Annotated in this window: 37 protein-coding genes, 2 rRNA genes and 2 pseudogenes (2 of these 41 running past the window's edge); 21 read left to right on the forward strand and 20 right to left on the reverse strand. The window is 70.4% G+C overall.

Annotated features, from left to right (window positions below):
- The 5 genes from AB5J55_RS16590 to AB5J55_RS16610 all read left to right on the forward strand — a co-directional run.
- Positions 1-187, forward strand: the final stretch of a protein-coding gene (locus AB5J55_RS16590) for a carbohydrate ABC transporter permease (RefSeq protein WP_369271425.1). Its footprint begins 728 nt before the window's first position; only the last 187 of its 915 coding nucleotides appear in the window; its start codon lies off the left edge, out of view; it ends in the stop codon at positions 185-187.
- A gap of 168 nt (positions 188-355) precedes the next feature.
- Positions 356-2,629 carry a CDP-glycerol glycerophosphotransferase family protein gene (locus AB5J55_RS16595; protein WP_369271426.1) on the forward strand — a complete coding sequence of 758 codons (2,274 nt, stop codon included), beginning with the start codon at positions 356-358 and terminating at the stop codon, positions 2,627-2,629.
- Positions 2,630-2,807: 178 nt separating this feature from the next.
- Positions 2,808-5,009: a CDP-glycerol glycerophosphotransferase family protein gene (locus AB5J55_RS16600; protein ID WP_369271427.1), complete on the forward strand. Its 2,202-nt coding sequence runs from the start codon at positions 2,808-2,810 to the stop codon at positions 5,007-5,009.
- Between the two features lie 9 nt (positions 5,010-5,018).
- A complete protein-coding gene (locus tag AB5J55_RS16605) occupies positions 5,019-7,259 on the forward strand; it encodes a CDP-glycerol glycerophosphotransferase family protein (protein ID WP_369271428.1) in 2,241 nt (746 codons plus the stop codon).
- Between the two features lie 90 nt (positions 7,260-7,349).
- Entirely contained in the window at positions 7,350-9,002 is a 1,653-nt protein-coding gene (locus AB5J55_RS16610; RefSeq protein WP_369271429.1) for a hypothetical protein, read from the forward strand.
- Positions 9,003-9,021: 19 nt separating this feature from the next.
- Here AB5J55_RS16610 and AB5J55_RS16615 read toward each other — a convergent pair whose 3' ends face one another.
- Positions 9,022-9,435, reverse strand: a complete 414-nt coding sequence (locus AB5J55_RS16615; protein WP_369271430.1) for an organic hydroperoxide resistance protein — start codon at positions 9,433-9,435, stop codon at positions 9,022-9,024.
- 119 nt (positions 9,436-9,554) lie between these two features.
- On the opposite strand from AB5J55_RS16615, the gene AB5J55_RS16620 reads away from it, so the two are divergent.
- Entirely contained in the window at positions 9,555-10,022 is a 468-nt protein-coding gene (locus AB5J55_RS16620) for a MarR family winged helix-turn-helix transcriptional regulator (RefSeq protein WP_369271431.1), read from the forward strand.
- Here the strand turns inward: AB5J55_RS16620 and AB5J55_RS16625 are convergent.
- Positions 10,012-11,604, reverse strand: a complete 1,593-nt coding sequence (locus AB5J55_RS16625) for a hypothetical protein (protein WP_369271432.1) — start codon at positions 11,602-11,604, stop codon at positions 10,012-10,014. The genes AB5J55_RS16620 and AB5J55_RS16625 overlap by 11 nt on opposite strands.
- Positions 11,605-11,817: 213 nt before the next feature.
- Here AB5J55_RS16625 and AB5J55_RS16630 point away from each other — a divergent pair, with 213 nt between their 5' ends.
- Together AB5J55_RS16630 and galE are read left to right on the forward strand one after the other, a co-directional pair.
- Positions 11,818-13,494, forward strand: coding sequence for a glycosyltransferase family 2 protein (locus tag AB5J55_RS16630; RefSeq protein ID WP_369271433.1), 1,677 nt, complete (start codon positions 11,818-11,820; stop codon positions 13,492-13,494).
- Positions 13,495-13,570: 76 nt separating this feature from the next.
- Positions 13,571-14,551, forward strand: coding sequence for a UDP-glucose 4-epimerase GalE (gene galE / locus AB5J55_RS16635; RefSeq protein ID WP_369271434.1), 981 nt, complete (start codon positions 13,571-13,573; stop codon positions 14,549-14,551).
- A gap of 45 nt (positions 14,552-14,596) precedes the next feature.
- On the opposite strand, the gene AB5J55_RS16640 is transcribed toward galE, so the two are convergent.
- Both AB5J55_RS16640 and AB5J55_RS16645 read right to left on the reverse strand, forming a co-directional pair.
- Positions 14,597-15,241: a response regulator gene (locus AB5J55_RS16640; RefSeq protein ID WP_369271435.1), complete on the reverse strand. Its 645-nt coding sequence runs from the start codon at positions 15,239-15,241 to the stop codon at positions 14,597-14,599.
- A gap of 80 nt (positions 15,242-15,321) precedes the next feature.
- Positions 15,322-15,960, reverse strand: coding sequence for a TetR/AcrR family transcriptional regulator (locus AB5J55_RS16645; RefSeq protein WP_369271436.1), 639 nt, complete (start codon positions 15,958-15,960; stop codon positions 15,322-15,324).
- Between the two features lie 161 nt (positions 15,961-16,121).
- On the opposite strand from AB5J55_RS16645, the pseudogene AB5J55_RS16650 reads away from it, so the two are divergent.
- From AB5J55_RS16650 to AB5J55_RS16665, 4 genes and pseudogenes are all read left to right on the forward strand, one after another.
- Positions 16,122-17,046 (forward strand): annotated as a pseudogene (locus tag AB5J55_RS16650) (ABC transporter permease).
- A gap of 31 nt (positions 17,047-17,077) precedes the next feature.
- Complete coding sequence (locus AB5J55_RS16655; RefSeq protein WP_369276205.1) at positions 17,078-17,956, forward strand: ABC transporter ATP-binding protein; 879 nt, start codon at positions 17,078-17,080, stop codon at positions 17,954-17,956.
- Positions 17,957-18,082: 126 nt separating this feature from the next.
- Complete coding sequence (locus AB5J55_RS16660; protein WP_369271437.1) at positions 18,083-20,311, forward strand: CDP-glycerol glycerophosphotransferase family protein; 2,229 nt, start codon at positions 18,083-18,085, stop codon at positions 20,309-20,311.
- On the forward strand, positions 20,308-21,996 hold the full coding sequence (locus tag AB5J55_RS16665) for a glycosyltransferase family 2 protein (RefSeq protein ID WP_369271438.1): 1,689 nt from the start codon (positions 20,308-20,310) through the stop codon (positions 21,994-21,996). Before AB5J55_RS16660 ends, AB5J55_RS16665 begins: the two co-directional genes overlap by 4 nt.
- Positions 21,997-22,740: 744 nt before the next feature.
- On the opposite strand, the gene AB5J55_RS16670 is transcribed toward AB5J55_RS16665, so the two are convergent.
- Together AB5J55_RS16670 and AB5J55_RS16675 are read right to left on the reverse strand one after the other, a co-directional pair.
- Entirely contained in the window at positions 22,741-23,688 is a 948-nt protein-coding gene (locus AB5J55_RS16670; protein WP_369271439.1) for a hypothetical protein, read from the reverse strand.
- 122 nt (positions 23,689-23,810) lie between these two features.
- Complete coding sequence (locus tag AB5J55_RS16675) at positions 23,811-28,751, reverse strand: NAD-glutamate dehydrogenase (RefSeq protein ID WP_369271440.1); 4,941 nt, start codon at positions 28,749-28,751, stop codon at positions 23,811-23,813.
- Between the two features lie 794 nt (positions 28,752-29,545).
- Between AB5J55_RS16675 and AB5J55_RS16680 the strand changes: the two genes are divergently transcribed.
- On the forward strand, positions 29,546-30,112 hold the full coding sequence (locus tag AB5J55_RS16680) for a DJ-1/PfpI family protein (protein ID WP_369271441.1): 567 nt from the start codon (positions 29,546-29,548) through the stop codon (positions 30,110-30,112).
- 84 nt (positions 30,113-30,196) lie between these two features.
- On the opposite strand, the gene AB5J55_RS16685 is transcribed toward AB5J55_RS16680, so the two are convergent.
- The gene (locus AB5J55_RS16685; protein ID WP_369271442.1) at positions 30,197-30,862 is read right to left on the reverse strand and encodes an HAD family hydrolase; all 666 of its coding nucleotides are present in this window, start codon (positions 30,860-30,862) and stop codon (positions 30,197-30,199) included.
- 78 nt (positions 30,863-30,940) lie between these two features.
- Positions 30,941-31,456 (reverse strand): hypothetical protein, encoded by a 516-nt coding sequence (locus tag AB5J55_RS16690; protein ID WP_369271443.1) that lies wholly within the window; start codon positions 31,454-31,456, stop codon positions 30,941-30,943.
- A gap of 353 nt (positions 31,457-31,809) precedes the next feature.
- Here AB5J55_RS16690 and AB5J55_RS16695 point away from each other — a divergent pair, with 353 nt between their 5' ends.
- Positions 31,810-32,433, forward strand: coding sequence for an Rv3235 family protein (locus AB5J55_RS16695; protein ID WP_369271444.1), 624 nt, complete (start codon positions 31,810-31,812; stop codon positions 32,431-32,433).
- A gap of 110 nt (positions 32,434-32,543) precedes the next feature.
- On the opposite strand, the gene secA is transcribed toward AB5J55_RS16695, so the two are convergent.
- The gene (gene secA, locus AB5J55_RS16700; protein ID WP_369271445.1) at positions 32,544-35,393 is read right to left on the reverse strand and encodes a preprotein translocase subunit SecA; all 2,850 of its coding nucleotides are present in this window, start codon (positions 35,391-35,393) and stop codon (positions 32,544-32,546) included.
- Positions 35,394-35,663: 270 nt separating this feature from the next.
- On the opposite strand from secA, the gene AB5J55_RS16705 reads away from it, so the two are divergent.
- Positions 35,664-36,245, forward strand: coding sequence for a GNAT family N-acetyltransferase (locus AB5J55_RS16705; protein WP_369271446.1), 582 nt, complete (start codon positions 35,664-35,666; stop codon positions 36,243-36,245).
- Between the two features lie 90 nt (positions 36,246-36,335).
- Complete coding sequence (locus AB5J55_RS16710) at positions 36,336-37,535, forward strand: winged helix-turn-helix domain-containing protein (protein WP_369271447.1); 1,200 nt, start codon at positions 36,336-36,338, stop codon at positions 37,533-37,535.
- Positions 37,536-37,557: 22 nt separating this feature from the next.
- Here the strand turns inward: AB5J55_RS16710 and AB5J55_RS16715 are convergent, their stop codons facing one another.
- The 7 genes from AB5J55_RS16715 to mtnA all read right to left on the reverse strand — a co-directional run bounded on the left by AB5J55_RS16715 (position 37,558) and on the right by mtnA (position 46,701).
- Positions 37,558-38,304, reverse strand: a complete 747-nt coding sequence (locus AB5J55_RS16715; RefSeq protein ID WP_369271448.1) for a response regulator — start codon at positions 38,302-38,304, stop codon at positions 37,558-37,560.
- Between the two features lie 202 nt (positions 38,305-38,506).
- The gene (raiA, locus tag AB5J55_RS16720) at positions 38,507-39,232 is read right to left on the reverse strand and encodes a ribosome-associated translation inhibitor RaiA (protein ID WP_369271449.1); all 726 of its coding nucleotides are present in this window, start codon (positions 39,230-39,232) and stop codon (positions 38,507-38,509) included.
- A gap of 282 nt (positions 39,233-39,514) precedes the next feature.
- Entirely contained in the window at positions 39,515-40,516 is a 1,002-nt protein-coding gene (locus AB5J55_RS16725) for a ComF family protein (RefSeq protein ID WP_369271450.1), read from the reverse strand.
- Positions 40,517-40,788: 272 nt separating this feature from the next.
- Positions 40,789-42,633 (reverse strand): LpqB family beta-propeller domain-containing protein, encoded by a 1,845-nt coding sequence (locus AB5J55_RS16730; protein WP_369271451.1) that lies wholly within the window; start codon positions 42,631-42,633, stop codon positions 40,789-40,791.
- The gene (gene mtrB / locus AB5J55_RS16735) at positions 42,623-44,698 is read right to left on the reverse strand and encodes an MtrAB system histidine kinase MtrB (protein ID WP_369271452.1); all 2,076 of its coding nucleotides are present in this window, start codon (positions 44,696-44,698) and stop codon (positions 42,623-42,625) included. The genes AB5J55_RS16730 and mtrB overlap by 11 nt, the downstream gene beginning before the upstream one ends.
- A 1-nt stretch (position 44,699) precedes the next feature.
- A complete protein-coding gene (gene mtrA, locus AB5J55_RS16740) occupies positions 44,700-45,389 on the reverse strand; it encodes a two-component system response regulator MtrA (protein WP_187284748.1) in 690 nt (229 codons plus the stop codon).
- Positions 45,390-45,549: 160 nt separating this feature from the next.
- Positions 45,550-46,701 (reverse strand): S-methyl-5-thioribose-1-phosphate isomerase, encoded by a 1,152-nt coding sequence (gene mtnA / locus AB5J55_RS16745; protein WP_369271453.1) that lies wholly within the window; start codon positions 46,699-46,701, stop codon positions 45,550-45,552.
- 140 nt (positions 46,702-46,841) lie between these two features.
- Between mtnA and AB5J55_RS16750 the strand changes: the two genes are divergently transcribed.
- Genes AB5J55_RS16750 through AB5J55_RS16770 form a run of 5 tightly spaced genes read left to right on the forward strand, consistent with a single transcriptional unit; the run spans position 46,842 to position 52,395 of the window.
- A complete protein-coding gene (locus tag AB5J55_RS16750) occupies positions 46,842-48,161 on the forward strand; it encodes a hypothetical protein (protein ID WP_369271454.1) in 1,320 nt (439 codons plus the stop codon).
- A gap of 4 nt (positions 48,162-48,165) precedes the next feature.
- Positions 48,166-48,891: a DUF4129 domain-containing protein gene (locus AB5J55_RS16755; RefSeq protein ID WP_369271455.1), complete on the forward strand. Its 726-nt coding sequence runs from the start codon at positions 48,166-48,168 to the stop codon at positions 48,889-48,891.
- Positions 48,888-50,096: a DUF4350 domain-containing protein gene (locus AB5J55_RS16760; RefSeq protein WP_369271456.1), complete on the forward strand. Its 1,209-nt coding sequence runs from the start codon at positions 48,888-48,890 to the stop codon at positions 50,094-50,096. Before AB5J55_RS16755 ends, AB5J55_RS16760 begins: the two co-directional genes overlap by 4 nt.
- Positions 50,096-51,085: an AAA family ATPase gene (locus AB5J55_RS16765; protein ID WP_369276206.1), complete on the forward strand. Its 990-nt coding sequence runs from the start codon at positions 50,096-50,098 to the stop codon at positions 51,083-51,085. Before AB5J55_RS16760 ends, AB5J55_RS16765 begins: the two co-directional genes overlap by 1 nt.
- Positions 51,085-52,395, forward strand: a complete 1,311-nt coding sequence (locus AB5J55_RS16770) for a DUF58 domain-containing protein (protein WP_369271457.1) — start codon at positions 51,085-51,087, stop codon at positions 52,393-52,395. Before AB5J55_RS16765 ends, AB5J55_RS16770 begins: the two co-directional genes overlap by 1 nt.
- On the opposite strand, the pseudogene AB5J55_RS16775 reads toward AB5J55_RS16770, so the two are convergent.
- From AB5J55_RS16775 to AB5J55_RS16790, 4 genes and pseudogenes are all read right to left on the reverse strand, one after another.
- Positions 52,392-52,808 (reverse strand): annotated as a pseudogene (locus AB5J55_RS16775) (transposase). The gene AB5J55_RS16770 and the pseudogene AB5J55_RS16775 overlap by 4 nt on opposite strands.
- 7 nt (positions 52,809-52,815) lie before the next feature.
- Entirely contained in the window at positions 52,816-53,154 is a 339-nt protein-coding gene (locus AB5J55_RS16780; RefSeq protein ID WP_369169807.1) for a hypothetical protein, read from the reverse strand.
- Between the two features lie 178 nt (positions 53,155-53,332).
- Positions 53,333-53,449: ribosomal RNA gene (gene rrf / locus AB5J55_RS16785) — 5S ribosomal RNA — on the reverse strand.
- Between the two features lie 94 nt (positions 53,450-53,543).
- Positions 53,544-55,405, reverse strand: a 23S ribosomal RNA gene (locus AB5J55_RS16790); it runs 1,260 nt beyond the window's last position.

Consider the following 55,405-nt stretch of genomic DNA (forward strand, 5'->3'; position numbering starts at 1 on the left):
GCTGATCTTCACGGACTCCGGGAGCCAGCCGATCACGGTCGCCCTGCAGACGCAGGTACGGCAGTTCGGCAACAACATCGACGTCCTGGCACCCGGCGCGTTCATCTCCATGGTGATCCCACTGGTCGTGTTCTTCGCGTTCCAGCGGCAGTTCGTGTCCGGCGTGATGGCGGGCGCGGTCAAGTAGGCGCAAGCGCAACACGCTTGAGGGGGCGGACCGTCATCGGTCCGTCCCCTCACGTTCATTCATGATCCCCCGTATGCCGTACCGCGGCGTAACCAAGTCACTCCATTGGCCGTTGCCGGGCAAGGCGCTGTCGCCGCCTACCGCCCCGGCCGACCCAGTGGATGTCCCTTGCCCAGGTTCAGTGTCATTGTCCCCGCGTACAAGGTTCAGGCGTACCTGCACGAGTGCCTGGAATCGGTGCTCTCACAGTCGTACCCCGATCTCGAACTGATCGCCGTCGACGACTGCTCGCCGGACGCGTGCGGCGCGATCATCGACGAGTTCGCGGCCCTCGATCCGCGCGTACGCCCCGTGCATCTGGCGCAGAACCAGGGCCTGGGACCCGCCCGCAACGCCGGCACGGCCGAGGCCACCGGCGACTACCTGGTCTTCCTCGACGGCGACGACACGCTCACCCCCGACGCCCTGCACGCGATCGCGGACCGGCTGAAGGAGACCGGTGAGCCGGACGTCCTGGTCTACGACTACGCGCGCACGTTCTGGACGGGCGAGACGATCCGCAACCAGGCCGCCGCCCAGCTCACCGAGGAGGGCCCGGCGCCGTTCCGGCTGGCGGACCGTCCGGGGCTGCTGCGGCTGCTGATGGTCGCGTGGAACAAGGCGTACCGGCGGGAGTTCGTCGAGGAGGAGGGCTTCGCCTTCCCGGCCGGCTACTACGAGGACACGCCCTGGACGTATCCGGTGCTGATGACGGCGGAGTCGATCGCGACCCTTGACCGGGTGTGCGTGCACTACCGGCAGCGCCGCCGGGGCGCGATCCTCGGCACGGTCAGCCCGCGGCACTTCGACATCTTCGAGCAGTACGACCGCGTCTTCGCCTACGTCGACCAGAACCCCGAACTGGCGCGCTGGCGCCCGTTGCTGTTCCGCAGGATGGTCGACCACCTGGTCGTGGTGTTCGCCCGCCGCGACCGCCTCCCGCGCCGCAGCCGGGCAGCGTTCCTGCGCAAGGCCCGTACCCACTACCGCCGTTACCGCTCCCCCGGCGCGCCCGTCCCCCCGCGCAATCGCCTGCGACACGGCCTGATCCGCCTCGGCCTGCACCGCACATGGCGCGCCCTGCAGCTGGCGTCGGCCCTGCTGCGGCGCACCCGCAAACTCGCCGACCGCCTGCTGAAGGGCCTGCGCTGCGGCGCCCTGCGCGTGCACTACCGCGTCCAGCGGCGCCTCCCCCTGCGCGCCGACCGCGCCACCTTCGCGGCCCACGGAGTCCGCGGCCCCGGCGACAGCCCGGGCGCCCTGGAGCAGGCCTTCCGCACGCACGCCCCGCACATCCGCACCGCCTGGATCACCGACCCGGACGCAGACGCCGGGCAGCAGGACACCGCCCCGTCCGGCCCGCGCCGCCTGCGCCCCGACACGGCCGCCTACTGGACGGCCCTGGCCCGTTCCAAGTACCTCATCCACAACGACGGCTTCGACCGCCGTCTGGTCAAGCGCCCCGGCCAGGTCCTCGTGCAGACCCAACAGGGCACCCCGCTCGGCCACATGGGCCTGGACCTGCGCGAACGCCCGGCGGCGGCAGGGGGCATGGACGTCGTCGAGCTCCTCGACGACGTCGACAAGTGGGACTACGTCGTGTCCGCCAACCGCCACTCCACCCTGACCTGGGAGCGGGTGCACCCGGGCGGCTACACGACCCTCGAATACGGCAGCCCCCGCAACGACGTCTTCCAGCAGGCGACTTCGGCGGACGTGGCCCGGATCCGCGAGCGGCTCGGCATCCCCGATGGCACGGTGGTGATCCTCTACGCTCCCGCCCACCGCGACTACCGCCGCACCCAGCGCACCACGCTCGACCTGCACCGCGTCCTGCGCCGCCTGGGCCCCCGCTTCGTCGTCCTGGCCCGCGCCGACCCGCGGCACGGCGGCCCCCTGACGCCCACCGCCGGCCGCGTCATCGACGTCACCGACCACCCGGGCGTCGAGGAGCTGTGCCTGGCTTCGGACGCCCTGGTCACGGACTACTCGTCGATCATGTTCGACTACGCCAACCTGGACCGGCCGATCGTGCTCCACACCGACGACTGGGAGGCGTACGAGGCGGCCCGCGGCACCTACTTCGACCTGCGCTCCTTCCCGCCGGGCGCGGTGGCGCGCGACGAGGACGAGCTGATCGACATCTTCGCCTCCGGCCACTGGCGGGGCTCGCGCTCCGCCCAGCTGAGGTCGGCGTTCCGCGAGCGTTTCTGCCCGCACGACGACGGACGCGCCGCCGAGCGGGTCGTACGCCATGTGGTGCTGGGCGAGACCTGCCGTCCGCCCGTCGTGCCGCTCGACAAGCGCCACCCCGTGCCGTCGCCGGCCGCGTCGCTCACGCACTCCCCGCTCGCGACCGTGCCGCAACCGACGGGGCGCCGGACCGTCACCGAGAGCCTCTGAACGCCGTTCTCACGGAAACGGAAGAGGAGTTCCCATGCCCTCCAGCCCGTCACGGCCCACACCGACCCGGCCGCCCACCTGGCGTCCGGCCGGTCGGCCCGGCCGCACTCGCGCCGGCTGAGGCCGACCCCGGCCTGCTGAGGAACCCGGCCGCCAGACCATCGACAGAAAGAGCAGTATGCCCCGCTTCAGCATCATCGTTCCGTCCCATGGGGTCGCGGGCCGGCTGTCCCAGGCGCTGGACTCGGTCCTCTCCCAGTCCTTCGGCGACTTCGAGCTGATCCCGGTCTGCGACGCCCTCGGTGCCCCGGCGGCGGCCGTCGCCGCCGGGTACGCGGAGCGGGACTGCCGGGTGGCGCCGGTGAACTCGCCGCCGACGGCCGGTCTGGCCGGGGCGCGCAACACCGGGCTGCGGGCCGCGATCGGCGACTGGCTGCTGTTCCTGGACGGCGACGACGAGCTGGTGCCGGGCGCTCTGGCGGCGCTGGATGCCCGACTGAGCGAGACCGGTGACGTGGACGTCCTGTACTTCGAGCACGAGCGGACCCCGTGGTGGGTGGGCGAGCCGACCAACCCGGCCGCGCTGGTGCTGGCGCGGACGCCGGGCGCGGTGTTCGCCCCCGAACAGGCTCCGCAGTTGACGGGGGTCCAGCTTCCGGCGTGGAGTGCGGCCTACCGGCGGGCCTTCCTCGCGGCACAGCAACTGCCCTTCCCCGACGGCCACTTCACCGACGTCGGCTTCGGTGGCCTGGTCGTGCTGGGCGCCGAGCGCATGGCGGTGCTGCGCCAGGTCGTCGTACGGCATCTGCTGCGGCGGCAGGGCAACCGGCTGAACCTGCCCGGGGAGCACCACTTCGAGCTGCTCGACCAGGCCGAGCTGGTGCTGGCGCGGGCCGTGGAGCAAGGGCTGCCGGAAAGCAGGCTCGGGCCGTTGTTCGAGCAGCTCTTCGCCGCCGTACTGAAGACCGCCGCCCATCCGCGACGGCTGCCACGCCGGCGCCGGGCCTTCTTCCGGCGGGCGAGCGGGCTCTACCGGCGGTACCGGCCCGCCGGGTTCCGGACACCGGGCGGGAGTCTCGGTGTGCAGCACCGGCTGCTGGCGAGGGGGGCGTACGCGGCGTTCCGGGCGCTGCGCGGCGCCAACCGGGCGGCGACTCGGGTGGCTTCGGGGGTGCCGCGGCCGCGCGGGCTGCGCACCCGGCTGCGGTACGGGTGGCAGCTGCGCCGCCGCCTGGACCGGAACCTCGCCGTGTACTGCGCGTACTGGGGCCGCGGCTACGTCTGCAACCCGGCCGCCATCCACGCCAAGGCGCGGGAGCTCGCCCCACATCTGCGCTCGGTGTTCCTGGTGGAGGCGGAGCAGGCGCACACCGTGCCGGAGGGCGTGGAGTACGCGGTCATCGGCAGCCGCAGGTACTGGGACGTGCTGGCCCGGGCCAAGTACCTGATCAACAACGCCAACTTCGCGGACGCCGTCGTCAAGCGCAGGGGCAGCGTGCATCTGTCGACCCAGCACGGCACCCCGCTGAAGAAGATGGGCGCCGACCAGGCGACGTACCCCGTGGTGGCCGCGGCGACCGGCAGCTTCGCCAGGCTGCTGGCCCGCGTCGACCGCTGGGACTACAACCTCACCTCCAACCGGCACTCGACTCAGATGTGGGAGAGCGCCTACCCCGCCGCGCACGAGACCCTCGAGTACGGCTATCCGCGCAACGACGCGTACTACACGGCGACCGCCGCCGACGTGGCCCGCATCCGCCGCGAACTCGGTGTCCCCGACGGCAAGAAGGCCCTCCTCTACGCGCCCACGCACCGCGACCACGCCACCGGCTTCGAGTCGAGCCTCGACCTGGAGGCGCTGTGCGAGGAGATCGGCGACGAGTACGTCGTGCTGCTGCGCGCCCACTACTTCTACGACCGCGGCGCCCGGCGCGGCACCGGCCGGATCATCGACGTCACCGCGCACCGCTCCTCCGAGGACGTGTGCCTGGCCGCCGACGCGCTGATCACCGACTACTCGTCGATCATGTTCGACTACGCCAACCTGGACCGGCCGATCGTCGTGTACGCCGACGACTGGGACGTCTACCGGGAGGTGCGGGGCGTCTACTTCGACCTGCTGGAGGCACCGCCGGGCCGGGTGACGCGGACACCGGGCGAGCTTGCGGCCGTCCTGCGCGACGGCTCGTGGGCGGACGAGGAGGCCACGGCCCTGCGCGCCGCCTTCCGGGAGCGGTTCTGCCAGTTCGACGACGGGCGCGCCGCCGAGCGCGTCGTACGCCGCGTCCTGCTGGGCGAGCCGCCCGAGGCGATCCCGCCGGTGACCCCCCTGGCCGAGCGCATCCCCGCCCCCGCCGCGACGACCCTCGTAAGGAACTGAGGTACCGACGTGCCCCGCTTCAGCGTCATCGTCCCCGTCTTCAAGGTGCAGGGCTTCCTGCGGGATTGCCTGGACTCGGTGCTCGGGCAGTCGTACACCGACTTCGAGGTGATCGCCGTCGACGACCGCTCCCCCGACGGCTGCCCCGCCATCCTCGACGCCTACGCCGACCGCGACGCACGCGTGCGTGTGCTGCACCTGCCGGAGAACGTCGGCCTCGGCCGGGCCCGCAACGCCGGTCTGGAGCAGGCGAGCGGCGACTACGTCCTCTTCCTCGACAGCGACGACCAGTACACGCCGGGCCTGCTTGCGGCCGTCGCCGCGCGCCTGGAGTCGGCCGACGAGCCGGACATCCTGGTCTTCGACCACGTCCGCACCCACTGGTGGGGCCGCGGCGGCCGCAGCACGGCGGCCGACCTGCTGGCCGCGGCCGGGGCGGGCACCTTCAACGTCCGCGAGAACCCGGAGTATCTGCATCTGTTCCTGGTCGCCTGGAACAAGGCGTACCGGCGGGACTTCTTCCTGAAGCACGAGCTGCGCTACGCGCCGGGACTGTACGAGGACGCGCCCGTCACCTACCGCTCTATGGTGCTGGCCGACCGCGTCGCCGGTCTGGAGCGGATCGGGGTCGAGTACCGGCAGCGCCGGCAGGGCGCGATCACCAAGACGCCGGGGCGGCGGCACTTCGACATCTTTCCGCAGTACGAGGGCCTGTTCGCGTTTCTCGCCGAGCGCCCGGAGCTGGCGTGGGCACGGCCGCCGCTGTTCGAACGGGCCCTGGACCACATGCTGTTCGTGCTCGCGCGCGAGGACCGGGTGCGGCCCGCGGACCGGCCGGACTTCTACCGCGAGATCCGCTCCTTCCACGCCCGCCACCTCCCCGAGGGCTTCACGCCGCCCGACGGCTGGCGCGGCAAGGAGATGCGGCTGCTGGCGACGGCGTCCTACCCGTCGTACGCCGTCGCACGCGGTCTGCGCGATGTGCGCAGGGCGGCGGGCCACGGCAGGCAGCGCGTGACGCGCGCGGCGTCGAACCGGGCCCAACGCGTCTGGTACGGCGCCCAGTCGAAGCTCCCGCTCGATCCGCACCTGGCCGTCTACTCGGCGTTCTCCCATGGCGGAGTGCTGGGTGATCCGGCGGCGATCCACGCCAAGGCCCGCGAGGTCGCCCCGCACATCAGGGGCGTGTGGGTGGTCCAGGAGGACGCGGTGGACGCGCTGCCGCCCGGCGTCGACTTCGTGACGCCCGGCTCGCGGCGCTACCACGAGGTCATGGCGCGGGCCACGTACTGGGTGAACAACGTCAACTGGCCCGGCGCTCTGGGCAAGCGCCCCGGCAGCGTCCACGTCCACACCCACCAGGGCACCCCGCTCAAGTACATGGCGGCCGACCTGCTGACCAAGCCCGGCGCCCGGCACGGCTTCGACGTGCCGAAGATGCTGTGGCGCGCCGACCGGTGGGACTACAGCCTGGTGGCCAACCGGCACTCGGAGCTGGCGTGGGAGCGGGCGTATCCGTGCCACTTCACGTCGCTCAGGACGGGGAGCCCGCGCAACGACGTGCTGGTCAACGCGGGCCCCGAGGCGGGCGAGGCCGTGCGGGCGCGGCTCGGCGTCCCCGCCGGCAACACCGTCGTGCTGTACGCGCCGACCCGCCGCGAGTACCGCCGGGGCGGCCACGTGGACCGGATCGACCTGGCCAGATTCGCCCGGGATCTCGGCACCGGCCACACCCTCGTCGTACGGCTGCATCCGTCGCTCGCGAAGGGCACGGCCCGCGGGATGGGCCTGGCCGACCTGCACCGGCGGGGCGTGCTGATCGACGCGACCGGCGAACCGCATGTCGAGGACGTGCTGCTCGCCGCCGACGTGCTGGTCACCGACTACTCCGCCCTGATGTTCGACTACGCCAACCTGGACCGGCCGATCGTGATCCACGCCGACGACTGGGGGGCGTACGCGGCGAGCCGGGGCGCCTACTTCGACATCACGGCCGACGCGCCGGGGCATGTGTCGCGCTCGTACCGGGAGTTGGCGTGGCTGTTCGCGTCCGGGACCTGGCAGGACGGGGAGTCGGCGCGGTTGCGGGCGGGGTTCAGGGAACGGTTCTGCGAGTTCGACGACGGGCTGGCCGCGGAGCGGGTCGTGCGGACGGTGATGCTGGGTGAGCGGATGCCGGAGCGTCCGGGCGGGGTGGAGCGGGTGCCTGCGCCGGCGGCGGCGAGGTCGTCGCTCATGGACGCCCGCTGAAGCGTTCCACGACGGGTTCCCCGGATGGTGGGCTCACTCGATGAGGTGACGTGAGGTAGAGGTGTTTACCTTGCCGGGAACATACGGCAAATGCCTCAAACCAGCACAACCTCCACGGCCAGAGCCGCGGGCGCCGCTGTCGGTGTCCTCGTCCGGAGGACCGTGCGTGGCGCGAGTGCCCTGCGCGGCGGCCGCAGTTGGCGTCCGACGCCGTACCAGGTCTACGGCTTTCTGTTCTGCCTGGCGATGCTGCTGGCGTACTGGGCCGTGCCGCTGTGCTGCGACGCGGGCCAGCACGCGGCGGTCGTCGAACGCCTCAAGGCGGACCTGCTCCACCCGCGCCACCCGATGGCGGACCTGCCGGGCGCGGGCAGCCCGTACTACTCGCCGTACGCGGTCGCGCAGGGCGTGTTCGCCCGGCTGACGGGGCTGGGCGGCTGGGAGATGCTGCGGCTGGCCGGCGCGCTGAACCTGCTCGTGCTGCTGACCGGCATCGGCCGTCTGGTGCGGGTTCTGTCGCCGAGACCGTGGGCGCCGGTGCTCGCACTGGGGGCGATGACGCTGCTGTGGGGGACCGAGCGGGCCTGGTGGAGCGGCTATCTGAGCCTGATGTCGATGACGGGGAATCTCGGCTATCCCTCGGCCTTCGCCATCGGCCTCACCTTCTGGGCCTGGGCCCTGACGGGGACGCGGGCACGGGGACAGGGACAGCAACAGGGGGAGGGGGAGAGGGAGGACCGGCGGCAGGGGCTCGTCCGGTACGTCGGGCCGAGCGGGCTGCCGGGGCTCGCCGGGTACGCGGGGATCGGGGTGCTGTACGGGCTGATCCTGCTGACCCACCCGATCACCGCGGTGGCGGCGGCGCTGGGCGCGGTGGCGTTCGTGGCGGGGTGGCAGCGGGGGTGGCTTCGGGGGCAGCGGGGTGCCCTGGCCGTGCGGTGGGGGGCGATGACGGGCACGGCGGTGCTGCTCGCCTGGTCCTGGCCGTACTACGACGTGTTCGCGCTGGCCGGGGACGACAGCGTGGACTGGATGCACGAGCGGCTGTACGAGCAGCTCGGCGGGCAGTTCTGGCTGGCGCTGCTGGGGCTGCCGGCGCTGTGGCTGCGGTGGCGGCGCGGCTCCTGGCGGGATCCGCTGGTGCTGCTCTTCGCCCTCGAATGCCTGCTCGTGGCGTGCGGCTGGGTCAGCGGCCACTACACCTACGGCAGGATCCTCGGGCTCACCCTGGTGCCGCTGCAGTTCGCCCTGGCCGTGGAGCTGGCGGCGCCCCGGCCGTGGGGCAGGGCGCGCCGGGTGCTGGGCGGGGCCGCTGTCGCCGGGGCCTGTGTCGGGTTCCTGACCGTGCAGGGCGGGGCGGTGGTGCCGCGGGCCCTGGATCCGATCGGGCTCGAACAGCCCTCGCTGTGGCCGTCGTACGCCTGGGTGGCACGGCATGTCGGGAAGGGCGAGGTGGTGATCTCCGACGGGCACTACGCCCCTCGCTCGATCCCCGGGTACGGACCGAACCTCGCCGCGCCGATCTGGCCCGACCCCGCCCTGGACGAGCGGGAGCGGGAACGCCGGCTCGCCGATGTCCGCGCCTACCTCTCCCCCGCGTCGACCCGCGCCGAGCGCACGACCGTCGCCCGGCGCTACCACGCGCGCTGGCTGCTGCTGACGCGGTGGAAGCGGGTGCCGGAGGAGGCGGTGGTGGTGGCGTGGAGCCGGGAGACGGGGGAGGTGTTGGCGCGGATCGGGTGACCGCCGCTCTTGCGTGTGGTTACTCGATGACGAGGTCGACCTCGATGTTGCCGCGGGTGGCGTTGGAGTAGGGGCAGACCTGGTGGGCCTGCTCGACCAGCTTGCGGCCGGTGGCCTCGTCGAGGGTGTCGGGCAGCTCCACGCGCAGCGTCACCTTCAGGCCGAAGCCCTCGCCCTGCTTGCCGATGCCGACCTCGGCGGTGACGGCGGCGTCGGAGACGTCCACCTTCGCCTGGCGGCCGACGAGGCCGAGGGCGCTGCCGAAGCAGGCGGCGTAACCGGCGGCGAACAGCTGCTCCGGGTTCGTGCCCTGGCCGTTGCCGCCCAGCTCCACCGGCGCGGCCAGCTGCAGGTCGATCTTGCCGTCGTTGCTGACGGCGCGACCCTCGCGGCCGTGGGTGGCGGTGGCGACAGCGGTGTAGAGCGCGTCCATGGAAACCATCCCTCTCAAGTCACGTCCGGCGGCTCTCTTTGCGGCCGCCGACGACGACAAGTAGAGCACACAATTCAATTGCGCACAACTTAATGACGGGCGCGAGCTACCCTGGAGTCATGACGAGCACGCCCACTGCGGACTGGCTCCGCCTCGACCAGCAGATCTGCTTCTCCCTGAACGCCGCGTCGCGCGCCTTCGGCGGCGTCTACCGCGTGGTCCTGAAGGACCTGGGGCTCACCTATCCCCAGTACCTGGTGATGCTGGTGCTGTGGGAGCAGGGCGACCTGCCCGTGAAGAAGCTCGGCGAACACCTGCGCCTCGACTCCGGCACCCTGTCGCCGCTGCTCAAACGGCTGGAGGCGGCCGGCCTCGTACGCCGTGAGCGCAGCGCCCGCGACGAGCGCTCGGTGGAGGTACGGCTGACCGAGGAGGGCGCCGCGCTGCGCGAGCAGGCCCTGCAGGTGCCGCGCCGGATCGCCGCGGCGACGGGCTTCGACGTCGACGAGATCCGCGAGCTGCGGGCACGGCTGGACCAGCTCACCTCGGCGCTGGACACGGCGGCGGTGGAGGGGGCTACCGGTTAGGGGACTGCGAGGTGCGTTCCGTGGCCAGGCGCGCCATCCGTTCGGCGGCCGGGCGGCGGACGTACAGCCGTAGCGGACCGTCGGACGGCCCCTGGGACAGCGGCCGGAACTCCTCGCCCACGACGGCGAGCTTGACGCGCTCCGTGGGGTTGCTCGGATACCAGGGGGAGTTCAGCGCGTACGGCTCGGCGACGACCCAGAGCCGGTCGACCGAGGCAAGCCTGCGACGCAGTTCGCCGGCCCCGACCTCACGGCCGTAGAGCGTCCCGGAACGCGGCCCGGACTGCCGCAGCGCGATGTCCCACGCCTGCCGGAACCCCTTCGGATACGCGAGGACCGCCCGCCGCCCGATGGACGGCACGAACAGCACCGGGTCGCCGGGGCGCAGATGCCGGGCGGCGTAGGCGGAGGTGGCGGCGAGGTTGTCGGGGCGGTGGGCCGGGGAGCGGTCCTGGCGGTGGAGGGGGAGGTGGTGGAGGAAGACGAAGGTGATGGCGAGGGTTCCGACGAGGGGGGTCAGGGGGGAGGGCCGGGATCGGACGGCGGCGGCGGAGCAGCCTTCGCCGGGGTCGGGTTCGCGGGGAGGGCGGTCAGCGTAGGGCCGCACACGGCACACAAGGTCGGCCAGCCGGTCCGCCCCGGCGGCCACGAGCAACGGCACCCCCGCGAGCGCGTACAGCACGTACCGGTCGTCGTACATGGGCCGGACCTGCGACGCGGCGATGAGGAGCCCGGGCGGCACCACCAGCAACGGCAACGCGACCCCCGCGACCCGACCCGCTCCCAGCCCCGCCACCATCAGCAGGACGCACCCGCCGAACACCACACCCGTGGGCCCGGCGGCGAACTCCCGCAGCAGCCGTTCCGCACTCCCCCACCCCGGCACCGGCAACCACCCCACCTGCCCGGCCTGCGCCCGTGACACCAGCAGCAACGGCAGCAGGGCGACCCCGGCGGCCGCCACGGCACGTCCCCACGCGGCCCACACCCGCCTCGGCGCCCGCCCCACCCCCAACGTCACCGCATGCGCGCACACCACCGGCGCGGCCAGCTCGTGCAGCAGGCAGGTGACCGTGAGGACCACGCCGTACGCCCACCACACCCTCCGCACCAGCAGCAGCGTGGCCCCGGCCGCCCCCGCGGTCACCAGCGCGTACGACCGGCCCTCCTGGGCATAGTGCCCGACCAGCGGCGTCACCGCGTACAGCAGGCCGGCCCACAACCCCACCCGCGGCCGCGCCAGCCGCACCCCGAGCGCCGCGATCAGACCCGCCGCCGCGGCCGCCGCGAGCACCGACGGCAGCCGGAGGGCGATCTCGCCGGGATGTACGGCGAGGACGGCGTGCATGAGCAGGTAGTACAGGGCGTGCACGGCGTCCACGCCCTGCACCAGCCGCAGGATCTCCGGCACCGACCGCCGCGCGACCTGGAAGGTCACTCCCTCGTCCCGCCACATGCCGTCGCGGTCGAGGCCCCACAGCCCGAGCCCGAGCATGACGACCACGGGGACGCACACGGCGAGGACCGCGGCCGCGCCGCCCTCGCGATCGCTCTTCCCCGGCTCCCGGTCCCCGATCACCACGGGAATGAGTTTGTACTATTAACTGATACTTATTGGTCATTGACGGCATATCACCGTGTATCACCACCGATATGCCACTCACCCGGCATACGATCCCGCGGTAATGAATCACAGTGAACCGGGCCCCTGCGCCGGCCGTCTTCCGGAGCGGTCCCCAAGCCCCGCTCAACGGGTGACCACCCATCAGTCCCGCGATTCCGGACCGTGCCCCTGATGCACCCTCACGCCGCCCCCGCTGCCCGCACCGCGCGCGACCCGCAGGTCGGCGTCGTCGTCATCGGCTACAACGACGCCGCGCATGTGACGACCGCCGTCCGCTCGGCGCTGGCGCAGGGCCCCGCCGTCCGCGAGGTCGTCGTCGTCGACGACTGCTCGACGGACCGCAGCGTCGAGTTGCTCACCCGTCTCGCCGCGACCGAGCCGCGCGTGAAGGTGGTCCGGCGCCGGGTCAACAGCGGTGGCTGCGGCAGTCCGCGCAACACCGGGCTCGACCGGGTGACCTCGCCCTATGTGATGTTCCTGGACAGCGACGACGTGCTTCCGCCGGGGGCGGTGGACGCGCTGCTCGCGGCGGCGACGGGGGCGTGTGCGGAGGTGGCGAGCGGCCTGTGCGTGCGGCGTGAGCTGCCCGGACGGCGCGAGGTGCCATGGCAGGCGGCCCTCTATGCCTCGCATGCCGTGTTCGAGCGCCCCGCACAGCGCCCGCGCCTGGTCCACGACACGCTCTGCGTCAACAAGCTGTACCGCACGGACTTCCTGCGCGAGCACGGCATCCGCTTTCCCGAAGGCCGCTTCCCCTACGAGGACTTCGTCTTCACCGCGCGCGTGCTCGCCGCCCGGCCGCGCATCACCCTCGTCCCCGACCGGGTGTACATCTGGCACGTGCGCCGCTCGGCCGACCGGCTGTCCATCTCCCTGGACCGCGCCGACATCGCCAACTGGCGGGCGCGCACGGAGGCGAGCCGGCTGGCCCACGACATCCTGCTGGGCGCCGGGCAGAAGGAGCTGGCGCGGGCGACACGCGCCAAGTTCCTGGACCACGAGGTGCGGATATACGCGCGCGAGTTGGGGTTGCACGACGCCCGCTACCAGCGCGCGTGGTGGGCGCACACGCGGGCGTACCTCGCGGAGTACGACGCGTCCGACTGGGCCCACAACCCCACCGCACCCGGCCGCCTCATCGGCCGCGTCGTCCTGGCATCCTCCGAGCCGCGCGACCTGCCCCGCCTCAGGGACCTGGCCTCCCGCCCCGCCCGCCTCCTCCCGCCTTACGCCCACGCCTCCGACGGCACCCCCGTCTGGTCGGCCGACCTCCCCGAACCCACCCTGGACGCCCTGCTCACCCGCCCCGTCCGCCTCCTCCCCCTCGCCGTCGACGCGGAACTGCACCCACGCGCGCGCAGCGCCCTCCTCCGGCTTCGCCTGCACGAGCTGTACGGCAGGGTGGCGCGGGCGGGGCCCGAGGCGCTGGAGGTGGACTGGCGGTGCCGGGAGACGGGGCGGGCGGCGGGGCCGCGTACGAGGCTGGCGCTCACGCCGTCGCCCTCGCCCGACGGCGTCTGGTCGGCCGAGACGACGGTCCACTGGGCCGCGTTCTCCGGAGTCCCCGGCCCGTCCGGGCCGTCCAGCGCGTCCCGCACCTGGGATCTGCGCCTGCGGGTGCGTTTCCAGGGCGGCGCGTACCGCGAGGTCACGGCGCACGCCCTCACGAGCGCCGGTCCGCTGCGCCGACGCGCGGTGGTCGGTTCTGGCCACGCCGTAGTACTCGTACAGCCGTACGTCACACACTCCGGAGCGCTTGCACTGCGCGTGGCTCCCGGTTCACGAGGAGTTCTGTCCGTGGTCCGCAGCAGACTCCGCCGCCTGCTTCACTGGCAGACGCACACTTGAGACAGACCAGCAGCGCAGACCAGTAGTGCAGACCACGGATGACCACAGGGCCCACTGACGAGGGGAACGGCCGCACATGACCTGGCTGATCACCGGCGGCGCCGGTTACATCGGAGCGCACGTCGTACGGGCGATGACCGAGGCGGGCGAACACGCCGTGGTGTACGACGACCTGTCCACCGGTATCGCAGACCGCGTGCCCGACGGCGTCCCGCTGGTCGTCGGCTCGACCCTGGACGGCGAGCGCGTCGCCCGCGCCATCGCGGCGCACCGCATCACCGGTGTCGTCCACCTCGCGGCGAAGAAGCAGGTCGGCGAGTCCGTCGACCTGCCGCTGCACTACTACCGGGAGAACGTCGAGGGCCTGCGCGTCCTGCTGCAAGCCGTGACGGCGGCGAACGTACGATCCTTCGTCTTCTCCTCCTCCGCGGCCGTGTACGGCATGCCGGACGTGGACCTGGTGACGGAGGAGACGCCATGCGCGCCGATGTCGCCGTACGGCGAGACCAAGCTGGCCGGCGAGTGGCTGGTCCGGGCCACGGGCCGCGCGACAGGCCTGTCCACGGCGTCGCTGCGCTACTTCAACGTGGCGGGCGCGGCCACCCCCGAACTCGCCGACACCGGCGTCTTCAACCTCATCCCCATGGTCTTCGAGAAGCTCACGGAGAACGCGCCCCCGCGCATCTTCGGCGACGACTACCCGACCCCCGACGGCACGTGCATCCGTGACTACATCCACGTCGTCGACCTGGCCGAGGCCCACGTCGCCGCGGCGAGAGCCCTGCAGTCCTCCCCCGGCCACTCCCTCACCCTCAACATCGGCCGCGGAGAGGGCGTTTCGGTCCGCGAGATGATCGACCTGGTCAACGCCATCACCGGCTACGACCGCCCCCCGACCGTCACGCCCCGCCGCCCCGGCGACCCGGCCCGCGTCGTCGCCTCCGCCGACCGCATCGCCACCGAACTGGACTGGAAGTCCAAGCACGATGTACAGGACATGATCGCGTCGGCTTGGGAAGGGTGGGTCCGGCTGCACCCGGGGGCGGCGCGGAGCTGATTCGGGGCGCGGGGAGGGTTCGGCGCCCCGCTGCGCACCGACCGCCTACGAGTTGTTCAGGTACGTCAGCACCGCAAGCACCCTGCGATGGCCGCTGTCACTCTGCGGCAGGCCCAGCTTGAGGAAGACGTTGCCGATGTGTTTGTGGACGGCGCGTTCCGTGACGACCAGGGCCTCGGCGATGGTCGCGTTGTCGTGGCCCTCCGCCATGAGGGCCAGGACCTCGCGCTCGCGCGGGGTGAGGGAGTCGAGCGGGGACTCGCGGCGCCGGGCCAGGAGTTCGGTGACGACCTCGGGGTCCAGGGCGGTGCCGCCGGCCGCGACCCGCTCCAGCGCGTCGAGGAACTCGTCCACCCGGCCGACCCGGTCCTTCAGCAGATAGCCGAGGCCGCTCGCGCCCCCGGCGAGCAGTTCGGCGGCGTACGACTCCTCGACGTACTGGGAGAGCACCAGGACCGGCAGCCCGGGCAACTCCTTGCGGGCGGTGAGCGCGGCGCGCAGACCCTCGTCGCGGAAGTCCGGGGGCATCCGCACGTCGAGCACGGCGGCGTCGGGGCTGTGCCGCTGCAGTGCGGGCAGGATCTCGGGGCCCGTGGTGGCGGCGGCCACGACCTCGTGCCCGGCCGACGTCAGCAGGAGGACGAGGCCCTCGCGCAGCAGGGCGTTGTCCTCGGCGATCACGACTCTCACGGCAGTTCCGCCTCTACTTCGGTCACCGCGCCCGCGGTGACACCGCCTCGCTCAGCCGGCGGTCGCTGCGCGCAGCCTACTCACAGCGCCTTGAGCGCCTCGGTCGTGGCCCGGGCCAGCGCGTCCAGGTGGCCCTTGGGCAGCTTCGGACTACGGGCCACGACCATCCGCCAGTACAACGGGCCCGAGATCAGATCGAGCGCGAGCTCGTTGTCGATGCCCGCCCGTACCTCGCCACGCTGTTCCGCCCCGGTGAGGATCTTGCTGGCGACCCCCTCCTGCCCCTGCTCCAGCGCCTTCTGCAGCGCCTCGGCGATCTCGGGGTTGCGGGCCGCCTCGGCCTGGAGGTCGGGGATGATCTGCGACACGACGGGGTGACGCAACGCGCGCGAGGTCACCTCGTACAGCATCCGCAGGTCCCCTTCCAGGGAGCCCGTGTTCGGCGTCGGCAGCCCCATGACCGCCACCGCCGACACCACGTCGAGCACCAGGTGCAGCTTGGAACGCCAGCGCCGGTACACCGCGGTCTTGCCGACGCCCGCGCGGCGCGCGATGCCCTCGATCGACATCCGCGCGTAGCCGACCGCCGCCAGTTCCTCGAAGACGGCCGCCCGGATGGCCTCCGTCACGTCCTCGCGGAGTACGGCCGCCCCGGCGGGGGTCCGGCGGCGCGGACTCGTCTGGGGCTGGTCGGCGTTCGTCGTCATGCGGACCAGCATAGGGGCGTTGCGACGAAACGGTTGCGTTCCGACGCTCATAAGACCTACGCTCACGTTGCGACGATACGGTCCCGCCCGACGTAAGAATTCGTGAAGAGAAGAGTAAGAACCCACCCGCACCCACCCCGCACCCTCCTCCCACCCGAGCGAAAGCAGCGGATGTGACCCAGGCCCTCCACACACCCGCCCCCACCGGCCCCGCCCCGCCACCACGAAGCCGACCTCGCGGCCCTCGCCGCCCGGCACGGCCTCACGGTCAGCGGGGCCCGCCCCTCCCTGCGCGAGTACGTCGGCCGGCTGTGGGCGCGCCGGCACTTCATCGGCGCCTTCTCCACCGCCAAGCTCACGGCGCAGTACAGCCAGGCGAAGCTCGGCCAGCTCTGGCAGGTGATGACGCCGTTGCTGAACGCGGCGGTGTACTACCTCATCTTCGGCAAGCTGCTGGGCACGAGCCGGGGGGTGCCGGACTACATCCCGTTCCTGGTGACGGGGGTGTTCGTGTGGACGTTCACGCAGAGCTCGATCATGGCGGGCACCCGCGCGATCTCCGGCAACCTGGGCCTCGTGCGGGCCCTGCACTTCCCGCGGGCCGCGCTGCCGATCTCCTTCGCGCTGCAGCAGCTCCAGCAGCTGCTGTTCTCGATGGCGGCCCTGGTCGTGATCCTGCTCTTCTTCGGCATCCCGGTCGCCGCCTCCTGGGCCCTGGTGGTCCCGGCGCTGGTGCTGCAGTCCGTCTTCAACACCGGCATCGCGATGATCATGGCCCGGATGGGGGCGAAGACACCGGACATCGCCCAGCTGATGCCGTTCGTGCTGCGCACCTGGATGTACGCGTCGGGCGTGATGTTCAGCATCAGCCACATGATGGCCAAGCACACCGACTGGCCGTCCTGGCTGACCGCGGCACTGCAGGCCAACCCCGCGGCCGTCTACATCGACCTGATGCGCTTCGCGCTGATCGACAGCTTCCACGCGAGCCAGCTCCCGCCGCACGTGTGGGCGATCGCGACGGGCTGGGCGCTGCTCGCCGGCGTCGGAGGCTTCATCTACTTCTGGAAGGCTGAGGAGACCTACGGCCGTGGCTGACACCGCGCAGATCGCACAAGAGCAGATCCAGCTGGTCCAACAGGGCGAGGAGGTCCAGGGGGTCCAGCAGGTCCCCACCGTCATCGCGGACGGCGTCGACATCGTTTACCGCGTCAACGGCACCGGCGCCGGCCGCGGCTCCGCCACCGCCGCGCTCAACCGCATCCTGCGCCGCAAGCAGACCGAGAAGGCGTCGGGCGTGCGCAAGGTGCACGCCGTCAAGAAGGTCTCCTTCGTGGCGTACAGGGGCGAGGCTATCGGGCTCATCGGCACCAACGGCTCCGGCAAGTCGACCCTGCTGAAGGCGGTCGCCGGACTCCTCCCGGTCGAGAACGGCCGTATCTACACCGACGGCCAGCCCTCCCTCCTCGGCGTGAACGCGGCCCTGATGAACGACCTCACCGGCGAGCGCAACGTCCACCTCGGCGGCCTCGCGATGGGCATGTCCCGCGAGCAGGTCAAGCAGCGCTACCAGGAGATCGTCGACTTCTCCGGCATCAACGAGAAGGGCGACTTCATCACCCTCCCCATGCGCACGTACTCCTCCGGCATGGCGGCCCGCCTGCGCTTCTCCATCGCCGCCGCCAAGGACCATGACGTGCTGCTGATCGACGAGGCCCTCGCCACCGGCGACCGCTCCTTCCAGAAGCGTTCCGAGGCCAGGATCCGTGAGCTGCGCAAGCACGCGGGCACCGTGTTCCTGGTCAGCCACAACAACAAGTCGATCCGGGACACGTGTGACCGCGTGCTGTGGCTGGAGCGCGGCGAGCTGCGGATGGACGGGCCGACGGACGACGTACTGAAGGAGTACGAGGCCTTCACGGGGGACAAGTCGGCCAAGCCGAGCCCGAAGCCCAAGCCGAAGCCGGCACCCGCGACGGCCGCTGCTGCGGCCGCTCTTCCCTCTTGAGGTGTCCCTCTTGAGGTGTCCCTCATGAGCCGTCCCTCGTGAGGCCCAACCAGAGGTCACCCTTTCACCCCATTAGTGTCACTATGACCTAGGTCGGTAGATCCCGGGAGTGAAGGAGTCCCCGCGATGCCCGAGCTCAGCGTCGTCGTCCACGGGCCGAACACCCAGGACCGTCTGACCGGACTCCTCGCCTCCCTGGCCGCGCACCCGCACCCCGATGCCGAGGTGATCGTGGCCGCGGTCGGGCCGTGGGCCCAGGAGACGGCCCGGACGTACGCCCCCGAGATGCTGGTGCTGCCGCTGCCGGAGGGGACGGACGACGCCGCGGCCCGCTCGGCCGGGGCGGCCCGGGCCTCCGGCCGCTGGCTGCACTTCGTGCACGCGAAGGACGGTCTGCCCCCCGGCGCCCCGCGCACGGTCGCCGAGCGTGTCGCGCAGTTGCCGGACGAGGTGGACGTCCTCCTCTTCGACCACGTCCGCTCCACCTGGGAGACCTCCGGCCTGCCCTCCTCGGACGGCCCGCGCCTGGCCCGCGCGGGCCGCGCCGCCCACCCCCTCGGCGACATCGCCCGCAGCGCGCTCCGCGTCACCCCGCTGCTCGGCAACCGCGCGCTGCGCACCTCCTTCTGGCAGGCGCACGAGGCCCGACTCACCACCCCCGACGAGCCGTACGCCGCCTACGCCGCCCTCCTCCTCGCCGACCACGTCGCCGCCCTGAACCAGGTGGCGTACGAGCACCACGAGCTGCGCCCCGAGAGCCTCCCCCCGGTCGCCCCCGAGCAGCACGACGCCCTCGTCGACCGCTACGAAGCCCTCCTCACGCTCGCCACCGGCCCCGCAGGCCGCGCGATCCCCGCAGGCCACGCACGCCGCACCACGCACGCCGTCCTGTACGACGTGATGATCCGGGACTGTCTGCGCGCCTTCGCCCGCACCCCCATGCCGGACGCCGTGGCGAGGGAGTTCTTCCACCGCGCCGCCGAAGCCGCCGTCCGGCAACGCCCGCCCGGATACCGCCGCCCCGCCGGCCCCGAGGGCATCCGCCGAGCCCTCCTGGAGGAGAACGCGTACACCGGGTACCGCGCCTTCCAGACCGCCAACCGCGCCCGCCGAGCCGCCAAGTCGGCCGTTGGAGCCCGCGCACGCCAGGTCTCCGCCGCCCTCGGCGACCACCACTACCGCAGGTCCCTGTCCCGGCCGGTCAACCCCAACCTGGCCGTCTTCGCGGCGTACTGGAACCGCGGAGTGGCCTGCAACCCGGCGGCGATCGCGGCCAAACTCACCGAACTGGCCCCGCAGATCCACCCGGTGTGGGTGGTGACGCCCGACAACGCGCCCCTCCTCCCACCCCACACCGACCACGTACTCCCCGGCACCCGCCGCTACCGCGAAGTGCTGGCCACGGCGAAGTACCTGGTCAACAACGTCAACTTCCCCAACGCGGTCGTCAAACGCCCGGACGCGATCCACCTCCAGACCCATCACGGCACCCCGCTCAAGCGCATGGGCGTGGACCAGATGGAGTTCCCGGCGGCGGCCAAGGGCCTGGACTTCCAAGCGCTGCTGTCCCGTATCGACAGGTGGGACTTCAGCGTCTCCGCGAACAGCCACTCCACCCGCATGTGGGAGCGCGCGTACCCCTCCCGCTTCGTCTCCCTCGACCACGGCTATCCGCGCAACGACGTCTACTACACCGCCACCGCGGCCGACATCCGCACGATCCGAGACCGTCTGGGCATCCCGCCGACCTACCGCGCGATCCTCTACGCCCCCACCCACCGCGACTACGAAGCAGGCTGGACGCCCCGCCTGGACCTCGCCACCCTCGCCGAGCAACTCGGCAAGGACACGGTCCTGCTGGTCCGCGGCCACTACTTCTACGACCACGCCCCGTCCCCGCTGACCGCCCTGCGCCGCACGGGCCGGGTCATCGACGTCTCCGCCTACGACCCGGTCGAGGACCTGGCCCTGGCCGCGGACGCGCTGGTCACGGACTACTCGTCCATCATGTTCGACTACGCCAACCTCGACCGCCCGATCGTCGTCTACGCCGACGACTGGGAGACCTACCGCTCCACCCGCGGCGTCTACTTCGACCTGATGGCCGAGCCGCCCGGCCAAGTGGCCCGCACCCAGCAGGAACTGACCGAGATCCTCACCACCTCGGCCTGGCACGACGAGGGCGCGACGAAGGCGCGGACCGCCTTCCGCCACCGCTTCTGCGAGTACGACGACGGACGCGCCGCCGAACGCGTCGTACGCCGGGTGTTCCTGGGCGAGAGCGAGGACGCCCTGCCGCCGGTGACCCCACTGGAGGAACGCACACCGGCACCGAGCCCGAGGGAGTCGGTATGACGCCGGACGTCACACCCCGGGACGTCACACCCGACGTCACCGTCACGGTCATCGTCTACAACGACGCGAAGCGCCTCCCCCGAGCCGTGGGATCGGTACGCCGCCAGACCCACGCCAACATCGAGATCATCATCAGCGACGACCACTCGACGGACGAAACCCCGCAGGTGGCACGGCACTTGGCGGCCCAGGACGCCCGCATCCGCCATCTCCGGCTGCCCGAGAACAGCGGCGGCTGCAGCGCCCCGCGCAACCGCGCCCTTCAGATCGCGCGAGCGCCGTACGTGATGTTCCTGGACAGCGACGACGAACTGACCGACGACGCCGTGGAGTTGCTCCTGTCCGCCCACCGTGAGCGGGAGATCGACTTCGCGATGGGCGCGGTGGTGCGGATCCGTGAGGACACCGGCCGACGTACGCAATGGATGCCGCACCTGGTCGCCGAGCGCCGCACGGTCATCGGCATCGAGTCCGAACCCCGGCTGCTCTTCGAGCACCTGTCGACGAGCAAGATGTACGCCCGTGCCTTCCTGGACCGCCACGACCTCCGCTTCCCCGAGGGCATCCACTACGAGGACCAGCTGTTCTCGGCGCAGGCGTACTGCCTGGCCAAGGAGTTCACGATCGTCCCGGAGCCGGTGTACCGCTGGCACATCGCGCCCTTCGCGGCCACCGACGCGGCATCGATCTCCAACCAGCGCGACCGACTCGCCAACGTCCGCGACCGCGTCCGCGTCCAGCGCCTCATCGACGACTTCCTCGCCGAGAGCGGGCACGCGGGGCTGCGCGACGACAAGGACTACAAGTTCCTCAAGCACGACTTCCGGATGTACGCCGGGGATTTGCCGTACCGCGACGAACCATGGCTGACCTCCTTCGCGGACCTCATGAACCCCTACCTGGAGACCCTGTCCCCCACGGCCTACGCCCGCCTGCCCCGTACGGAACGCGTGGTCCTGCAACTGGTCCGCGAACGCCGCTTCCGGGAGGCCGGGTCGGCGGCACGGGGCCTGGGCCACGCAGTAGCGCCGAGGCAGGTGACACCAGACGCGAAGGGCCACACGTACTGGGGCGAGACCATCCCTACAACCGACTGGTCCCGCCGCGAACTGGACGTCACCGACCTCGAACTGGACACGCGCCCCTTCCGAAGCGCCCAGTTCCGCCACGAGATCACCGAGCTCACCCGCGGCCCCGGCGCCTCGATCGACCTCACCATCCGCACCTACGACCCCGGCCTACGCCTCCCGGTCGGCCCCCACCGCGCCGCCCTCCTCCTCACTCCCGGCCGACACCGCCTCAAGGCCCCCTTCCGCCTCACCCCAACCCGCCCCGGCATCTACGAGGGCCACGTCCACCTCGACCTCGCCACCGCCCCGGTCCCCCACCACGGCTTCGCCGGCGTCCGCCACCCGCTGCTCCGCATCGAACACCAGGGCCAAGCCCACACAGCCGTACTCCTGGCCCCCCTGGACTTCCCCACCCTGACCACCCGCATCCCCTACCGCACCGGCACGGCACCCCACGAAGTAACCGTCGAGCCGGAGGGCCGAGGCACCGGCCGCCTCCAAATCCGCTGGCAGCCGGTGGGCGTAACGGCAAAACTCCTCCACCCCCTGGCACGCCACGCGGCCCGACCGAGGGTGAGAAGGGCGGCACGCTTGCTGAGGAGCGCGTTGCGGTAGGGCGATATCGGCATCCAGCCCCGTCCGGCGTTTGCCGACGACACCTCTCGGCGCCGGTCCACACAACTCAGCCCGTCCGGCGTTTGAGGACGAGGCCGTTCAGGCCGACAGCGGGGGTCTGGGGGCGGCAGCCCCAAGGGACGGGACGGGTAGGGGCGGCGGGGGCGAGCAAACCCGGACACCTCACCGCACCACCTCATACAACACCTGCCCACCCGGCCCCCGAGCCACCACCCGCACCCCGGAACCCACCCCACCCCCCTGATCCACAACCCACCGCACGCCATACCCCGCACAATCCCCCGCCGCACCCCCCCCGACGCCCCCACCGCGAAGTACCGCCGCACAGCCTCCCCCCGCCGCCCCTCATCCGGCAGAAAGAAGTCGGGATACCCAGGCGCCACGGTGTACGCCCCGTACGCCGGAATCTGCCGCGCAGGAATGGTCCGCGCCATCACGACGTCCCCGTACTCAACCCACGGCGTGACCCAGTGATACCCCACCCAAGGCACCCGGTACTTCGCCGCGACCACCCCCGGCAACACCTCCCGCGGAACGACGTACCCGACGGTCCCGACCTGCGTCCAAACCCCCCACAACCAACGCCCCGCCAAGCACTCCCACCGCCACCCCACCCACCACGACGACCCCGCCGCTCCCACACCTCCACCGCCCCCACCCCCGCAGCGATCTGCGCAGGAATCACCACCGCCGGCACAGCCCGCCCCCACGAGTAGTGCCCACTCACCCCACCCCCCCCACGACCACCACCCCCAGCGCGAAGAACAGCACCAGCGGATCCCACCGATCCCGCCACCACCCGCACCCCGAGCGCCACCACCCCCACCGACACCAGCCAGTACCGCCCCACCAATCCCGGTACAGCCCCCTATGCACCGCCTCCAGATCGCCTCCCCGCCCCGAACAACGCGAAGAAGTCGTAGTACGGCCACACCCACAGAACCCCCACCCCCCCACCAGCACGCCCACCCCCAGCCGCACCCACACCCCACCCCTCACCCGCGCGGCGACCACAGTGGCCAACGCCCCCAGCGAGGCCACCACCCCCGAGAACTGATGGCACAGCAGAATCACCGCCCACAGCACACCGAGCCCGACCCACACCCCCCACCCCCGCGCCCAGCCCGCCCCCGCCGCCGACCCGCCCCGCACCGCCCCCGCCAGCCAAGCCCAGAGGTGAAACGCCAGGCCCAACGCGAACACGCTCGGATACGACACCGTCAACGCCAGCGAGTTCAGCCCGAGAAAGCCGCTCCAGGTGAACAGCGACGTCCCCCACAGGAACACCAGACACAGCAGGGACAGCGCCGGCGCGGCCGGATGCGGGCTCAGCGTCCGCACGTACCGCCACACCCCGCTGATGAACAACCCGAGCCCGACCACCGCACCGATCCGCAGCACGACGAAGACGGAGAACCCCGTCACCCGGGCGACACACCCGAGCACGAGCATCCAGGGCGAGTAGTACGGACTCGGCGTGTCCGCGTCGACGAGCGGATTGCCGGGGTCGACCAGGTCGTGCCGCAGACGTTGCACGGTCGCCGCGTGCATACCGAGGTCGCCGGCCCACGGAAGCCGGACGACGACCGCCACGAGCAGCACGACAACCAGCACGGCGCCGACCTGCGCAACGACCGAAGGTCTCCGCAGCGCACCCCGCATCGTGCTCACGCCAGCACTGTAATTCCCGTTATGCCCCAAATGCGCGAGCGCCCCGGACTGTCATAGTCCGGGGCGCCCTGGCTCACGTATGAGCCACGTACGACCTACGTGCGATCAACGAACCCGCACGGCTACGAGTGCTGCCGCAGCAACGTCCGCATCGTCCGCATGGCCACCGACAGGTTGGCCAGATCGAACGCCTCCGACCCCTGGATCTCCTCCAGCGTCGTACGCGCCCGTCCCAGAATCGCCGTGTTCTTCTGCTCCCACGACTCGAAGCGCTGCTCGGGCGTCGCGGTGCCGTTGCCGGCCGCCAGGATGTCCGAGGTCAGGGCCGCGTGGGCGGCGTAGAGGTCCTCGCGGATGGAGGCGCGGGCCATGGACTGCCAGCGGTCCGCGCGGGGCAGCTCGATGATGCGGTCCATGAGCTGGGTGATGCGGAGCCGGTCGGCGAGGTCGTAGTACACCTCGGCGACGTCCATCGGGTCCTTGCCGAGGCGGTCGGCCACCGAGACGATGTCCAGCGTCGGGAAGGCCGAGGAGAACCCGGACACCCGCGTGGCCAGTTCGGCCGGGACGCCGACACCGGTCAGCTCGTCGTAGATCTGCTGGTACCACTCCAGGTCCGCGCCCTTGAGCAGCTTCGGCAGCTGCGACCACACCTGCTCGACACGGTCACTGAAGAAGTCGATGGTGTCGGCGAGCTCCAGCGGCTGCGGCCGGTTGTTGAGCAGCCAGCGCGTACCGCGCTCGACGAGGCGGCGCGAGTGCAGCCGGATCCGGGTCTGGACGGCGGCCTCGACCTTGTTGTCGAGCGCCTCGACCGCGTCCCACACGGTCGACGAGCGGAAGATCGCGCGGGCCACGGTCTGCGCCCGGACGATCTCCTCCAAGGAGGCCCCGGTCTCCTCGCGCAGCCGGTGCAGGTACGTCGTACCGCCCGTGTTGACCGTGTCGTTGACCAGCACGGTCGTGGTGATCTCGCGGCGCAGCGGGTGGCTGACGAGGTTGGCCGGGAACTGCTCGCGCAGCGCGGTCGGGAAGTACGCGTGCAGCAGCGTGCTCAGGTACGGGTCGTCCGGCAGCGTGGTGTGCAGCAGCTCCTCGGCGACCGTGATCTTCGTGTACGCCATCAGGACGGCTGTCTCCGGGCCGGTGAGGCCGTGGCCGCTGCCGAGGCGTTCGCGAATCTGGCGGTCGGTGGGCAGGAACTCCAGCGCCCGGTCCAGGTGCCCCTCCCTGACCAGGTGCTTCATGAAGCGCTGCTGGGCGTGGAGCATGGCGCTGGACTGCTCGAGGGCGTTGGCGATCGCCGTGTTCTGCGCGTAGTTGTTGCGCAGGACCAGACGGCCGACCTCGTCGGTCATCTCGGCGAGCAGCTTGTTGCGCTGCTTGACGGTCATGTCGCCGTCGCTGACCAGGCTGTTGAGCAGGATCTTGATGTTCACCTCGTGGTCGGAGGTGTCCACGCCCGCGCTGTTGTCGATGGCGTCGGTGTTGATCCGGCCGCCGTGCCGCGCGAACTCGATCCGGCCGAGCTGGGTCAGACCGAGGTTGCCGCCCTCGCCGACGACCTTGACACGCAGGTCGGCGCCGTCGACGCGGATGGCGTCGTTGGCCTTGTCGCCGACGTCCGCGTGGGACTCGGTCGAGGCCTTGACGTACGTACCGATGCCGCCGTTCCACAGCAGGTCCACCGGCGACTGGAGGATCGCCTTCATCAGGTCGGCCGGGGTCATCTTGGAGACCTTGCCCTCGATGCCCAGGGCCTCGCGGATGTGCGCGTTGACCGGGACGGCCTTGGCGCTGCGCGGGAAGACACCGCCACCGGCCGAGATCAGCTCGGTGTTGTAGTCCTCCCAGCTGGAGCGCGGCAGCTCGAAGACCCGGCGGCGCTCGGCGTAGGAGGTGGCCGCGTCCGGGTTCGGGTCGATGAAGATGTGCCGGTGGTCGAAGGCGGCGACCAGGCGGATGTGTTCGCTGAGCAGCATGCCGTTGCCGAACACGTCACCGGACATGTCGCCGATGCCGACGACCGTGAAGTCCTCGGTCTGCGTGTCCACGCCCAGCTCGCGGAAGTGCCGCTTGACGGACTCCCAGGCGCCGCGGGCGGTGATGCCCATGCCCTTGTGGTCGTAGCCGGCCGAGCCGCCGGAGGCGAAGGCGTCGCCGAGCCAGAAGTTGTACTGCTCGGCGACCCCGTTGGCGATGTCGGAGAAGGTCGCGGTGCCCTTGTCGGCGGCGACGACGAGGTAGGTGTCGTCCTCGTCGTGGCGGACGACGTCCGCCGGGGGCACGACCTCGCCGGCGACCATGTTGTCGGTGATGTCGAGCAGAGCCGAGATGAAGGTCTTGTAGCTCGCGACCCCTTCCGCCAGCCACGCGTCCCGGTCCACGCTCGGGTCGGGCAGCTGCTTGGCGACGAAGCCGCCCTTGGCGCCGACCGGCACGATGACGGTGTTCTTCACCATCTGCGCCTTGACCAGGCCGAGGATCTCGGTGCGGAAGTCCTCACGCCGGTCGGACCAGCGCAGGCCACCGCGCGCGACCTTGCCGAAGCGCAGGTGCACGCCCTCGACACGCGGCGAGTAGACCCAGATCTCGTACGCCGGTCGCGGTGCCGGCAGGTCGGGGATGGCCTGCGGGTCGAACTTCATGGAGACGTAGTCGTGCAGCTTGCCGCCCGCCGCCTCCTGGAAGAAGTTCGTCCGCAGCGTCGCCTTGATGACGGTGAGGAAGGACCGCAGGATCCGGTCCTCGTCGAGGCTCGCCACCTGGTCGAGCGCCGCGTCGACCTCTTCGAGCAGCGCGTCCACGATCTCGCGGCCCGCGCGCTGGCGGTCCGGCGACATCCGCGCCTCGAACAGGGAGACGAGCAGCCGGGTGGTGTGGACGTTGTTGCGGAGGGTGTCCTCCATGTAGTCCTGCGAGAAGGTGGAGCCCGCCTGTCGCAGGTACTTGGCGTACGCCCGCAGCACCATCGCCTGCCGCCAGGTCAGCCCGGCGCTCAGGACGAGGGCGTTGAAGCCGTCGTTCTCCGCCTTGCCGGTCCAGGTGGCGGCGAAGGCCTCCGAGAACCGCTCGCGCGCGTCGTCGCCGAGGTAGTCACCGGCACCTCCGCCCGCCGACTTGGGCAGGCGCAGACCGAAGTCGTAGATCCAGGCGACGCTGCGGTCGGAGCAGCGCAGTTCGTACGGCCGCTCGTCCACGACCTCGACGCCGAGCCGGCTGAGGACGGGCAGGACGGCGGACAGGGAGACGGCCGGGCCCTTGCGGTAGATCTTGAACCGGCGCTCCTCGGGGGACGCGCCGACCGGCTCGTACAGGCTCAGCGAGAAGTTGTTCTCCTCGGTGAGCTGTTCGATGTGGACCAGGTCCGAAACCGCGGAGCGCGGGCTGTGGTCGGCCTTGTAGCCCTCGGGGAAGGCGTTGGAGTAGCGACGCAGCAGCTCGGCGGCGTGCTCCTCACCGAGTTCGGCGTTGAGCGCGTCGGTGAAGCCGTCGGCCCAGGAGCGCGCGGCCTCGACGAGGCGCGCCTCGATGCGCTCCTTGTCGCTGTCGCTGAGCTCCGGCAGTTCGGTGCCCTGCGGCACCCGCACCACGAAGTGCAGCCGGGAGAGGATCGACTCGGTGTTCCAGGCGGTGAAGTCGACGCTGGTGCCGCCGAGCTCCTCCTTCAGGATGTCGATGATCCGCAGGCGTACGCCGGTGGTGTAGCGGTCGCGGGGGAGGTAGACGAGGGCCGAGTAGTAGCGGCCGTACTCGTCCTGCCGCAGGTACAGCCGCAGCCGGCGCCGCTCCTGCAGGTAGAGCACGGAGGTGGCGATGCGCTGGAGTTCGGGGACCGGGGTCTGGAAGAGCTCGTCGCGCGGGTACGTCTCCAGGATCTGCAGCAGGTCGCGCCCGTCGTGGCTGTTGGGCGAGAACCCGGCGACCCGCAGCACGTCGTCGACCTTGCGCCGGACGACGGGCACGCGGCGGACGGACTCGGTGTAGGCGGCGGAGGAGAACAGGCCCAGGAAGCGGCGCTCACCGACGACCTCGCCGTTCTCGTCGAACTTCTTCACGCCGACGTAGTCGAGGTACGACGGCCGGTGCACGGTCGCCCGGCTGTTGGCCTTCGTGAGGATGAGGAGCTTGTGCTCGCGGGCCTTTGCGCGGGCGTCGGCGGGCAGCCGCTCGAAGGAGGGGCTGACGGGGTGGCTTTCGGTCTCGGAGTGCTGCGGGTCGGCGCGCAGGATGCCGAGGCCGGTGCCCGGCACGGCGGCGAGCGAGTCGTCATCGCGCAGCTCGTACTCGCGGTAGCCGAGGAAGGTGAAGTGGTCGTCGGCCAGCCAGCGCAGCAGCTCGCGGGCCTCCTCGAACTCCTGCTCACGCAGATCGGAGTGGGGCTCCTGCGGCAGCTCGTCGGCCATACGCAGGGCCAGGTCCCGCATCTTGCTCCAGTCCTCGACGGCCTCACGGACGTCGGACAGGACGCGCAGCAGGTCGGCGGTGATCTGCTTCAGGTCGCCGCGGTCGGTCTCGCGGTCGATCTCGACGTGGATCCAGGACTCGGTGTGCGTGTCGTGCGGCACCTCGCCGGTGGGCGGCGCGGTGAGCACCTCGATGAGCTTGCCGGTGACATCGCGGCGGACGAAGACCTGGGGGTGGATGACCACATGGATCCCCCGGCCCTGCCGAGTGAGCTCGTTGGTCACCGAATCGACCAGGAAGGGCATGTCGTCGGTGACGACTTCGACGACGGAGTGGCTGCAGGTCCACCCGTTCTCTTCCACGGTGGGCGTGTGGACCCGCACGTTGGCCGTGCCCTGGGGGCGGTTCTCGGCCAGCCGGTAGTGCGAGAGAGCGGCTCCGAAGATGTCGACCGGGTCGCGGTCGGTGAGGTCCTCCGGGGCGGTGTGCAGGTAGTAGCGCTGGAGGAACGCGAGCACGGTGTCGTGGTCCGGGGTGCCGGGGCTGCTCTCGTCCGTCGTCCCAGTCGGTAGGTGCCCCCCGACCGGGCTGTTCTCAGCTACCCGAGCGGCCCTCTCGAGCAGCTCGGCCTTGGCTTCGTCCAGCTTGGTCTGCATTGTCCTCTGGCTCCTGTCGCGCGCCGTTGCGTGACGTAGAAGGAAGTACGGTCTCTTCCCCTCCGGTATAACGCCGCGACGCGGGGTGTCCGGTCTGCTTCGACGCTATGCCGCGAGGTGAGATGAGCGGGGGTATATGAGCCAATCTTGAGCTGCCCAAGGGGTGTGACGCTGCTCTCTGCGACGTCCGGGCCCGGGGTGTGCATGACGTCCCGGGAGCCCTTACGCCCCCCTCCCGCCCGCGAAGACCAGCGACCGCCACCCGGTCACGGATGTGGTCCGTGCTCTCCGGGCGCAGGGCAGGGGCAACACTGCCCCCGCGAGCTATCGCGCTGATCACGCCACTAAGGCTATCGCTCCTTACAGGGGGGCCGTCATGAGCCGTATGTGTACAAAACCAGGGGTGGAACTTTGACGTTCTGCACAGGGGCAAACGGGGCGGTGAGGGCGTAACTGGCGGGGTCGGGTATACAGGGGCAGCCTGGGGTGAGGGACTGTGACGACGACCGGGGCCGGGTTCCGAGAACGGAAGCAGGCCATCCGGAGGCGACGGGTGTCCGAAAACAGCCGCCGACAATGGCGCCCCGTGCGGCTTGGCTGTCCGCGACCCACCGAGCAGGCGGGCAGTCGCGCCGCCGGGGCGGCCCGGCCGGACGCGGCGGCCCGTCCCGCCGTGGCGGCACCTCACACCGCCGGGCAGCGCACGCCCCCTTGGCAAGCGCCCCACTCCGAGGCACGTTGCCCCTAAGGCCCGACGGACGCAGCCCCCGGCCCAAAAGAGGAGCGCACCCGACATGACAGCGAAAATCCTCATCGTCACCGGCGACGCCGCAGAGTCACTGGAGGTCCTCTACCCCTACCAGCGCCTCCGCGAAGAGGGCTACGACGTCCACATCGCCGCCCCCGCCCGCAAGAAGCTCCAGTTCGTCGTCCACGACTTCGAACCCGGCTTCGACACCTACACCGAGAAACCCGGCTACACCTGGCCCGCCGACCTCGCCTTCTCCGAGGTCGACCCCGGCGACTACGCCGCCGTCGTCATCCCCGGCGGCCGGGCCCCCGAGTACCTCCGCAACGACCCCGAGCTCCGCAAGATCCTGAAGTCGTTCTTCGATGCCGACAAGCCGGTCGCCCAGATCTGCCACGGCCCCTTGCTCACCGCCGCGATCGACAGCCTCCACGGCCGCCGCGTCACGGCGTACCCCGCCCTGGAACTGGACATGCAGGCGGCCGGCGCCACCTTCCAGGACGCGGAGGCCGTGGTCGACGGCACCCTGGTCTCCTCCCGCGCCTGGCCGGACCACTCCAGCTGGATGCGCGAGTTCCTGACGGTGCTGCGAGCGAAGGCACCGGTGACCTGACCGACGCCCAGGTCCCCATGCGGGTCCGGCGAGCACAGGCGCGGCGTTCCACCGGGGCGCCGCGCCCGTGATGGGCGCCGACGCTCACGCGGCCAGCCGCTCCGCCTCCGCGACCGCCTCGACCAGTGTGTCCACGACCGGCACCCCGACCCCCTCGAGGCTCGCCCGGCTGTGCGACCCCCCGGTGTAGAGCACGGCCTGAGCGCCCACATGGAGCGCCGCCACCGCGTCGTCCGCGGCGTCCCCGATCACGACCGTGCGAGCGGGATCGACGCTCGCGAGCGCCTTGATGTGCCGCACCATGTGCTCGGCCTTGCTGCCCCCGGACGGCCCGGTCCGCCCGTCGACGCGTATGAAGTGCTGCTCGATCCCGAACCCTTGCACCAGCGGGAGGAGTTCGTCATGCACGTACATGCTCAGGATCGACTGGCTGCGCCCGGCGGACCCCCACTCCACCAGCAGCTCCGCCACGCCCGTGGTGAGCCCGCACGTCACCCGGTGCTCGGCGTAGTACCGGTGGAAGGTCTCGTCCATGACCTCCCACTCGGCCTCGGTCGGCAGCCGGCCGAGCAGCCGCTCGTAGAACTTCGGCACCGGGACGCAGTACAGCGCCCGGTACTGCTCCATCGTGATCGGCTCGAGCCCCAGCTCGCCGAACGCCGCGTTCGTCGCCCCGATGATCGCGTCATTGTCGTGGAACAGCGTCCCGTTCCAGTCCCAGACGATGTGCGCCCCTTCTCGCTTCCCCATGCCAAAAACCGTACCCGCCCTCACTGACAATCAAGAGAACGGCGGGTCAAACAGCAGGTCAACGAGGGCAGCGCCGGGTCAGTCGACCAGGCCCACCAGGTTCGGGATCTCCTGGGTGGCGAACCACAGCAGCTCATGGTCCTCGGCTCCGTCCACGACGAACTGCGCGTCGTCGTCCCCGCCGTCCGCCGCCGCCAGCGCCTCCGCGGCCGCCGCCACGTCCGTCTCCGCATCGTCCGAGTCGACGTGCACGGCGGCCGCCTTGGCCAACGCCACGCTCCCGGCGATTCGCACCTCGCCCAGCGACGCCGGGTCCAGCCCCCGGTCCGGGTCGGCGACGGCCGCCCCGTCGGGCACGTCGACGGCGACCACCACCCGGCGCCGAGCCGCCCCGCTGTCCGCCGCCAGCAGCCGCAGCGAGGCCAGCGCGGCCCGGTTGAGCGCGGCGTACTCCAGCTCCTCGATGTCGTCGGAGAGGTACCACTCGCGCAGCGCGGGCGTGACGGCGTACGCGACGAGCGACTCGGCCTCCAGCTCGCCCGCCTTGTGCGCCTCGGCGAGACCGGGGAGGGTCAAGGGGACGTAGACGCGCATTACTGACCGCTTTCTTCGAACTCGTAGCACTCGTAAGGCTCTGCAAGGGCCCGGAGAGGGGCGATCCCCGCACCTCCGGAGGGCCTTCAGGATACGTGCGGGCGATACCCGGGGCGTCCCCTTTCGAGCCCCGTCCGCCACCCCGCCGAGCGTCCACCCCGGTACACGAACTCACCCGGTGCGCCCTTGCCGGCACAGGCTTCCACGGCCCTCGATCACCCGGATAAGTGAAGATTCCGGCCGCCCGGCCCGAGTCCCCGCTGCCTTGCTCCCGCCCCCCGCAGCCCCGTACAAGATCACCAACCACGAAGTTACCGACCGGTATCTATCCGGGTTCACCGAACGGGGACTCCATGAACAAGGTCATGACCAGGGCACAGCGCCGCCCCGGCACCCGCCCGCCGACCCGCCGCGACACCCGCCGCCCCGCCGGCAGCCCGCCCCGCACGCCGAGCGGCGGCACGGCCCGTACGGCATCCCCGGGAGGCCGCCCACCGGGCTCGTCAGGCTCCACGGGAACCGTCCCGCGCACCAGGCCCACGGACACCCGCCCAGCCACGGCCCCGGCCCCCACGCCGCGCACCTGGCGCATCCCGGCGGCCGCAACCAGCACCCTCGACAGGCCCGCCGTCCCGCAACCCCGCCCCACCGACGTCTTCGCCGACCGTCTGCTCCTCGTGCTGAGCGGCCAGCGCCCCGTCCACTGGATGCTCCGCCACACCGCCGGCCGTGCTTACGACGAACTGGCCTGGCTCGCGGAGCGCGGCCTCCTGCGCACCCGCGGCACCCGCCCCGTCGTCCGCGACATCGGCTACTTCGAACCCCGCCCGGGCGCCATCGAGGCCTTCGCCCGCATCGGTGCCGGAGACCAGCTGCGTGCCATGGCATTCCGCCTGGAACAGGGCGGAGACCTCCGCTGGCGCTGCACGGCAGTGGAACTGGGCGGCCCACGCAGGCCCCGCCCGGACGACGACTGACCGCCACCACCCCCACAACAGGCCGCCGGCGGGCCGAGCAAGCCGAAGGGCCGGGTTCCCCGAGGAACCCGCCCCTTCCTGACTGCTACGGCGTCACAGCCACCGTCACGTCACTTCTTGCGGCGCCGCCCACCACGCGCCTGCTTGCGCCGCTCCGCGCGCGTGAGGCCGTCGGCCTCCGAGCGCACCGGCTCGTCGCCGTTGTCGAAGTCACCCTCGACGATGTCGCCCTCACCGTCCACCTTGGGCGCGGTGTAGTGCAGCCGGTCCGGGCGGCGCGGAGCCTCGAGGCCCTTGGCGCGGATCTCGGGACGCGCGCCCGCCTGCGCCGGCACCGCGTCCCTCTTCTCCAGGTCGGCCACCGGCTTGGTGTCCTCGACCGGGACCTCCTCGACCTGCTGCTCGACCTGGACCTCCAGGTTGAACAGGTAGCCGACGGACTCCTCCTTGATGCCCTCCATCATGGCGGTGAACATGTCGAAGCCCTCGCGCTGGTACTCGACCAGCGGGTCCTTCTGCGCCATCGCGCGCAGGCCGATGCCCTCCTGGAGGTAATCCATCTCGTAGAGGTGCTCGCGCCACTTGCGGTCCAGGACCGACAGCACGACCCGGCGCTCCAGCTCACGCATGATCTCGGAGCCGAGCTGCGCCTCACGCGCCGCGTACTGCTCGTGGATGTCGTCCTTGATGGACTCGGAGATGAACTCGGCGGTCAGCCCGGCACGGTCGCCGGCCGCCTCCTCCAGCTCGTCGACGGTCACCTTCACCGGGTAGAGCTGCTTGAAGGCGCCCCACAGCCGCTCCAGGTCCCACTCCTCGGCGAAGCCCTCGGCGGTCTCCGCGCCGACGTACGCGTCGATCGTGTCGTCCATGAAGTGCTGCACCTGCTCGTGCAGGTCCTCGCCCTCCAGGACACGGCGGCGCTCGCCGTAGATGACCTCACGCTGGCGGTTGAGGACCTCGTCGTACTTCAGGACGTTCTTACGGGTCTCGAAGTTCTGCTGCTCGACCTGCGACTGGGCGGACGCGATCGCGCGCGTGACCATCTTGTTCTCGATCGGCACGTCGTCCGGGACGTTCGCCATCGACATCACGCGCTCGACCATCTGGGCCTTGAACAGGCGCATCAGGTCGTCACCGAGGGAGAGGTAGAAGCGGGACTCGCCCGGGTCGCCCTGACGGCCGGAACGACCGCGCAGCTGGTTGTCGATACGGCGCGACTCGTGCCGCTCGGTGCCCAGGACGTAGAGACCGCCGAGTTCCTTGACCTCCTCGAACTCCGCCTTGACCGCCTGCTCGGCCTTCTCCAGGGCGGCGGGCAGGGCCGCGGCCCACTCCTCGATGTGCTCCTCGGGGTCGAGGCCGCGCTGGCGCAGCTCCGCCTCGGCGAGGTCCTCGGGGTTGCCGCCGAGCTTGATGTCCGTACCACGGCCGGCCATGTTGGTGGCGACGGTGACGGCGCCCTTGCGGCCGGCCTGGGCGACGATGATCGCCTCACGGTCGTGCTGCTTGGCGTTCAGCACCTCGTGCTGGACGCCGCGCTTGGACAGCTGCTGCGACAGGTACTCGGACTTCTCGACCGACGTCGTACCGACGAGGATCGGCTGGCCCTTCTCGTGCTTCTCGACGATGTCGTCGACGACCGCCTCGAACTTGGCGACCTCGGTGCGGTAGATCAGGTCCGACTGGTCCATGCGGATCATCGGCCTGTTCGTCGGGATCGGGACCACGCCGAGCTTGTAGATCTGGTGGAACTCGGCGGCCTCGGTCATCGCCGTACCGGTCATGCCGCACAGACCGGGCTGTTCCTTGCCGTCGTGGTCGTGGCGCTTGTAGAGGCGGAAGAAGTTCTGCAGGGTGATCGTGGCGAGCGTCTGGTTCTCGTCCTTGATGTCCACCCCTTCCTTCGCCTCGATCGCCTGGTGCATGCCCTCGTTGTAGCGGCGGCCGGCGAGGATACGGCCGGTGTGCTCGTCGACGATCATGACCTCGCCGTCGATGACGACGTAGTCCTTGTCCTTCTTGAAGAGCTCCTTGGCCTTGATGGCGTTGTTCAGGTAGCCCACCAGCGGCGTGTTCACCGACTCGTAGAGGTTGTCGATGCCCAGCCAGTCCTCGACCTTGGAGACACCGGCCTCGTGGATGGCGACCGTGCGCTTCTTCTCGTCGACGTCGTAGTCGCCGGTCTCCTCCAGGCCCTTGAGCGGGTTGCCCGCCTCGCCCTTCTTCAGGCGCGTGACCAGCTTGGCGAAGTCGCCGTACCACTTGGTGGCCTGGTCGGCCGGGCCGGAGATGATCAGCGGCGTACGGGCCTCGTCGACGAGGATGGAGTCGACCTCGTCGACGATGGCGAAGTTGTGGCCGCGCTGGACGAGTTCGTCCTTGGACCACGCCATGTTGTCGCGCAGGTAGTCGAAGCCGAACTCGTTGTTCGTGCCGTACGTGATGTCGCACGCGTACTGCTCGCGGCGCTGGGCCGGCGTCATGTTGGCGAGGATGCAGCCGACACTCAGACCCAGGAACTTGTGGACGCGGCCCATCATCTCCGAGTCACGCTCGGCCAGATAGTCGTTCACCGTGATCAGGTGGACGCCCTGGCCGGACAGCGCGTTCAGATAAGCGGGCAGCGTGCCGACGAGCGTCTTGCCCTCACCGGTCTTCATCTCGGCCACGTAGCCCAGGTGGAGGGCAGCGCCGCCCATGATCTGGACGTCGTAGTGACGCTGGCCGAGAGCGCGCTTGGCGGCCTCGCGAACGGTCGCGAAGGCCTCGGGCATCAGGTCGTCCAGGCTCTCGCCGTCTGCGTAGCGCTGCTTGTACTCATCGGTGAGGGCCCGCAGCTCGGCGTCGGAGAGGTCGACGAAGTCCTCTTCGATGGAGTTGACCTGGTCCGCGATGCGGTGCAGCTTGCGCAGGATCTTGCCTTCGCCTGCACGCATGATCTTCGAGAGGACGGACACGGGGGTTGGTCTCCTTGCCGGTCGGGCCTAGGACGGTCGGTTTCCATTTGACTTGACTGAGCAACGGCCATCGTATGCGAGGACCCCGCCACGCCGGGAGCCTGCCGTGGACGTCGAACGTCCGCTGCTTCAAATCTCCGTCAAAGGGACAACGGCCGGGGGCTGCGGTTGGTGCCGCGTTCCGCCGACGAATTGCGCGAAATGCGTTCGCTCGCTCACACACCGCTTATAAGGATGGCGCATGCGACGCCCCCCGAGCAGAATCGGCCGATGGAACCCGTCACGCTCGCCACCAGCCGTCTCCTCATGCGCACGGTCGGCCCGAAGGACACGGACGCGGTGTACGAGGCCGTACAGGACCCCGACATCCAGCGCTGGACCACGATCCCCTCGCCCTACCTCTACGAGCACGCCCAGAGTTTCGCGGAACAACTGGTCCCCGAGGGCTGGGCGAACGGTTCGATGCTCACCTGGGGACTCTTCCTCCCCGAAGGGGAGGACCTGGTGGGCATGCTCGGCCTCACGATGCGTTCCATGAGCGAGGCCGAGATCGGTTTCTGGGGCACGAAGGAGCACCGCGGCAACGGCTACATCACCGAGGCCGTACTCGCCGCGTCGCGCTGGGCCTTCGTCCACCTGTCGCTCGACCGCGTGGAATGGCGCGCGGAGGTCGGCAACGGGCCCTCCCGCGCGGTGGCCGAACGCGCCGGCTTCGCCCTTGAGGGCACCCTGCGCTCCGCCATGGTCAACCAGGGCGTACGCCGGGACTGCTGGGTGGGTTCCCTGCTCCCGTCGGACCTGAGCCTGCCGTCGACGGCCCCGTACCTGCCGACGAGGAACCAACCCGCATAACTGCGTCCCCCGGCACCCGCGTGCAGGCCCACCCCGGACAAATCCCCAGCTCACCCCGCACTGTCAGTGCCACCGCCTATCGTGCCGACCATGACGACCCTGCGCCCCACCACCGACCTCTCGGCCGACGAGGCCCGCCGGATCGCCCTCCGCGCGCAGGGGTTCCTCGGCACCCCCGACCGCAGGTCAGGCGTCCGCGGCATACTGCGTCACCTCGGCGCGGTCCAACTCGACACCATCTCGGTCCTGGCCCGCTCCCACGAGCTCATCCCGTACGCCCGCCTGGGCGCGGTGGGTCGCAAGACGGTCGAGAAGGCCTACTGGACGACTGCGGCCGCGGGCGAGCCGTCGCCGCAGCCGCACGCCTTCGAGTACTGGTCCCACGCCGCCTGCATCCTCCCCGTGGAGGAGTGGCCGCACTTCGCCTTCCGCCGCCGCGCCTACCGCAACCGGCCCCACTGGAACCACGAACTCCCCGACGGCGCCTACGACCAGGTGATCAAGCAGCTCCACACCGAGGGCCCCCTGACCGCGACCGAGCTGGGCGGTGCGAAGCGGACCAGCGAGTGGTGGGACTGGTCGGGCGCCAAGGTCGCCGTCGAACGCGCCCTGATGTACGGCGAGGTGGTCTGCGTCGAGCGCCGCGGCTGGAAGCGCGTCTACGACCTGGCGGAACGCGCCATCCCGCAGGCACTGCTGCACGACGATCTGGACGACGCCGAGTGCCTGCGCCGCCTGGTCCGCCTGGCGGGCCAGTCCCTCGGCGTGGGCACGCGCGCGGACATCGCCGACTACCACCGGCTCAAGGGCGAACAGGTCGACGCGGTGATCGCCGATTCGGGCCTGGTGCCGGTCACTGTCGAGGGCTGGGGCAAGCCGGCCTGGGCCGACCCGGTGGCCCTGGAGACCCCTCCGCGCGGCCGCCACCGTACGACGCTGCTGTCCCCGTTCGACTCCCTGATCTGGGAGCGGGCACGCACGGAGCGGATCTTCGGCTTCACCCACCGCTTGGAGGCGTACGTCCCCAAGCAGAAGCGGATCTACGGCTACTTCGCCATGCCGGTCCTGGCCGGTGGCCGCCTGGTCGGCCGCGTGGACCCGGCCCGCGAAGGCAGCACCCTGGTCGCCAAACAGGTCACCCTGGACGGCCCGAAGGCGGTCCCGGCGGTGGCCCAGGCGCTGGTGGAGGCGGCGAGCTGGGTGGACTGCTCGGACGTACGCGTGGAACGGGTCGACGCACCCGACCTGCGCGAGCCGCTCGCCACGGAACTCACTCGCCTGCTGGCCTGACCCCAGGGCCGGTCATCCGGCCTCAGCGGATCTCGAGGATCTTTTCCCGCATCGCGTACACCACGGCCTCCATCCTGGAGTGCAGCTGCAGCTTCTCCAGGATGTTGCGCACGTGGTTCTTCACGGTGTTCTCGGAGATGAACAACTCCTTGGCGATGTCCCGGTTGTTCATCCCCGTGGCCACGAGCTTGAGCACCTCCAGCTCACGGTCCGTCAGCCGGGGCGCGGGCACGAGCCGACGCTCGTCCGTGCGCTGGATCATCGACTTGAACTCGGTGAGCAGCTTCGACGCCATGGACGGGCTGATCTGCGACTGCCCGTCGGCCACGGCGCGAATGGCGGTGGCCACCTCGTCGGTGGAGATCTCCTTCAGGAGATAACCGGTCGCGCCCGCCTTGATCGCGTCGTAGAGGTCGGCCTCCTCGTCGCTGATCGTCAGCATGATGATCTTCGCGCTGGGGGCGACCTCCTTGATGGAGGTGCAGGCCTCGATCCCGCCCCGCTTGGGCATCCGCACGTCCATCAGGACGATGTCCGGCAGCAGGTCAGCGGCCTTGTCCACGGCTTCCGCGCCGTCGCCCGCCTCCCCGACGACCTGGATGTCCTCCTCGGCCGCGAGCACGATCTCCAGTCCACGGCGGAACAGGGCGTGGTCGTCGACGACGAGGACTCTGATCGGCTCCTTGCGTGGAGAGCCCGCGTCCGGGCCCATGCCGACGACATCGCTGTCGGCATCCTCATCCCGCATCGGTCCGAAGCTGTCCGCCATCGTTCCTCCCCCTGAAGGCTGTGGCTGGTCGTCTGCCATCGCCAACCCAAGGCAGCGGCCCAACGGTTGGGCCGGTGCGGCCATGATTCCATGCCCGGCCGACACTACGGTGACGAGCAGGGCGCGAAGAGGTCGCACACCGGTGCCCCTGGGGGCGCACACCGCGCTCCAGGGGCACCGGCTCAGCTGTCAGCCGGGTGGCTCAGCCGCCCAGCGTGCCGCCTGCCGCGGGGGCCTGCGCCTGGGTGACCATCGGGTCCGTGCTGAGGTGAATGACGCCGTAGTCGTAGGCATGACGCCGGTAGACGACGCTTGGTTCCTTCGTCTCCGAGTCGACGAACAGGTAGAAGTCGTGCCCGACCAGCTCCATCTCGTAGAGGGCCTGATCGAGGGTCATCGGGGAGGCGACGTGCGTCTTCTCGCGTACGACGAGGGGGCCTTCGCCCTTTACTTCCAGCGAGCCGATCTTCTTGGTGGGAATTCCGTCCGGCTCTTCTTCCTGGAACGTGCGGCCATTGCCGTTGAGCGTCGCCGCGCCCGGTACGTGGTCGGGGACCTCGGCCGCCGTGAGTCGGCGTGCGCCTCGGCGCGAGAAACGCTTGTCGTGCTGCTTGCGCAGCCGGGCATCCAGCTTTTCCGCCGCGAGGTCGAGCGCCGCGTACGGATCGCTGGCCGCTGCCTCCGCCCGGATCACCGGACCGCGCGAGCGGAGCGTGATCTCCACTCGGTCACAGCGGTCGGCCTGTCGCGGGTTGGGCTCCTTGGACACCTCGACGTCGAGGCTGATCACCTTGGCATCGAGCCTCTGGATCTTCTCCAGCTTCAGCTTCTCGGCCACGTGCTTGCGGAACCGCTCGGGCACCTCGGTCTTGCGGCCCTTGACGACGATGTCCACGCAGAACTCCGTTCCCGGATCGCCCCGCTCCATCGGCGGAGCATCTCCCTTTTGCACCAGGCTCCGGGGAACCCCGGAACCTCGGACTCGGTGACTTCCACCTCCTCCTCCCCCATGGGCAAGATCTCCACCCCATGGCCGCGGGTGATTGCGCAAAACCCACGGCACGGCATTCGGATATGACGGGGATGGCCTGCGCCTTTCCCTCACAACCGAACATATCTCGCCCGGACGGATGTCGTCACCCTCTACTGCGGCGTACCTCCGTTCAGGTGAATTGACCCTCTCGTTACCTGCAACGATGCAAGTTCTCAGTCAGTTCCGGTTTATTTCGAAAGAATCCGGCGACGCCGCGACCACGGCCGCGCAGATCAGGTCACGGGTCAGTCCTGAGCCCATGATTCCCGGCCTCTCACGCAACTGCCGCACACTGCCCTCCGTCGATCCGGCTCTCCGTTCCCATCTGCTTTCCCGAGTTCCCGGCCGGTACACGGCTGTTGTCCGGCCAACGCGTGCACCGGGCTGCGCTGTACGACTGCTGGGGCCCACCCTCCCCCTACCACCGGAGCCCACCCCCTCCGCCGCCGCCAACACCACCCGCACAGCCCTCGCCGCCTCCGCCAGCGACGCACCCGTCGTCATCAGGTCGTCGACGAGCACAACGGGACCACCCCCGGCGAGCAGCCGACCACCCCCAGGCGCCACCACCAGCGCGCCCGCGAGATTGTCCAGCCGCTGCCGCGAGTTGAGCCCCGACTGATCGGCCACCCCACGCCCTTGCCGCAGCACCGCAAGCACGCGTGCCGGCGTCCCCGCCCGCCGCAGCTCACCCGCCGCCGCGAGCGCGATCCGCCGCGCCGGATCATGTCCTCGCGCCCGCACCGACCCACGCGCGGACGGAACAGGGACGAGCAGCACAGGCGCCTCGGCGCCCTCCGACCGCCGCACCCCGTCGACCCGCGCCTGCGAGCCCCGGAGCCGCACATCCCGCCCCGACGCCCCGCTGTCCCGAGACGTACAGGCCTCCCGGAGCCCGGCCCGCACAGCCCCCGCCAGCGCCGCCCCGAGCGGTGCCGTGAGCGCCAGCGCGCCGCGCTCTTTGTGGGCGAGCAGCGCCGCCCGCGCCTCGTCCGTGTACCGGGCCGCCGCGTGCACGACCGGCAGCCCGGGCGGCTCCGGCACCGGTCGCACCCGGCTCGGTACGGCCCCGTTCAGGACGGCACGGCACTCCGGGCAGAGCACCGTGCGAGGCCTTCCACAGCCTCCGCACTCGGCCGGCAGCACCAGGTCGGTCAGGTCCTGCCACCACCCCCGCATGCCCACCACTGTGCCAACGCCCGTCCCGACCGACCACCCCTGTGGATAACTGCCTGTGGATAACTCGGCCCGATGGCGGCCTGCCCCATTTCCGTCCCGGAACGGAGCCGCGTTCCCACCATTCACCACGGCACGACACGCACCACCCACGCACCACCCACGCACCAAAACGAAGCGGCCGCCCCCAGCCGGAGACTCACCCCGGCCGGAAGCGGCCACCACACTCCCCGCACACTCCCCGTCCCGCACCCAACGGCGGTCCGGGCAAAGCCTCACCCCGGATAGACCGGAGCTGCCCCGTCCGTCACCACTTTCTGCCACTGCGCCCCCGACGGCAGCCGCACGATCCCGTCCTCCGAGTAACCGACCAGCGGCAGCCGCGCGTCCTCGGACGCGGTGATCTCCTTGACGCCGCTGAGGGCCGCGGGCGCCGGCCCCTCCGGTGTGGAGCCGTCGACCTGCACGTACCGCATGGTCTGCACCCCGCCCTTCTCGCGCCCGACCACGACGAGCCGGCTGTCACCGGCCCACGACATGGCCGAGACCTCCTCCAATTCGGGCGTCGCGGAGCGCAGTTCGTGCACCGAGACGGCCGAGGGCTCCTCCGCCTTGTCGTCCTGGCTCCGTTCGATCCGCCCGATGAGCAGCGACGACTTCTCGCCCTGCTTCACCACGAGCGCAATGCGCACACCGTCGGCGGCCACCTTCACCGACTCGATGCGCCCCTCGAGGCCCGGCGGCGTCTTCACCACCAGAGGCTTGCCGACGCCCTCCTCCAGCAGGAGGAGCCGGGGGTTGCCGGGATTGCGGTCGGCCACCCACAGGTCGCCCTGGGCGTCCCAGCTGGGCGCCGAGAGCCGCTCCTCCGCGGTCGGGCCCGCGCTGCTCAGCTCCGGCTCCCCGAGCGGACCACCCGACACCAGCGCGCCGACGTACAGGTTCTTGCCGTCGAGGCCGACCCCGGCCGCCATGTCCTCGTCGCGCGACACCGCCACGGACTTCAGCTGCACATCGCCGTCGCCCAGGGCGCCGGGCACAGGGTCGGGCTCCGTGTCACTGGTGGCGGCGGGCAGCCGTACGAGCCGGTGCTCGGCGTTGAGGAAGTACAGATAGTCGGCGCGCTCCACCGACCCGCGCGCGGCGACGGCCTCCGCATCCTGTTCGGTGAGCGAGCACAGCTGCCTGCCGTCGGACCGCAGGTCGACCTCGTCCACGGTGGGGGTGAGGTTCTGCAGGGTGAACAGCAGCTGGGCCGCCATCTCCTTGCACTGGGTCAGCCCGACCCGGGCCGCCTTGTCGTTCAGCTGCACGGTCAGCCTGTTCTGATCGTCGGGCGTCAGCGCGGTGACGCCCTTCCTCAGTGCCGTGCCGGTGGGGAAGCTCGACCTGACCACCGGGTTGAGCCAGCTGGTGGGCCCCGTGAGCAGGGAGCGGACCATCTGCGTCATCGGGTCCACGTTCCTGCGCACGTAGACGGGATCGGCGACGGCCGCCGTGTGCGGCGAGGTCCCGAGGGTGGTGTTCGAGGCGAAGTAGTACTTGTCGACGGACATGTAGTTGCGCTGGAAGTCCGACTTACCCATGACGACGCCGCGCGGCGGGATGTCGATGCGCCACTGCTTCGTCTTCTTGTCCCGGATGAGGTGCATCGACTCGCTGTAGTCCCCGTCGGCGGGCGCGTACGACTGCTGCGCGTCGACCAGGGCGACCTTGGTGCCGGTCAGCGTGTAGGAGAGGCTGTCGGTCTCCTCCCGGCCCCCTACGCGCTCGACATCGGCACCCGGCCCGTCGGCGAGCACCGTCGTGGACAGCAGGGGCTGCCACTTCTGCGACGCTTCCTCGGTCAGGTACTTGCGCGCGATCTCGTAGTCCGGATCGTCGCTGGTCAGTGCCTCCAGGAAGCCCGACACGATCTCCGAGGACGAGGCGTCCTCGTGCGGCGGCATGGCGAAGACCCGCACCTGCGTGTCCTGTCGCGGCGTGGACTCGACGCCCCGCAGATCGCCGCTGTCGGGCATCGAGGCGCACCCCGCCAGCAGTACGGCGCCACAGGCGGCGTACGCCACCGCGCGCCCCGCCCCGCGCCGGGTGGCGCCCCTCTCGCGGTCAGCGGCCACGAGATGCCTCCCCATGCTTGCTCGACTCCCCGTCCTGACCGGCTTCCTCGCTCGCCGGCTCTTGCGCACCGGGCACCTCCTCCTGCCGCCGCGCGCCCGAAGTGGGCCGGGGCACCACACGTGCGCCGTTGCCGGGCAGCGCCGTCGGGTCGGCTTTGGGGGCCGCCCCGCCCATCCGCGTGACGATGGGGTCCCTGGACGGCATCGGGGGCGCCTGGTCCCCGTTGGACTGGACCGGCACAGTCGCCGCCTTCTCACCGCCACCGCTGGGCAGTCCGGCGTCATCGAGACCGCGATTGCGCCGCGAGTCCTTGGGTTCCAGGGGTATCGGAGAGCCTCGCAGCGGCTCGTCCGCGGTCCTCGGCAGGGTCAGCCGGAACTGCGAGCCGCCACCGGGCTCGCCCCACGCCTGGAGCCATCCGCCGTGCAGCCGCGCGTCCTCCAGCGCGATCGACAGCCCCAGCCCCGTACCGCCCGTCGTACGCGCGCGTGCCGGGTCGGCCCGCCAGAAGCGGCTGAAGACCCGGGTCGCCTCGCCGGGCTTGAGTCCGACGCCGTAGTCGCGCACCGCGACCGCGACCGCCCCGCCCGCCGAGGCGAGCTTGACGACGACGTCCCTGCCTTCGCCGTGTTCGACGGCGTTGACGACGAGGTTGCGCAGCACCCGTTCGACGCGGCGGGCGTCGGCCTCGGCGACGATGGGCTGCTGGTCGCCGACGACGCGGATCTGTGTGCCTTTGCGCTCGGCGAGCGGCTCGGCCCCGCTGACCACGCGCCGCACGACCTCCCTGAGGTCGATCGGCTCGGCTTCCAGTGCCGCAGCGCCCGCGTCGAAACGGCTGATCTCCAGCAGGTCGGCGAGCAGTGACTCGAACCGGTCCAGCTGGTCGGCCAGCAGCTCCGCCGACCGCGCGGTCACCGGGTCGAAGTCCTCCCGCGCCTCATGGATGACGTCGGCGGCCATCCGTACGGTCGTCAGTGGCGTCCGCAGCTCATGGGACACGTCGGACACGAACCGCCGCTGCATCCGCGAGAGGTCCTCCAGCTGCTGGATCTTCAGCTGAAGGTTCTGCGCCATCTTGTTGAAGGCCTCGCCGAGCCGCGCGATGTCGTCCTCGCCGGTGACCTTCATCCGCTCCTGCAGTCGCCCGGCGGACAGCCGTTCGGCGATACCGGCCGCCATCCGCACCGGCGTGACGACCTGGCGCACCACGAGCCAGGCGATGGCTCCGAGGAGTACGACGACGAAGAGCCCGGCGGTGGCCAGCGTCCCCTTGACCAGGCTCAGCGACTTCTCCTCCTGGGTGAGCGGGAAGAAGTAGTAGAGCTGGTACGGGTCGCTGTTGGGGTCGTTGACCTGCTTGCCGATGACGAGGGCCGGCTGGGGCTCCTTGTCGGCGGTGCGGTTGTAGACGATGCGGGTGTAGCTCTGGAACGCCCCCATGTTGCTGTCGATCCGCTCGCGCAGGTCCTCGGGCACGCTCGCCGTCGGGTCCACGCCACCGGAGGCTCGTGGCCCGCGTCCACCGCTGTCTCCTGCCGCGGAGGCCGGAAGGGTCACCACGTCGAAGGCGCCCTGGCCGCCGCTGGAGAGCGAGGAGACGAGGTCACTCATCCACTGGATGACGTTCTGCTCGGAACGCCCGTCGACCGTCGCGCCGTCGTCGGCGGCCCCGGCCGCGGCTTCGTCGGCGCTCTTCTTGGCCGCGGCGAAGCCGCCGGTGGCCTGGCTCTGCGAGGCCTTCACCTTGGCGTCCAGCAGGCCGTTGCGCACCTGCCCGATGACGACGAAGCCCAGCAGCAGGACGACGCCGAGCGACATCAGCAGGGTGGTGGCGACGACCTTGAGCTGGATGTTGCGCCGCCACAGCCGCATGACGGGCAGCAGCGGCCGGCGCACCCAGCGCAGCAGGAGCCGAAGGACCGGACTGCCCTGCACTCCGCCCTGCAGCAGTCCGCCCTCGAGGAACCGTCCCCAGCGGGAGCCCGCCTTCTTCCGGCCGACAGGCCGCTCCGGGCGGGCCCCGGTCCGACCGGGGGCCGAAGCGGCACTGTCCCGGGACATGTCAGCTCGGCCCTGCCTTGTAGCCGACGCCACGTACGGTCACGACGATTTCCGGCCGCTCCGGGTCCTTCTCGACCTTGGAACGCAGCCGCTGCACATGCACATTGACCAGGCGCGTGTCGGCCGCGTGCCGGTAGCCCCAGACCTGCTCGAGGAGCACCTCACGCGTGAACACCTGCCACGGCTTGCGGGCCAGCGCGACCAGCAGGTCGAACTCCAGCGGCGTCAGCGCGATCGACTGCCCGTCCCGCTTCACGGAGTGCCCGGCCACGTCGATGACCAGGTCACCGATGGCGAGCTGCTCGGGCGCCGGCTCCTCGGACCTCCGCAGCCTCGCCCGGATCCGGGCGACGAGCTCCTTCGGCTTGAACGGCTTGACGATGTAGTCATCGGCGCCGGACTCCAGGCCCACGACGACATCGACGGTGTCGCTCTTCGCCGTCAGCATCACGATCGGCACGCCGGACTCCGCCCTGATCAGACGGCACACCTCGATGCCGTCCCGCCCGGGCAGCATCAGGTCGAGCAGCACCAGGTCGGGCTTGGACTCACGGAATGCGGCCAGCGCCTTGTCGCCGTCGGCTACGAAAGACGGCTCAAAACCTTCACCACGCAGCACGATGCCGAGCATCTCGGCCAGTGCGGTGTCGTCGTCGACGACAAGGACTCGTCCCTTCATAAACGACATCATCCCATTCTCATAACAGTGGCGAAGGCTCAGGTGAGATAGGTCACCGGCCAGTGACCTTAGTCGTACGCCGTCGCCACTGTCTGCCCTGGCTCAGATCACAGCGAGTGACAAATGAGGGGGTTCACCCCGCTCTGCCCGAACTGATGACACCAACCTCTCCTCACGATGTCGGCGTCACCTGCCGTGACCTGGCGCACAGCTCGGCCAGCGCCTCGGCCGTCACGGGCGATGCGGCTCCCTCCTCGGTGACGATCGCAGTCACCAGCTCGGGCGGCGTCACATCGAACGCCGGGTTGTACGCCTGGGTCCCCAGAGGCGCCACGGGGATGCCGCCTCCCGGCTCCCCTCCCGCCACCGGTACCTGAGGCGCCGCGATCTCCGTCACCTCGAACCCAGGACGCTGCTCGACCTCGATGGACGCCCCGTCCGGTGTCTCCGGGTCCACTGTCGTCAGGGGCGCCACCACGATGAACGGCACATGGTGGTAGCGCGCGAGCACGGCGAGCGGATAGCTCCCCACCTTGTTCGCCACCGACCCGTCGGCAGCGATCCGATCGGCCCCGATCAGCACCGCGTCCACCTCACCGGCAGCGAACAGGGACCCCGCCGCGTTGTCCGTGAGCAGCGTGTACGCCATCCCGTTGCGCGCCGCCTCGTACGCCGTCAGACGAGCCCCTTGCAGCAACGGCCGTGTCTCGTCCACCCACAGCCTCCTCAGCCGCCCGGCCCGGTGCGCCGCGAGCGCCACCGCGAACGCCGTGCCCTCCCCACCTGACACCAGAGCCCCGGTGTTGCAGTGCGTGAGGATGCGGTGCCCACCGCCGGGCAACAGTTCGTCCAGCAGTGCCAGCCCCCGCTCGGCCATGCGCGCGCTGGCGTTGGCGTCCTCCCTGTGCAACGCCCGCGCGGCACCCAGCGCCGCGGCAGCGGCCCGCTCGACGTCCCCACTCCCGGCGAGCACGTCCCGGTACGCCGCCTGTGCCCTGCGCACACCGAGTGCAAGGTTCACGGCGGTGGGCCGGGCGCCCGCGAGCGACTCGGCGGCGTCGTCCACGTCGAAGCCGCGCACGGCGGCGAGCGCGACGCCGTACGCCCCGGCGATCCCGAGCAGCGGCGCCCCGCGTACGGCAAGCGAACGGATCGCCTCCACCAGCGCGGGCGCGTCCGTGCAGACCAGCTCGACCTCCTCGGCCGGCAGCCTTGTCTGGTCGAGAAGGACCAGTACGGGACCTTCGGGTGGTTCGTCCCATCGGATCGCCGGGATCTCGTGCTGCTTGCTGTCCTCGCCGGATTGCGCGTGCTGATCAGCCATGCGGTCAGTCTGCCCCTTGTCCGGCGGACAATTGAAGGTGTGCAGCCGATACCGCGGCCGGTACCTCCGCGGCCACCCCATGGCACGATGGCTGCCAACCTGCCGCCGCGACCGCGGACGGGCACCGTGAAGGAGCGACGATGAAAGACACTCCGGGCTGGGCCTCGCCCGGATCCGCCCCGTCCGACGGCCAGGAACCCGGCGCGTCCGGCCCTGCCGAGCCCGCAGACCGTCCCGACCCCGCGCAGCAACCGGGAACCGACCCACAGGGCCCCGGCTCGAAGTGGTCCAAGGAGCAGCCGCCGGCCGCCCAGTGGTCCGCCCCGACGGGCCCCGAGGCCCCCGGCCAGACGCCGCCACCCCCACCGCCCGGCCCGGGCTGGGGCACTCCCCCTCCCGCCGGCACCGGCGGATACGGCGGCCCCGGCGGAGGCCCCCAGGGCTACGGCGCCTGGGGCAGTGGCTGGGGCGGCCCGCCGCCCGCTGCCAAGCCCGGCGTGATCCCGCTGCGCCCCCTCGGTGTCGGCGAGATCCTCGACGGCGCGGTCTCCACCATGCGCACCTACTGGCGCACGGTCCTGGGCATCTCCCTGACCGTCGCGATCGTGACGGAAATCCTCGTCATCCTCCTCCAGGGCTTCGTCCTGAACGACCTCGCCGGCAGTGAGGCCCTCAACGACCCGGACGCCACCCTCAGCGAGGTCACCCGGGCCACCGGCGACGCGCTGCTCAGCTCCAGCGTGATCTTCTTGATCTCGGTGATCGGCGCGATCATCGCGACCGCCCTGCTGACGACGGTCACCAGCCGCGCGGTGCTCGGCAAGTCCGTGACCACCGGCGAGGCCTGGCGCGACGCCCGTCCTCAGGTGCTGCCGCTGTTCGGCCTGCTCCTCCTGCTGCTGATGATGACCTTCGGCCTGGTGCTCGTGGGTGCCCTGCCCGGCATCCTCGTGGTCGTCTCGGGCTCCGGTGCGGCGGGCGGGGCGCTCGCGATCCTCGGCATCCTCGGCGCGGGCATCGTCGCGATGTGGCTGTGGTTCCGCTTCTCCCTCGCCTCGCCCGCACTGATGCTGGAGAAGCAGGGCATCATGAAGGCGCTGAGCCGCTCCACGAAGCTGGTCCGCGGCTCCTGGTGGCGCGTCTTCGGCATCCAGCTGCTGGCCACACTCATCGCCAACATCGTCGCGGCGATCGTCGTCATCCCGTTCACCTTCCTCGCCGCCGCCTTCAGCGGCGACGGCGCCACCGCATTCCTCGACGGCGCCGGCGACTTCGGCTGGACGTTCCTCATCATCAGCGGCATCGGCTCGGTGATCGGCTCCATGATCACCTTCCCGATCACGGCCGGCGTCACCGTCCTGCTCTACATCGACCAGCGCATCCGCCGCGAGGCCCTCGACCTCGAACTGGCCCGGGCAGCCGGCGTCCAGGACCACGGCACCGGCACTCCGGGGAGCTGAATCGGTGAGCCTGGCGGGGGGAGTTCTCACAACAGCGTCGGCACTGTCACTGACGGCACGCTCGGACGACGAGCCACCACTGACGATCCCGCGCGATCCCGCGCGGGAGGCGGCCCGTCGCGAGCTGTCCAAGCAGATGTACCACGAGAACGAACCCAGCTGGTTCCAGCGGGCCCTGGACGCCTTCTGGAACTGGGTCGCGGACTTGTTCAACAGCGCCTCGACCGTGACGCCCGGGGGACCGCTCGGCCTGGTCGTCGTCATCCTGGTCGTCGTCGCGGTCCTCGGCGCCCTGTGGTGGCGCCTGGGCACCCCGCGCCGCCAACCCACCTCCTCCGCAGCCCTGTTCGACGACCGCCCCCGAAGCGCCGCCGAACACCGGGCCGCCGCCGAGGCACACGCAGTCCAGGGCCACTGGAACCAGGCCGTCCAGGAACGCATGCGCGCCATCGTCCGCTCCCTCGAGGAGCGCGCACTTCTCGACGTACGCCCCGGCCGCACCGCGGACGAGGCCGCCGCCGAAGCAGGCCGCTCACTGCCCGCCCACACGGACCGACTGCGCGCCGCCGCACGGGACTTCGACGACGTGACGTACGGCGGCAGGACCGCGACCCGGCAGGCGTACCAGCGCATCGCGGAACTCGACCGCGACCTGGAGAACAGCAAGCCACAACTCGCCGGCAGCACCCCCAGTAAGGCCCCCAACGCCCGCCAGGGAGCCGCCGAATGACCACCGAGGCCACACTCCCGTCCACCTCGGCCTCGCCCACCGCACGCCAGGTGTGGACCCGCGCGCGAGGCGTCGCCCTCGCCGTCGTGGTCCTGCTCGTGGCGGCCGTCGTGATCGCCACGATCCGCTCCGACTCCCGGCACGGCACCCTCGACCCACGCTCCGCCGACCCCAAAGGCAGCCGGGCCGTCGCCGAACTCCTCGCCGACCGCGGCGTGGACACGCGCGTGGTCACCACCCTGGACGACGCACGCGCCGCAGCCGCCCCGGACACCACCCTCCTGGTCGCCTCCCCCGACCTGCTGACGCACCGTCAACAGACCTGGCTGCGCTCGTCGACCGCCGGCTCCGGCGGCCGCACCGTACTCGTCGCCCCCGGCAGCTGGTCCGTCGAACGGCTCGTCCCCGGCGTCACCGCAGACCCCGCCACCAGCCTCGACTCGGAGCTCTCCCCCGACTGCTCCCTGCCCGCCGCCCAGCGCGCGGGCACCGCCGACCTGGGCGGTGTCCGCTACACCACCACCCACCTCGACGCCGACGAGTGCTACCCGAGCGAACGCCTCGCCACCCTGCTGCGCATCCCGGACTCCACCGGGGACGGCACCGGCGACACGGTCGTCCTCGGCGCGCCCGACATCCTGAGCAACGACCGTCTCGACGAGCAGGGCAACGCCTCACTCGCCCTCCAACTCCTCGGCTCCCGCCCCCATTTGGTCTGGTACCTCCCCTCGCTCTCCGACACGTCGGCCGCCGACACGGACGACGAACGCAGCTTCCTCGACCTGCTCCCCGCGGGCTGGCTCTGGGGCACACTGCAGCTCTTCATCGCCGCAGCCCTGGCGGCCCTCTGGCGGGCACGCCGACTCGGCCCCCTCGTGCCCGAAAAACTCCCCGTGGCGATCCGCGCCTCCGAAACCGTCGAAGGCCGCGCCCGCCTCTACCGCAAGGCGAACGCCCGCGACCGCGCGGCCGCCGCTCTTCGCTCCACCACCCGCACGCGCCTCGCCCCCCTCGTAGGTGTCCCCGTCACTCAGGCGCACACGCCCGAGGCCCTGCTCCCCGCCCTGTCCGCCCACCTCCACCACCACGGAGACGGACAGACCCTGCACACCCTCCTTTTCGGCCCGCCGCCCAGCGACGACGCAGCACTCATCGCCCTCGCCGACCAACTCGACGCCCTCGAAAGAGAGGTACGCCGTCCATGATGGACCCGACCACTGACAACGCCGGGACCACCGGGGATGCGGGCACCGCCCGCGCCTCCCTGGAAGCCCTGCGCACCGAGATCGCCAAAGCCGTGGTCGGCCAGGACCCCGCCGTGACCGGCCTCGTCGTCGCACTCCTGTGCCGCGGCCACGTCCTCCTCGAAGGCGTCCCCGGCGTCGCCAAGACCCTCCTCGTACGCGCCCTCGCCTCAGCACTCGAACTCGACACCAAGCGCGTCCAGTTCACCCCCGACCTCATGCCGAGCGACGTGACGGGCTCCCTCGTCTACGACACCCGCTCCGCCGAGTTCTCCTTCCAGCCCGGCCCGGTCTTCACCAACCTCCTCCTCGCCGACGAGATCAACCGCACCCCGCCGAAGACCCAGTCGTCCCTGCTGGAGGCCATGGAGGAACGCCAGGTCACCGTCGACGGAACCCCCCGCCCGCTCCCCGACCCGTTCCTGGTCGCAGCCACGCAGAACCCGGTGGAGTACGAGGGCACGTATCCCCTCCCCGAAGCCCAGCTGGACCGTTTCCTCCTCAAGCTCACGATCCCGCTCCCCTCCCGCCAGGACGAGATCGACGTCCTCACCCGCCACGCCGAGGGCTTCAACCCGCGCGACCTGCGCGGCGCCGGCGTACGCCCCGTAGCGGGCCCGGCAGACCTGGAAGCGGCACGCGCTGCCGTGGCCAAGACGACGGTCTCCCCCGAGATCACGGCCTACGTGGTCGACATCTGCCGAGCCACCCGAGAATCCCCCTCCCTCACCCTCGGAGTCTCCCCCCGCGGCGCCACAGCCCTCCTGGCCACCGCCCGCGCGTGGGCATGGCTCACAGGCCGCGACTACGTCATCCCCGACGACGTGAAGGCCTTGGCCCTGCCCACCCTCCGCCACCGCGTACAACTCCGCCCGGAGGCCGAGATGGAAGGCGTCACAGCCGACTCCGTGATCAACGCGATCCTCACCCACGTCCCCGTCCCACGCTGATGGCACTCACCGGACGAGCCGCACTCCTCGCGGCCCTGGGCTCCCTCCCCGTAGGCATCTGGGACCCCAGCTGGACGGGCATCCTCGCGGTCAACGCCCCCCTGGTAGCGGCCTGCGCCTGCGACTTCGCGCTGGCCGCACCCGTACGCCGCCTGGGCCTGACCCGCTCCGGCGACACCTCCGTACGGCTTGGCGAAACGGCCGACGTCACCCTGACGATCACCAACCCGTCCAACCGCCCCCTCCGCGCCCACCTCCGCGACGCCTGGCCCCCCAGCAGCTGGCAGCCGGGCACGGAGGTAGCAGCCTCCCGCCACCGCGTGACGGTCCCCGCAGGCGAACGCCGCCGCATCACCACCCGCCTGCGCCCCACCCGCCGCGGCGACCGCCAGAGCGACCGCGTGACAATCCGCTCCTACGGGCCTCTCCGCCTCTTCTCCCGCCAGGGCACCCACAACATCCCCTGGACGGTACGGGTCCTCCCCCCGTTCACAAGCCGCAAGCACCTCCCCTCCAAACTGGGCCGCCTGCGCGAACTCGACGGCCGCACCAGCGTGCTCACCCGCGGCGAGGGCACAGAATTCGACAGCCTGCGCGAGTACGTCCCCGGTGACGACACCCGCTCCATCGACTGGCGCGCCACAGCCCGCCAATCCACGGTCGCCGTGCGCACGTGGCGCCCCGAACGCGACCGCCACATCCTCCTCGTCCTGGACACCGGCCGAACCTCAGCAGGCCGCGTCGGCGACGCTCCCCGCCTGGACGCCTCCATGGACGCGGCACTGCTCCTGGCCGCCCTCGCCTCCCGCGCCGGCGACCGCGTGGACCTCCTCGCCTACGACCGCCGAGTACGAGCCCTCGTCCAGGGCCGCAGCGCAGGAGACGTCCTCCCCTCCCTGGTCAACGCGATGGCCACACTGGAACCCGAGCTGATCGAAACGGACGCCCGAGGCCTGACAGCCACGGCTCTCCGTACGGCGCCCCGCCACTCCCTGATCGTGCTGCTCACGACCCTCGACGCGGCCCCCATCGAAGAGGGCCTGCTCCCGGTGCTGTCCCAACTCACCCAGCGCCACACAGTTCTGCTGGCATCAGTAGCGGACCCCCACATCGCGCGCATGGCAACCGCACGCGGAAACACAGACGCCGTATACGAGGCCGCAGCCGCCGCCCAGGCCCAAAGCGATCGCCACCGCACGGCAGAACAACTCCGCCGTCACAGCGTCGTCGTCGTCGACGCGACACCAGAAGAACTCGCGCCGGCACTGGCAGACGCGTATCTGGCCCTCAAAACGGCGGGACGCCTCTAAACGTAAACAGGGGAATGGGGAGCTCTCCTACCTACGGAGCGCCCCGCCTTGCAGTCGTTGCGGTCGCCGGTCAGGGGCCTGCCGACGGCGACGACGAGTCGGGAGTCGGCGTCGATGACAACCTGGTGGTTGGTCGCGTAACGGTAGTTCTTCGACTGCTCGGCGATGGTGTGATCGCGAGTGGGCACCAGGGTGCCGTCCACAATGAGCACGGTGTCCTTGCGGAACCGCTTGCGCTGTTGCAGAGCCAGCAGGACCCGATCCTCCAGCGGCAGGCTTCATGGCCGACCCTCGCGAACGGGGTCAGTGCTCTTACGCCGTAACGCGGTGATCAGCTAGCCGAACTGCCGCGGGCTCAGTCCGCTGAACGGGGCCATCCAGGAAGGACCCGACGCCGTGATCACACCAGTCACTGCGTGATCATTCCACTGCTTCAGGTGCTCCCTGCTCGAACGTGCGGCGGCAGCTTTCAACCTGCTCGGCTACCTGCTCCATGAACCAGCGCATGATCTCGTAGGGGATGACGTGCTCGTCGCGGCTGTGGATGTGGACGGTCGGCTCCAGGCGCGGGTCCTCGTCGGGTATCACCGCAACCACGAAGGCAGCTCCAGGCAAGTGCGTCTCTGCGTTGGGAATCTCAGCCCACGCAGTCGGCGCCGGGACGGCCTCGCTCAGCTCCACACACCAGGCGTCGTCCGGCAAGGCGTAGTGGAACTGGATGGCGTAGTGGCGGCCTGCATGAACGCGCAGCTCTGGCATGTCCGCAGGCTGCCACAGCTGCCACGTCGGAGTCTCACGAGTATCCGGCCTCAGCACCTGGTGCCGCCGCGCGCCCCGCCGGCGACCATTTGCGGGACAGCTTTTAATCAGCGCGCGACCCTGAAATGCAGAAAGCCCCCGTGCCGGTATCCCCGGCCGGGGGCTTTCTCTAAAAGGAGTTCGGCGGCGTCCTACTCTCCCACAGGGTCCCCCCTGCAGTACCATCGGCGCTGTAAGGCTTAGCTTCCGGGTTCGGAATATAACCGGGCGTTTCCCTCACGCTATAACCACCGAAACACTATGAAACTGTCGAACCATGCCGCACCATACCGTGGCCTGGCATGGGGCTGTTCGTGGTTTCAGAACCAACACAGTGGACGCGAGCAACTGAGGACAAGCCCTCGGCCTATTAGTACCGGTCACCTCCACACGTTACCGTGCTTCCAGATCCGGCCTATCAACCCAGTCGTCTACTGGGAGCCTTACCCCATCAAGTGGGTGGGAATACTCATCTCGAAGCAGGCTTCCCGCTTAGATGCTTTCAGCGGTTATCCCTCCCGAACGTAGCCAACCAGCCATGCCCTTGGCAGAACAACTGGCACACCAGAGGTTCGTCCGTCCCGGTCCTCTCGTACTAGGGACAGCCCTTCTCAATATTCCTGCGCGCGCAGCGGATAGGGACCGAACTGTCTCACGACGTTCTAAACCCAGCTCGCGTACCGCTTTAATGGGCGAACAGCCCAACCCTTGGGACCGACTCCAGCCCCAGGATGCGACGAGCCGACATCGAGGTGCCAAACCATCCCGTCGATATGGACTCTTGGGGAAGATCAGCCTGTTATCCCCGGGGTACCTTTTATCCGTTGAGCGACGGCGCTTCCACAAGCCACCGCCGGATCACTAGTCCCGACTTTCGTCCCTGCTCGACCCGTCGGTCTCACAGTCAAGCTCCCTTGTGCACTTACACTCAACACCTGATTGCCAACCAGGCTGAGGGAACCTTTGGGCGCCTCCGTTACTCTTTAGGAGGCAACCGCCCCAGTTAAACTACCCATCAGACACTGTCCCTGATCCGGATCACGGACCCAGGTTAGACATCCAGCACGACCAGAGTGGTATTTCAACGGCGACTCCACGAACACTGGCGTGCCCGCTTCAAAGTCTCCCACCTATCCTACACAAGCCGAACCGAACACCAATATCAAACTGTAGTAAAGGTCCCGGGGTCTTTCCGTCCTGCTGCGCGAAACGAGCATCTTTACTCGTAGTGCAATTTCACCGGGCCTATGGTTGAGACAGTCGAGAAGTCGTTACGCCATTCGTGCAGGTCGGAACTTACCCGACAAGGAATTTCGCTACCTTAGGATGGTTATAGTTACCACCGCCGTTTACTGGCGCTTAAGTTCTCAGCTTCGCCAGGACGAATCCTGACTAACCGGTCCCCTTAACGTTCCAGCACCGGGCAGGCGTCAGTCCGTATACATCGCCTTACGGCTTCGCACGGACCTGTGTTTTTAGTAAACAGTCGCTTCTCGCTGGTCTCTGCGGCCACCCCCAGCTCGAGGAGCAAGTCCTCTCACCAAGCGTGGCCCCCCTTCTCCCGAAGTTACGGGGGCATTTTGCCGAGTTCCTTAACCATAGTTCACCCGAACGCCTCGGTATTCTCTACCTGACCACCTGAGTCGGTTTAGGGTACGGGCCGCCATGAAACTCGCTAGAGGCTTTTCTCGACAGCATAGGATCATCCACTTCACCACAATCGGCTCGGCATCAGGTCTCACCCTGTATGAATGGCGGATTTACCTACCACTCGGGCTACACCCTTACCCCGGGACAACCACCGCCCGGGATGGACTACCTTCCTGCGTCACCCCATCACTCACCTACTACAGGTCTGGTCCGTCGGCTCCACCACTCCCCTTTGCCCGAAGGCTCCAGGGCGGCTTCACGGACTTAGCATCGCCCGATTCAATGTTTGACGCTTCACAGCGGGTACCGGAATATCAACCGGTTATCCATCGACTACGCCTGTCGGCCTCGCCTTAGGTCCCGACTTACCCTGGGCAGATCAGCTTGACCCAGGAACCCTTAGTCAATCGGCGCACACGTTTCTCACGTGTGAATCGCTACTCATGCCTGCATTCTCACTCGTGAACCGTCCACAACTACCTTCCGGTGCTGCTTCACCCGGCACACGACGCTCCCCTACCCATCACGATCCCCGTTGGGGGTACATATCGCAATGACACGA

Origin of the sequence: Streptomyces sp. R11 (assembly GCF_041051905.1) — a bacterium.
GTDB lineage: Bacteria > Actinomycetota > Actinomycetes > Streptomycetales > Streptomycetaceae > Streptomyces.

Bases quoted from the DNA above. Each gene is read 5' to 3' on its own strand.
- AB5J55_RS16600 (WP_369271427.1), top strand. From the start codon at position 2,808: ATGCCCCGCTTCAGCATCATCGTTCCGTCCCATGGGGTCGCGGGCCGG.
- AB5J55_RS16610 (WP_369271429.1), top strand. From the start codon at position 7,350: ATGCCTCAAACCAGCACAACCTCCACGGCCAGAGCCGCGGGCGCCGCT.
- AB5J55_RS16615 (WP_369271430.1), bottom strand. From the start codon at position 9,435: ATGGACGCGCTCTACACCGCTGTCGCCACCGCCACCCACGGCCGCGAG.
- AB5J55_RS16620 (WP_369271431.1), top strand. From the start codon at position 9,555: ATGACGAGCACGCCCACTGCGGACTGGCTCCGCCTCGACCAGCAGATC.
- AB5J55_RS16630 (WP_369271433.1), top strand. From the start codon at position 11,818: ATGCACCCTCACGCCGCCCCCGCTGCCCGCACCGCGCGCGACCCGCAG.
- galE (WP_369271434.1), top strand. From the start codon at position 13,571: ATGACCTGGCTGATCACCGGCGGCGCCGGTTACATCGGAGCGCACGTC.
- AB5J55_RS16645 (WP_369271436.1), bottom strand. From the start codon at position 15,960: ATGCTGGTCCGCATGACGACGAACGCCGACCAGCCCCAGACGAGTCCG.
- AB5J55_RS16660 (WP_369271437.1), top strand. From the start codon at position 18,083: ATGCCCGAGCTCAGCGTCGTCGTCCACGGGCCGAACACCCAGGACCGT.
- AB5J55_RS16665 (WP_369271438.1), top strand. From the start codon at position 20,308: ATGACGCCGGACGTCACACCCCGGGACGTCACACCCGACGTCACCGTC.
- AB5J55_RS16675 (WP_369271440.1), bottom strand. From the start codon at position 28,751: ATGCAGACCAAGCTGGACGAAGCCAAGGCCGAGCTGCTCGAGAGGGCC.
- AB5J55_RS16680 (WP_369271441.1), top strand. From the start codon at position 29,546: ATGACAGCGAAAATCCTCATCGTCACCGGCGACGCCGCAGAGTCACTG.
- AB5J55_RS16685 (WP_369271442.1), bottom strand. From the start codon at position 30,862: ATGGGGAAGCGAGAAGGGGCGCACATCGTCTGGGACTGGAACGGGACG.
- AB5J55_RS16690 (WP_369271443.1), bottom strand. From the start codon at position 31,456: ATGCGCGTCTACGTCCCCTTGACCCTCCCCGGTCTCGCCGAGGCGCAC.
- AB5J55_RS16695 (WP_369271444.1), top strand. From the start codon at position 31,810: ATGAACAAGGTCATGACCAGGGCACAGCGCCGCCCCGGCACCCGCCCG.
- AB5J55_RS16705 (WP_369271446.1), top strand. From the start codon at position 35,664: ATGGAACCCGTCACGCTCGCCACCAGCCGTCTCCTCATGCGCACGGTC.
- AB5J55_RS16710 (WP_369271447.1), top strand. From the start codon at position 36,336: ATGACGACCCTGCGCCCCACCACCGACCTCTCGGCCGACGAGGCCCGC.
- AB5J55_RS16715 (WP_369271448.1), bottom strand. From the start codon at position 38,304: ATGGCGGACAGCTTCGGACCGATGCGGGATGAGGATGCCGACAGCGAT.
- raiA (WP_369271449.1), bottom strand. From the start codon at position 39,232: ATGGAGCGGGGCGATCCGGGAACGGAGTTCTGCGTGGACATCGTCGTC.
- AB5J55_RS16725 (WP_369271450.1), bottom strand. From the start codon at position 40,516: ATGCGGGGGTGGTGGCAGGACCTGACCGACCTGGTGCTGCCGGCCGAG.
- mtrB (WP_369271452.1), bottom strand. From the start codon at position 44,698: ATGTCCCGGGACAGTGCCGCTTCGGCCCCCGGTCGGACCGGGGCCCGC.
- mtrA (WP_187284748.1), bottom strand. From the start codon at position 45,389: ATGATGTCGTTTATGAAGGGACGAGTCCTTGTCGTCGACGACGACACC.
- mtnA (WP_369271453.1), bottom strand. From the start codon at position 46,701: ATGGCTGATCAGCACGCGCAATCCGGCGAGGACAGCAAGCAGCACGAG.
- AB5J55_RS16750 (WP_369271454.1), top strand. From the start codon at position 46,842: ATGAAAGACACTCCGGGCTGGGCCTCGCCCGGATCCGCCCCGTCCGAC.
- AB5J55_RS16760 (WP_369271456.1), top strand. From the start codon at position 48,888: ATGACCACCGAGGCCACACTCCCGTCCACCTCGGCCTCGCCCACCGCA.
- AB5J55_RS16765 (WP_369276206.1), top strand. From the start codon at position 50,096: ATGGACCCGACCACTGACAACGCCGGGACCACCGGGGATGCGGGCACC.
- AB5J55_RS16770 (WP_369271457.1), top strand. From the start codon at position 51,085: ATGGCACTCACCGGACGAGCCGCACTCCTCGCGGCCCTGGGCTCCCTC.
- AB5J55_RS16780 (WP_369169807.1), bottom strand. From the start codon at position 53,154: ATGCCAGAGCTGCGCGTTCATGCAGGCCGCCACTACGCCATCCAGTTC.